General features: G+C 71.2%; 52 protein-coding genes and 2 pseudogenes. 16 read left to right on the forward strand and 38 right to left on the reverse strand.

All coding sequences use genetic code 11. The annotated features are described in order from the left end of the window. From mobC to ABZ318_RS16715, 3 genes are all read left to right on the forward strand, one after another. On the forward strand, nucleotides 1-395 hold a 395-nt coding region (mobC, locus tag ABZ318_RS16705; RefSeq protein WP_356903193.1), incomplete at its 5' end, for a plasmid mobilization relaxosome protein MobC. Next, the gene (locus ABZ318_RS16710; RefSeq protein WP_356903194.1) at nucleotides 395-2,152 is read left to right on the forward strand and encodes a relaxase/mobilization nuclease domain-containing protein; all 1,758 of its coding nucleotides are present in this window, start codon (nucleotides 395-397) and stop codon (nucleotides 2,150-2,152) included. The genes mobC and ABZ318_RS16710, both read left to right, overlap by 1 nt. 108 nt (nucleotides 2,153-2,260) lie before the next feature. After that, complete coding sequence (locus tag ABZ318_RS16715) at nucleotides 2,261-2,665, forward strand: hypothetical protein (RefSeq protein ID WP_356903195.1); 405 nt, start codon at nucleotides 2,261-2,263, stop codon at nucleotides 2,663-2,665. A gap of 321 nt (nucleotides 2,666-2,986) precedes the next feature. On the opposite strand, the gene ABZ318_RS16720 is transcribed toward ABZ318_RS16715, so the two are convergent. Together ABZ318_RS16720 and ABZ318_RS16725 are read right to left on the reverse strand one after the other, a co-directional pair. Beyond that, nucleotides 2,987-3,394, reverse strand: a complete 408-nt coding sequence (locus ABZ318_RS16720; protein ID WP_356903196.1) for a hypothetical protein — start codon at nucleotides 3,392-3,394, stop codon at nucleotides 2,987-2,989. A 32-nt stretch (nucleotides 3,395-3,426) separates the two neighbouring features. Next, nucleotides 3,427-3,741 (reverse strand): MarR family transcriptional regulator, encoded by a 315-nt coding sequence (locus ABZ318_RS16725; protein WP_356903197.1) that lies wholly within the window; start codon nucleotides 3,739-3,741, stop codon nucleotides 3,427-3,429. 85 nt (nucleotides 3,742-3,826) lie between these two features. Here ABZ318_RS16725 and ABZ318_RS16730 point away from each other — a divergent pair, with 85 nt between their 5' ends. Next, entirely contained in the window at nucleotides 3,827-4,432 is a 606-nt protein-coding gene (locus ABZ318_RS16730) for a hypothetical protein (RefSeq protein ID WP_356903198.1), read from the forward strand. Between the two features lie 150 nt (nucleotides 4,433-4,582). On the opposite strand, the gene ABZ318_RS16735 is transcribed toward ABZ318_RS16730, so the two are convergent. The 4 genes from ABZ318_RS16735 to ABZ318_RS16750 form a co-directional block, all read right to left on the reverse strand. Next, a complete protein-coding gene (locus ABZ318_RS16735; protein ID WP_356903199.1) occupies nucleotides 4,583-4,912 on the reverse strand; it encodes an esterase in 330 nt (109 codons plus the stop codon). A 75-nt stretch (nucleotides 4,913-4,987) separates the two neighbouring features. Then, entirely contained in the window at nucleotides 4,988-5,200 is a 213-nt protein-coding gene (locus ABZ318_RS16740) for a hypothetical protein (protein WP_356903200.1), read from the reverse strand. Between the two features lie 41 nt (nucleotides 5,201-5,241). Then, on the reverse strand, nucleotides 5,242-5,502 hold the full coding sequence (locus ABZ318_RS16745; RefSeq protein WP_356903201.1) for a hypothetical protein: 261 nt from the start codon (nucleotides 5,500-5,502) through the stop codon (nucleotides 5,242-5,244). A 280-nt stretch (nucleotides 5,503-5,782) separates the two neighbouring features. Further along, the gene (locus ABZ318_RS16750; protein ID WP_356903202.1) at nucleotides 5,783-6,610 is read right to left on the reverse strand and encodes a DUF317 domain-containing protein; all 828 of its coding nucleotides are present in this window, start codon (nucleotides 6,608-6,610) and stop codon (nucleotides 5,783-5,785) included. A gap of 224 nt (nucleotides 6,611-6,834) precedes the next feature. Between ABZ318_RS16750 and ABZ318_RS16755 the strand changes: the two genes are divergently transcribed. After that, nucleotides 6,835-7,101, forward strand: a complete 267-nt coding sequence (locus ABZ318_RS16755) for a hypothetical protein (RefSeq protein ID WP_356903203.1) — start codon at nucleotides 6,835-6,837, stop codon at nucleotides 7,099-7,101. A 4-nt stretch (nucleotides 7,102-7,105) separates the two neighbouring features. Here the strand turns inward: ABZ318_RS16755 and ABZ318_RS16760 are convergent, their stop codons facing one another. From ABZ318_RS16760 to ABZ318_RS16885, 26 genes and pseudogenes are all read right to left on the reverse strand, one after another. Further along, the gene (locus ABZ318_RS16760) at nucleotides 7,106-7,594 is read right to left on the reverse strand and encodes a hypothetical protein (protein WP_356903204.1); all 489 of its coding nucleotides are present in this window, start codon (nucleotides 7,592-7,594) and stop codon (nucleotides 7,106-7,108) included. 59 nt (nucleotides 7,595-7,653) lie between these two features. Further along, a complete protein-coding gene (locus tag ABZ318_RS16765; protein ID WP_356903205.1) occupies nucleotides 7,654-8,592 on the reverse strand; it encodes a DUF317 domain-containing protein in 939 nt (312 codons plus the stop codon). 96 nt (nucleotides 8,593-8,688) lie between these two features. Further along, a complete protein-coding gene (locus tag ABZ318_RS16770) occupies nucleotides 8,689-9,540 on the reverse strand; it encodes a winged helix-turn-helix transcriptional regulator (RefSeq protein ID WP_356903206.1) in 852 nt (283 codons plus the stop codon). Then, nucleotides 9,537-10,205, reverse strand: coding sequence for a hypothetical protein (locus ABZ318_RS16775; protein WP_356903207.1), 669 nt, complete (start codon nucleotides 10,203-10,205; stop codon nucleotides 9,537-9,539). The genes ABZ318_RS16770 and ABZ318_RS16775 overlap by 4 nt, the downstream gene beginning before the upstream one ends. Then, nucleotides 10,202-10,678 carry a hypothetical protein gene (locus ABZ318_RS16780; protein WP_356903208.1) on the reverse strand — a complete coding sequence of 159 codons (477 nt, stop codon included), beginning with the start codon at nucleotides 10,676-10,678 and terminating at the stop codon, nucleotides 10,202-10,204. The genes ABZ318_RS16775 and ABZ318_RS16780 overlap by 4 nt, the downstream gene beginning before the upstream one ends. Then, a complete protein-coding gene (locus ABZ318_RS16785; protein ID WP_356903209.1) occupies nucleotides 10,675-11,460 on the reverse strand; it encodes a glycosyl hydrolase in 786 nt (261 codons plus the stop codon). The genes ABZ318_RS16780 and ABZ318_RS16785 overlap by 4 nt, the downstream gene beginning before the upstream one ends. Beyond that, nucleotides 11,457-12,071, reverse strand: a complete 615-nt coding sequence (locus ABZ318_RS16790) for a DUF4913 domain-containing protein (protein ID WP_356903210.1) — start codon at nucleotides 12,069-12,071, stop codon at nucleotides 11,457-11,459. The genes ABZ318_RS16785 and ABZ318_RS16790 overlap by 4 nt, the downstream gene beginning before the upstream one ends. A gap of 93 nt (nucleotides 12,072-12,164) precedes the next feature. Then, nucleotides 12,165-13,058, reverse strand: coding sequence for a DNA cytosine methyltransferase (locus tag ABZ318_RS16795; protein WP_356903239.1), 894 nt, complete (start codon nucleotides 13,056-13,058; stop codon nucleotides 12,165-12,167). 121 nt (nucleotides 13,059-13,179) lie between these two features. Continuing rightward, nucleotides 13,180-13,362, reverse strand: a pseudogene (locus tag ABZ318_RS16800) (DNA methyltransferase); the annotation flags it as partial. A gap of 1 nt (nucleotide 13,363) precedes the next feature. Further along, nucleotides 13,364-13,945: a hypothetical protein gene (locus ABZ318_RS16805; RefSeq protein ID WP_356903211.1), complete on the reverse strand. Its 582-nt coding sequence runs from the start codon at nucleotides 13,943-13,945 to the stop codon at nucleotides 13,364-13,366. A gap of 43 nt (nucleotides 13,946-13,988) precedes the next feature. After that, a complete protein-coding gene (locus ABZ318_RS16810) occupies nucleotides 13,989-15,161 on the reverse strand; it encodes a DnaB-like helicase N-terminal domain-containing protein (RefSeq protein ID WP_356903212.1) in 1,173 nt (390 codons plus the stop codon). Beyond that, nucleotides 15,158-15,394, reverse strand: coding sequence for a hypothetical protein (locus tag ABZ318_RS16815; protein WP_356903213.1), 237 nt, complete (start codon nucleotides 15,392-15,394; stop codon nucleotides 15,158-15,160). The genes ABZ318_RS16810 and ABZ318_RS16815 overlap by 4 nt, the downstream gene beginning before the upstream one ends. After that, a pseudogene (locus ABZ318_RS16820) lies at nucleotides 15,391-17,179 on the reverse strand (TraM recognition domain-containing protein). Before ABZ318_RS16820 ends, ABZ318_RS16815 begins: the two are co-directional and overlap by 4 nt. A gap of 94 nt (nucleotides 17,180-17,273) precedes the next feature. Further along, nucleotides 17,274-18,344: a hypothetical protein gene (locus ABZ318_RS16825; RefSeq protein ID WP_356903214.1), complete on the reverse strand. Its 1,071-nt coding sequence runs from the start codon at nucleotides 18,342-18,344 to the stop codon at nucleotides 17,274-17,276. 243 nt (nucleotides 18,345-18,587) lie between these two features. Then, nucleotides 18,588-19,865, reverse strand: coding sequence for a hypothetical protein (locus ABZ318_RS16830; protein ID WP_356903215.1), 1,278 nt, complete (start codon nucleotides 19,863-19,865; stop codon nucleotides 18,588-18,590). Nucleotides 19,866-20,045: 180 nt separating this feature from the next. Further along, nucleotides 20,046-20,543 carry a hypothetical protein gene (locus tag ABZ318_RS16835; protein WP_356903216.1) on the reverse strand — a complete coding sequence of 166 codons (498 nt, stop codon included), beginning with the start codon at nucleotides 20,541-20,543 and terminating at the stop codon, nucleotides 20,046-20,048. Between the two features lie 25 nt (nucleotides 20,544-20,568). Continuing rightward, complete coding sequence (locus ABZ318_RS16840; RefSeq protein ID WP_356903217.1) at nucleotides 20,569-21,342, reverse strand: hypothetical protein; 774 nt, start codon at nucleotides 21,340-21,342, stop codon at nucleotides 20,569-20,571. Nucleotides 21,343-21,434: 92 nt separating this feature from the next. Continuing rightward, nucleotides 21,435-22,322, reverse strand: coding sequence for a hypothetical protein (locus ABZ318_RS16845; protein ID WP_356903218.1), 888 nt, complete (start codon nucleotides 22,320-22,322; stop codon nucleotides 21,435-21,437). 141 nt (nucleotides 22,323-22,463) lie between these two features. After that, nucleotides 22,464-23,099 carry a hypothetical protein gene (locus tag ABZ318_RS16850; RefSeq protein WP_356903240.1) on the reverse strand — a complete coding sequence of 212 codons (636 nt, stop codon included), beginning with the start codon at nucleotides 23,097-23,099 and terminating at the stop codon, nucleotides 22,464-22,466. 84 nt (nucleotides 23,100-23,183) lie between these two features. After that, on the reverse strand, nucleotides 23,184-24,689 hold the full coding sequence (locus tag ABZ318_RS16855; protein ID WP_356903219.1) for an ATP-binding protein: 1,506 nt from the start codon (nucleotides 24,687-24,689) through the stop codon (nucleotides 23,184-23,186). A gap of 26 nt (nucleotides 24,690-24,715) precedes the next feature. Beyond that, on the reverse strand, nucleotides 24,716-25,168 hold the full coding sequence (locus ABZ318_RS16860) for a DUF6238 family protein (RefSeq protein ID WP_356903220.1): 453 nt from the start codon (nucleotides 25,166-25,168) through the stop codon (nucleotides 24,716-24,718). 32 nt (nucleotides 25,169-25,200) lie between these two features. After that, complete coding sequence (locus tag ABZ318_RS16865) at nucleotides 25,201-26,673, reverse strand: SCO6880 family protein (RefSeq protein ID WP_356903221.1); 1,473 nt, start codon at nucleotides 26,671-26,673, stop codon at nucleotides 25,201-25,203. Nucleotides 26,674-26,809: 136 nt separating this feature from the next. Then, nucleotides 26,810-28,225: an ATP-binding protein gene (locus ABZ318_RS16870; RefSeq protein ID WP_356903222.1), complete on the reverse strand. Its 1,416-nt coding sequence runs from the start codon at nucleotides 28,223-28,225 to the stop codon at nucleotides 26,810-26,812. Nucleotides 28,226-28,252: 27 nt separating this feature from the next. Continuing rightward, nucleotides 28,253-28,942: a hypothetical protein gene (locus ABZ318_RS16875; protein ID WP_356903223.1), complete on the reverse strand. Its 690-nt coding sequence runs from the start codon at nucleotides 28,940-28,942 to the stop codon at nucleotides 28,253-28,255. Then, nucleotides 28,942-29,250 carry a DUF6112 family protein gene (locus ABZ318_RS16880; RefSeq protein WP_030195549.1) on the reverse strand — a complete coding sequence of 103 codons (309 nt, stop codon included), beginning with the start codon at nucleotides 29,248-29,250 and terminating at the stop codon, nucleotides 28,942-28,944. The genes ABZ318_RS16875 and ABZ318_RS16880 overlap by 1 nt, the downstream gene beginning before the upstream one ends. Before the next feature lie 88 nt (nucleotides 29,251-29,338). Then, entirely contained in the window at nucleotides 29,339-30,484 is a 1,146-nt protein-coding gene (locus ABZ318_RS16885; protein WP_356903224.1) for an NlpC/P60 family protein, read from the reverse strand. Between the two features lie 579 nt (nucleotides 30,485-31,063). Here ABZ318_RS16885 and ABZ318_RS16890 point away from each other — a divergent pair. Further along, the gene (locus ABZ318_RS16890) at nucleotides 31,064-31,810 is read left to right on the forward strand and encodes a site-specific DNA-methyltransferase (protein WP_356903225.1); all 747 of its coding nucleotides are present in this window, start codon (nucleotides 31,064-31,066) and stop codon (nucleotides 31,808-31,810) included. Nucleotides 31,811-31,907: 97 nt separating this feature from the next. Here ABZ318_RS16890 and ABZ318_RS16895 read toward each other — a convergent pair whose 3' ends face one another. After that, complete coding sequence (locus tag ABZ318_RS16895) at nucleotides 31,908-32,843, reverse strand: endonuclease NucS domain-containing protein (protein WP_356903226.1); 936 nt, start codon at nucleotides 32,841-32,843, stop codon at nucleotides 31,908-31,910. A gap of 225 nt (nucleotides 32,844-33,068) precedes the next feature. Here ABZ318_RS16895 and ABZ318_RS16900 point away from each other — a divergent pair, with 225 nt between their 5' ends. Continuing rightward, entirely contained in the window at nucleotides 33,069-34,952 is a 1,884-nt protein-coding gene (locus ABZ318_RS16900; RefSeq protein WP_356903241.1) for an AAA family ATPase, read from the forward strand. Then, complete coding sequence (locus tag ABZ318_RS16905; protein WP_356903227.1) at nucleotides 34,949-36,865, forward strand: UvrD-helicase domain-containing protein; 1,917 nt, start codon at nucleotides 34,949-34,951, stop codon at nucleotides 36,863-36,865. The genes ABZ318_RS16900 and ABZ318_RS16905 overlap by 4 nt, the downstream gene beginning before the upstream one ends. Here ABZ318_RS16905 and ABZ318_RS16910 read toward each other — a convergent pair. Next, nucleotides 36,862-37,101, reverse strand: coding sequence for a helix-turn-helix domain-containing protein (locus ABZ318_RS16910; RefSeq protein WP_356903228.1), 240 nt, complete (start codon nucleotides 37,099-37,101; stop codon nucleotides 36,862-36,864). The two genes, ABZ318_RS16905 and ABZ318_RS16910, sit on opposite strands and share 4 nt — an antisense overlap. A gap of 512 nt (nucleotides 37,102-37,613) precedes the next feature. Between ABZ318_RS16910 and panD the strand changes: the two genes are divergently transcribed. Further along, nucleotides 37,614-38,039: an aspartate 1-decarboxylase gene (panD, locus tag ABZ318_RS16915; protein WP_356903229.1), complete on the forward strand. Its 426-nt coding sequence runs from the start codon at nucleotides 37,614-37,616 to the stop codon at nucleotides 38,037-38,039. Nucleotides 38,040-38,506: 467 nt separating this feature from the next. Further along, nucleotides 38,507-39,871 carry a transglycosylase family protein gene (locus ABZ318_RS16920; RefSeq protein ID WP_356903230.1) on the forward strand — a complete coding sequence of 455 codons (1,365 nt, stop codon included), beginning with the start codon at nucleotides 38,507-38,509 and terminating at the stop codon, nucleotides 39,869-39,871. Here the strand turns inward: ABZ318_RS16920 and ABZ318_RS16925 are convergent. Then, entirely contained in the window at nucleotides 39,752-40,738 is a 987-nt protein-coding gene (locus ABZ318_RS16925) for a DMT family transporter (protein ID WP_356903231.1), read from the reverse strand. The genes ABZ318_RS16920 and ABZ318_RS16925 overlap by 120 nt on opposite strands. A gap of 227 nt (nucleotides 40,739-40,965) precedes the next feature. On the opposite strand from ABZ318_RS16925, the gene ABZ318_RS16930 reads away from it, so the two are divergent. From ABZ318_RS16930 to ABZ318_RS16940, 3 genes are all read left to right on the forward strand, one after another. Continuing rightward, a complete protein-coding gene (locus tag ABZ318_RS16930) occupies nucleotides 40,966-41,688 on the forward strand; it encodes a (2Fe-2S)-binding protein (protein ID WP_356903232.1) in 723 nt (240 codons plus the stop codon). A gap of 60 nt (nucleotides 41,689-41,748) precedes the next feature. Next, nucleotides 41,749-43,233, forward strand: a complete 1,485-nt coding sequence (locus tag ABZ318_RS16935) for an SDR family NAD(P)-dependent oxidoreductase (protein ID WP_356903233.1) — start codon at nucleotides 41,749-41,751, stop codon at nucleotides 43,231-43,233. Nucleotides 43,234-43,596: 363 nt separating this feature from the next. Beyond that, the gene (locus ABZ318_RS16940; protein ID WP_356903234.1) at nucleotides 43,597-43,767 is read left to right on the forward strand and encodes a hypothetical protein; all 171 of its coding nucleotides are present in this window, start codon (nucleotides 43,597-43,599) and stop codon (nucleotides 43,765-43,767) included. 58 nt (nucleotides 43,768-43,825) lie between these two features. On the opposite strand, the gene ABZ318_RS16945 is transcribed toward ABZ318_RS16940, so the two are convergent. From ABZ318_RS16945 to ABZ318_RS16955, 3 genes are read right to left on the reverse strand one after another with little or no spacing between them, the layout of a single operon-like run. Continuing rightward, entirely contained in the window at nucleotides 43,826-45,253 is a 1,428-nt protein-coding gene (locus ABZ318_RS16945) for a lipase maturation factor family protein (RefSeq protein ID WP_356903235.1), read from the reverse strand. 22 nt (nucleotides 45,254-45,275) lie between these two features. Continuing rightward, nucleotides 45,276-45,818 carry a DUF1990 domain-containing protein gene (locus tag ABZ318_RS16950; RefSeq protein ID WP_356903236.1) on the reverse strand — a complete coding sequence of 181 codons (543 nt, stop codon included), beginning with the start codon at nucleotides 45,816-45,818 and terminating at the stop codon, nucleotides 45,276-45,278. Beyond that, complete coding sequence (locus tag ABZ318_RS16955; protein ID WP_356903242.1) at nucleotides 45,815-46,678, reverse strand: YndJ family protein; 864 nt, start codon at nucleotides 46,676-46,678, stop codon at nucleotides 45,815-45,817. The genes ABZ318_RS16950 and ABZ318_RS16955 overlap by 4 nt, the downstream gene beginning before the upstream one ends. A 205-nt stretch (nucleotides 46,679-46,883) precedes the next feature. Here ABZ318_RS16955 and ABZ318_RS16960 point away from each other — a divergent pair, with 205 nt between their 5' ends. The 3 genes from ABZ318_RS16960 to ABZ318_RS16970 form a co-directional block, all read left to right on the forward strand. Beyond that, entirely contained in the window at nucleotides 46,884-48,038 is a 1,155-nt protein-coding gene (locus ABZ318_RS16960) for a DUF6777 domain-containing protein (RefSeq protein WP_356903237.1), read from the forward strand. Between the two features lie 157 nt (nucleotides 48,039-48,195). Continuing rightward, a complete protein-coding gene (locus ABZ318_RS16965; RefSeq protein ID WP_356903243.1) occupies nucleotides 48,196-50,175 on the forward strand; it encodes a SpoIIE family protein phosphatase in 1,980 nt (659 codons plus the stop codon). A 108-nt stretch (nucleotides 50,176-50,283) separates the two neighbouring features. Beyond that, nucleotides 50,284-50,989 (forward strand): wax ester/triacylglycerol synthase domain-containing protein (locus ABZ318_RS16970; protein ID WP_356903238.1); only part of this gene is annotated, 706 nt, incomplete at its 3' end.

A 50,989-nucleotide genomic window follows, 5' to 3' on the forward strand; every position in this document is an offset into this window, starting at 1 on the left:
CGGCGATGATCACGATCATCACCACGGTCACCTTGATCGCGACGACGACCGCGGTGATCCGGGCGGAGAGCTTCATGCCCAGGACGAGGACGACGACCGCCGCCGCGCAGCGCGGCGTCACCGTCGCCCGATTCATCGCCGCCGCTGGCCTCGCAGCCGCCCGCGGTTCGACCGCCCTGCACACCAACGAACGACTCGACACGGCCATCGACGAACTCGCCGCCCTGCGTACCGCCCTGGCCCGGATCGGCAACAACATCAACCAGATCGCCTACATCCACAACGCCGGCGGACAGCCCCGCCCCGGCGAACTCGAACACGCACTGAGCGTTCTGACCCGGTCCCTCGGCCGCCTGGACGACGCGGCGAACGACCTGGTGACCAGGCGGCTGTGATGGTTCCCGACATCGGACGCGGCTCCCGCACCCACGGACTCCTCGTCTACCTCTACGGCCCCGGTAGGCGCGAGGAACACACCGACGCGCACCTTGTCGGCTCCTGGGACGGCTTCGCCCCCGACCCCGGCCGCGACACCGACCCGCACGTCACCCTCGCCCGCCTCACCGCCGCCCTCGACCTCCGGGTCAAGCAGGCCGGCGACCGCGCGCCCGCCAAGCACGTGTGGCACTGCTCGGTCCGGACCGCCCCCGGCGACCGGCGGCTCTCCGACGAGGAGTGGAACGCCGTCGCCCAGCGCATCGTCCACGCCACCGGCATTGCCCCGGACGGTGATCCCGACGGCTGCCGGTGGATCGCCGTCCGCCACGCGGAAGACCACATCCACATCGTCGCCACCCTGGTCCGCGGTGACCTGCGCAATCCCCGCCTCAACTACGACTTCAACAAGGCCCAGGCCGTCTGCCGACGCATCGAGGAGGAGATGGGCCTGCGCCGCCTCAACGCCGGCGACGGCACCGCAGCGAAGAACCCCACCAGCGCCGAGAAGTTCAAGGCCGAACGCACCGGCCGCCCCGAGACCTCCCGCGAGACGCTCCGCGAAGCCGTCCGCCAGGCCGTCGCGGGAGCGGACGACGAGGAGGAGTTCTTCACCCGGCTCCGCGAGGCGGGCCTGCGCGTGAAAGTGCGCCACGCCCCCTCCGGTGACGCGCTCGGCTACAACGTGGCCCTGCCCGGCGACCGCAACCGCCACGGCGAACCGGTCTGGTACCCCGGCTCCAAGCTGGCCCCCGACCTGTCCCTTCCCAAGATCCGCCTCCGGCTGACCGACGGTACCGCCGAGCGGACAACGCCTTCAGCCGCCGACGGCCGGGCGGACTGGTCCCCGCCCGCCCGAGAGCGACGCAGTGCCACCGGCATCGCCGAGCGTGCCGCCGTCCTCCTCGACGGCGACGACGACGAAGCCGCCGCCCAGCTCGTCGGCATCGGAGAACTCCTGGACGCGGTCGCCCAGACCTCCTCGATCGCCACCCGCGCCGAACTGGCTGCTGCTGCCCGAGCCTTCGAGCGGGCGACCCGCAGCCACGTCCGAGCAGAACGCGCCGACACCCGGGCCCTCCGCTCGGCCGCCCGGGGCATCGTCCAGGCCGGCGGCGCGCTCGGCCGGGGCGAGGACGGAGGCACCACCGCCATGCTCCTCTCCACCCTGGTCCTGGTCACCCTCGCCGCCGCCCGCTGGCACTCCGCTCGCGGTCACGCCCAGCAGGCCCACGCCTCCCGACAGGCCGCCGAGCATCTGCGCGCCGCCTACCGCCAGGCCGCCGCCGTCCCGATGCGGGTGCTGCACGACCAAGGCCGTGCCCTCCCCGGAGCCCAACGCCGGACACACGAGGCCACCTTCCGCGCGGCCCTGCCGGAGCAGGGCGTACGAACAGATGGCCTTCCGTCGAAGACCGATGCCCTGGTCGCCACCCTCGCCCAGGCCGAGCAGGCAGGCCACGACCCAGAGGCCCTCCTGCAGCAGGCCATCGACATGCGCGAACTCAACACCGCCGCGGACGTGAACGACGTCCTGGTCTGGCGCCTGCGCCGCCTCGCCCAGCTCCCCGCCCACCCGGGCGAAGCTCCCCGTCGCCCGCAGGCCGGCACCCGCCCGACCAGGACCTCGGCCAACCGCACCATCGGACGGAGCGCGCCCACAGCGGCGCCGCGCCCTACCGTCTCTGACCCGCGCAGCCGCCCACCGCGCCGCTGATCAGCGCGTCCGGAAGGTCAGCCCCCGACCGACCGGACTCCACGAAATGCCTGGACAGCCAGTCCTACCGGCTGTTACGGGTGAAAACAGGAAGCCCTCGATCGGGAGATGACGCTCGTGCTCAGAACCACCGACCGCACCACGGAGCCGACGCCCGCGCTGCCCGTCCTTCCCACCAACACCGACCCCCTGCTGCAACTCCAGTACGAGACACAGTTGGCCGACGGCCCCGGCGTGACACGCTGCGTCAACCACCCACACGAACTCTCCCTCGGCGGCATCCCCGTGATGTGCTCGGCCTGCCGGGCCCGACGAGACTGGCTGCTCATCAACCACGGCCGCAACGTCTGGATCCGCTGCCGGTGCAGCAACCAGTGGATCGAGCCCGAGATCAGCCGCGCCGACTTCGATGCTCTGATCGCCAGCCCGTACGGCACGACCTACCCCACCGTCGAGCAGGGCCTCATCACGCTCGGCTTCGACGGTGCCTTCGCCGGCGCCTACCTGGAGTAGAGCCGTGGGGTTCTGTTCCAACAGCGGCGAACGCTGCGCAGCATCCTGTCGGCCCCCAGACATATCCGGCGAGGCCGACAGGATGTGGTGAAGAAGACAGCGCTGAGCGGATCGGCCTCTACTGATTGGTCGTACGTGCGCTTCCGTGAAGACCAGTGCACCAAGGCTGCCGCACTCTACTGACCGGGCCCCGCCCGAGTCGTCCCGCCCGAGCCGCCTGTCGCCGACCCGAGCTTGGCCAAGACCCGTGTGCGAGCTGGACTTCGTTACCGACGTGGACACCAGGGAAGCCGCTGTGGCCTTGCGGTGCTGCGCCCTCCATCAGCGTCCGCGATGGCCATTGAGCGTACGCCCTGCGCCGCTGGCCGACTTCAGGTACTCGTTCTCCGTCACCAACTCGGCCAGCTTAACCAGCAGTTCACCGGCCATAGCCTTCAGCTCGCCGTTCTCAGTCGCCAGCTCCTTGTTCCTCGATTTCAGTTCGTCGTTCTCAGCTGCCAGCTCTTTGATCCTCCAGGCGAGAACCCCAACAGCAGCGGTCGCTAGAGCGCCGAGACAGACCCCAGTTGCGACCCTGCGTTTGCCGAACTTCCCTTTGCTTGACTCAGTTCCTTCTGCCGCATCAGGGGCCTCGATGCCGTCCTTCTCAAAAGGGGCGTCCTTCTCGCGCATGCCGACGTGGTCGGGCGCGGTCAACGGCGGGGAAGACATCGGCGATTCGGTCGTCATGGCCGCAGCCTACGGGCGGGACCGACCGCCGGTCAGCCGAATGTGGTGCTGTCGTTCTGGCGGGTGCCGTACAGGTCGGCGCGGAACCCTCGGCCGACCGGCTTCCTGTCGGTGAGCGTGGCCGGCTTCCAGTGGGGCCGGTCCGGCACAGTGGTGCCGTCGGGAACGGGCAGGCTGCCCCGGCTCTTGCGGCTGCGGGCGGCTTGGACGCTGATGTCCAGGTGGGCGGCGACCTCTGGGTGCCCCCACAACGGCTGGTCGTCGGCGATGGTGTCCTCCTCGTTCGTCGGGGATGAGCGTACGCACGCGTGACCGGGCGTACGCCCGACGCTCACGTAATTCCCCATCAGCAGCACGACCTTCCCTGCCCAACCATTCGACAGTTTCGTACTTTCCGCTCAGGTCATCAGATCAGAGCATCATGATGGATCTATGTCCGTACCCAGCCTTGCCCAGCAGCTCGCCGACCATGTCCAGCACCTCCTGGGTGGCGGCCCGTTTCCCCAGCCCGGCGGATGGACCCACATGGGTGCTGTCATCTGCGACGTCAGCTTCCAGCCCCGCTGCAACTACGAGGCGACCCTCCGGCCGCGGCTTCTCAAGCTGCAAATGAACTGGCCGGACGCGAGAACGGTCCGCGGGTTCCAGAGCCGGCTCGCCAAGGAAGACCTTGCCCTCGCCATGAAGTTCAACCACGCCCAGAAGGTCGCGACAGCACACGCCATCACCGACCTCCTGGCCGCCAACAAGGTCGATACCCGCGACGATCTCCACACATGGCTCGATCAGCAGGCCAATCGCGTCGCTCTGCGCACGGTGAGGGGCGTAGGCCCGAAGAGTATCGACTACATCGGCAACCTTGTCGGCCGTTCCCAGATCGCCGTCGACGTACACCTGCGCGCCTTCGCTGCAGATGCCGGTCTTCCGGATCTTCCCTACGAGCAGCTGCGCGGAGTGTACGAGGAAGCCGCCGGGTTTCTCGGGCACGACAGAGGTGGACTGGAGCATGCAGTTTGGCGGTACAAGTCGGGCGCGTAGCCCACACTTCTACAGCTCCGAACCACGCGCTCCGTCGAACTGATGGGCGGGGAAGATGAGTCTACGGGTAGGGAATCATGTGAAGTTCCACAGCGTACGGCAAGGCCGCCTCTGCCTGATCGGCGAGAGGCGGCCTGATGCGCTTGTCGGTCAGACCTCGGCGAGGCGGTTCGAGAGGTCGAGGGCGTCGGTCGCGAACGCGAGGGCGGCGCAGAGGCCGGTCACCTCGTGGAGCGTCGGGCGGACCAGACGCGGCCAGTCGTCCGGCGCGGACGGCCAGGAGGCGAGGTGCACCTCGGTGGTGGCCAGGCTCAGGTGGGCGCTCACGTTCCAGCCGGCGCGAGGAGCGGGCTCCCAGCGGAGGCGGATGCGTCCGAGGGTGAGCTTCGGGGCTTCGCCGGTGAGCCAGGTGACGTCGAGCGGGCCGTCGTACCGGGGAGAGACGCGCTCGACCAGCGCGCCGCGGACACCGTCCGGCATGGGACGTACGGCGAGGCCGTGCAGCGGATGTACGTGCGGCGAGATGGAAGCCTCCAGAGAGTAGGAGGGAGGGGATCAGGACCAGTTGAGGGCGTCGCGCACCGACGAGGGGAGGAGGTCCTCTTGGCCGTCGTCGGCGATGAACGCCTTGCCATCCCGGACGACGACCTCGGCCGCCAGGTAGTGGGTGAAAGGCCAGTCGGGGTTGACGGCGAGACGGATCGGCAGGTTGGGGTCGAGGTCCTGGAGCCGGTGGAGCAGGTGGCCGACGGTCAGGTACTGGGGCACGGAAGCCTCCGGGAGAGGTGAGGGCGTACGGGGCGGGGGCGTCAGGAGGCGTCGAGACGGAGCAGGTCCCGGAGGACCTTCGGCCCCTGGGCGTGGCTGGCGAGGTGTCGTTTGCGGCACTCGGCGACGTAGCTCTTGCCGCGCTGCGCCATCTCCCAGCCGCCGCACGAGCAGACAGCCTGGGTGTACGAGCGTCCCGGGCAGTCGGCGTGGAGCGGCTTGCCGGAGCTGGTGTGCTTGTGGTCCGCCGGGCAGAGGGTGCCGTCGGCGTGGTGGTTGGTGAGCGGGGCGTGGAACGGCATGGTGGATTCCTCGTGTTGGGAAGGAGGTTTGGGCAGCGGGGCCAGGGCGCCCGTCGTTCGAAGAGGTCGCTCTCCCAGCGGTGTTGTTCGGCTCGGCGGGCGGCCCGGCGGCGAAGGTGCTTGGCGCGGCGGCCGTACTTGCCGGGGAGGTAGTAGCAGGTGCAGCGGCGGGCGAAGGTGCACTTACGGCGGTAGCCGGGGGCCAGGAGCATGCGTGCGATCGGGGCCTCCTGTTGGACCGGTGATACGGGAGGGGCCGGTCGGCTTGGAGAGGGCGAAGTCAGAGGGCCAGTCGGTAGGAACGGGCGGCAGAGGGTCGGCCCGCCTCGAAGGCGACCGCGCCGTCGGCGACCAGGCGCTGAAGGGAGCTGGCGACGCGCCCCTCGCTGAGGCCGGTGGCGGCGCTGATCTCGGGGAGAGGCGTACCGGGGTTGTTCGAGAGGTAGGCGACGACCCGGGTGTCGCGGCGGCGGAGGTGGTTCTGGAAGCTACCGGCGGTGTAGACCAGCGTCATCCCGCAGCAGGCCAGGGGAAGACCGAACGAAGCAGAGCCGGAACCGGCGACAGCGTCGTAAGCCGCGAGCACGCTGGCACCCAGGCCGACGATGTGGCCGCAGGTGCGGACGAGATCGTCTGAGTAGATGGTCACTTTCAGGGCCTTTCGTTCGTGAAGGAGGAAGGGCACGCGGATCGTTGGGCGCGAGCCCGAACGGGTATCGGTGGCCGTGGCGGGCCCCATCGGCCCGTCCCGGCCACCGGTTCGGCGGGAGGAGTGGGCGACGAGGGCGGCGATGAATCCGGCCACCGCCTCGGCGGGAGTGTGAGTACCGAACTCCTGGACCCACACGTCGGCTTCGGTGGGCTGTACCTGGACGCGCCAGACGATGTTGCGCGTCCAGGCGGCGGGGTCTTCGGGGAGCCAGCCGACGTAGACGCGGCCGTCCGGGCTCGTCGCGTGGACGTTGGCTTCCGGGGTGTCGACGACCGTCCAGCCGAGGGCGTGGAGGAGTTCGAGGACCGGGGTGGCGCAGTGGTCCGAGGAGAGCCAGTGGCGGTCTTCCACGGAGGGGCGGGCGACGGCGGGCAGGAGGGTGGCGGAGGCGTTCATGGTTGGATGATCCCTTCGTTGACCTGCGGTTTTTACCGACACCCGTACGTTGACATGGGGTGTGCCGGAGTCCGTAGTCGTTTCCGGGGGTGACCCGTCTGCCGTGGGCGAACTGGTCACGGGTAGGTGGCCAGGACGCGGGCGGCGCGGGAATGGAACGGCGGCCGGGGTTGTCGTAACCGAGTTACGGCGGCGAGCCGTACGGAGCCGAACGGGGAGCGGGGATGACGGAGCCGAGCAGACACTGGGACGGGGCCGGGCTGGAGCGCAAGATCCGTGCCGCTGGGCGGCCGTGGACCGTGGGTGACCTCGCGATGGTCGCCGATGGCCAGTGGGGCGTCGGAGTGCAGCCCGACAGCTGGCCGGACGAGGACGCGGTGGTGGCATACCGGGTTGCGGACGGCCGGCGCGTTGAGCTGACCGTGGAGGAGCTGGCCCGTGCGGTGGGCGCCGGCACCGAGGACGTCCACCGCGACGAGGGCCTCGCCTGATCAGTTAGCGGTGCGGCCCCGGGGCGGTCGGCGGCAGCCCGATGACAGCCGCAGGAACGGGCTGGTCGGGCACCTGGCCCGGGGCACGCGGAGCGAGCTCCGAGCGGGCGACAGCGGCCCGGGACAGGCTCGCTGCCGGGGTCCGGTCCGCCGCCGAAGCGGCTTCCCGTGCCTCGATCACGCGCCGGATCGCCTGCACGTGAGCACCGCTCTCCGCGAGTGCGACGCGAAGGTCGGCGGCCGAGCTGACGATCCGTTCCAGCTCGTAGTACGCCAGCACGTACCCGGGCCGGGTCAGGGCGTGCAGGCGGTCTTGGTGGACGGCCGCAGCGTTGTCGGTGATGGCCAGGGCCGTACGGATGTGCATGGCCGAGCGCAGGAGCGGGTCGGCGCAGGGGCGACGCACCGCGAGGATCTCCAGGACTTCGATGGGCTGGGTCCAGGCTTTCTCGATCATGGAGGTGGCCTGGTCGAGCGCGGTGGTGTCGGGCATGAGGGAACTCCTGGTGTTCGGAGGGGCGGAGAGGGCGTTCGGGTAGGTCCGGGCGGGAGTCAGCGGCTGTGTCGGCGCGCCGAAGAATCGACCGGCGTCCGGGCTGCGGCAGCGGGTGCGAGGGTGGACGACTGCATACGGGCCGAGGACGTGGTGCGGCTCTGGGCCGCCATCACGCGGAGGTCGGCAGCTGTCCGCGGAGCGCGCGCGGCACGGCGGACGGCCTCGGTGACGGCGGTACGCCGTACATCGAGCGGGGTCGGAGCGCGAGAGCCCTGAGAAGCGGTGGTCGGGCCTACCGGGGTCAGCGTGACCAGGTGCTCGACCTCGCGGTGGATCATGTGCCGCTCGCGGACCACCGGAGCCGAACTCGCCATCGCGGCGGCCGTCGCGGCGATCAGGTGGGCCGGAGTGCGGGATGTGAACACCGCCTCCGCCCGCGTCCCCCAGCCCCGAGGGCCGGCCCACAGCGTGACCGCCTCGTCGTCCCAGCGGGGATGGTTGTTTCGGATCAAGGCGCCCGCGTGCCCGTCGGGAGCCCTGACGTTGACGGTTCCGTGCATGGCTGGCTCACGGCGCCAGCCGGCGTCGAGGAGTGGCTGGAGGGAATCGGTCCAGTAGATCGACGGGTCCGTCAGGAAGCGCCCGTTGTTCTCGTACGGGTCGGATGCGGCGTAGTCCTGGGCCAGGGTGGTGGTGAGGCCGGCGACGATCTCGGCCGGGGTGACGTGGTTGAAGGTCGCCGTCCAGCGGGGCGGGGCGACGGCCTCCTCGGAGGCGGTGATCTTCCACAGCTCGAAGTCATCGCCGAACCACCCGATGCGGATCCGTTGGTCGGGCGAGGTGACAAGGAGCTGGCAGGGGCCGTCGTCGAGGTAGTGGTGCGGCCAGTGGGCCACGGGGGCGAAGCCGGCGTCACCGGCCCCGTTGGAGCCAGCGAGGTACCTGGGGCTGACCAGTACCTCTTCGTAGCGGGAGGGGTCGGGAAGGGCGGACATGGTCGAAGCTCCGGGCGTGGATGGGAGGAGAGCGGGTCCGCGTGCACGGAGGCCGCCGCGGTGACGGGGAGTGGCTGGCTCTCGGTGCCCTCTGAATCACCGGGACCGCCCCGGGGCCGACTGGACGGTCATGGAGGCCGACACCCGCGGCTGCGGCTGGGGAGCGTGGCTGAACAAGGAGGTCGGCACGGCGGCGCTCCGGCGCAGGGCTGCTGCGGTTCGGGCGCCGTCCGCCCTCAACGGGACGCCGGAGTGAGTTCGCTGGGCCGTCGCGGCAGGGGCAGCAGATGAAGGAGCCCACCGCGTGGCCAAGGGGGCGCTCCAGTGCTCGACAGTCGCGTAGACGGGGCCCAGCGCCTGGCCGGCTTCGGTCAGCACGTAGGGGTCGCCGTGGCGTGTTCCGGCGCGGGTGACCAGGCCGTCAGCCTGGAGCCGGAGAAGACGATGCTGGGTGAAGGCGTAGTCCAGACCGGCCTGTTCGGCGATATGGACGAACCGCATTGAGCCGCCCGCGTCGAGGACCTGGACCATGGCGGTGGTGTGCCGCAACCGTAGGCGCTGCACGGCGTCCTCGACGCGCTCGGCTTCGGCTGTCGCGCCGGACGACAGGTAGGTCCGAGACCAGTCGGCCATGGTGCGGTGCACGGGCGTCAGGGACTCACCGAGGGCACTGAGCTGGTACGGAGCCCCGCGGCGAGTGTCGGCTCGGATGACCAGTCCGGCTGTGTGCATGGTGGCCAGGCGCTTGCCGACCAGCTGCTCGCTGACGAAGGGAAGCCTGGCGGCAACATCCCGCACCCGCAGAGGACGGCCCTCCTGGACCATGGTCATCACCGTCCAGGAGGTCCACTTCGGTCCCATCAGGGAGAGTGCGTTCTCGATGCTCTGGGAGTCGAACGAACCGATGGGAAGGACGGCGGGCCGCTGGGACGTATCGCGCGAGTTCATTCCGCGTCCTCCATCCGGGCGAGCAGCGAGCGGACCAGGGTGGGAAGTCCCCCTGGTTCGCTGCCGATCCAGATACGGTCGGCCGTCTCGTCGAGGACGTACGCGGCGTCTTCGAGCAGGCCGCTGGAGATCTCCATGCAGGCGTCGGTGATCCGGGAGGCCGCGAGCAGCGACTGGGAGAGCACCCCGACGTAGTCGCCGGGTGGGAGGCCGGCGGCCTCGGCGGCAGTGCGGATCGCCGTCAGCTCCAGCGCGGTGAAGGCGAAGTCGAACCCGTCTTCCTCCTCGCCGTCCTCGGAAGCAGTGAAGGTCAGCTCTCCGGAGTCCGTGGGGATGCCCACGTGTGTGCAGATCTGGTCGACGGCGGTAGTTAGCTCGGCGAGGGACTCGGTGAGCCAACCCAGCGCGGAAGCGTAGGAGGCCAGGGCGAACAGGCCAGTCGGGGTGGCGGGACGCAGTTCGGCGGCCATGAACTCTTCGAGATGTTCGGTCAGTTCGCCCACCACCTGCGGGCCGGCGGACAGCGCGCCCAGGACGGGGTGCAGGTATGAGCGGCTGGCGGGCGTCGGGTACTCGGCGGTGAGGATCCCGGAGACGCTCTGCGCGGCTTCGGTGAGGAGGCTGGCCAGGTCGGTACGGGACATGGGGGCTCGATCGGCGGTCATCGCTGGGGGACCTTTCGAGAGGCGGCGGCCGTGAAGGGAGCCACTGCGGAAGGAACTGCTGGTGAGGTCGGCGGGCGGTCGGCGGTGAGGGATGAGCGTGACCGGGCGGCTTGGACGCGGGCCTCGGCGGCGGAGGCAACCGCGGTGTTCTGCGGCGGGGCGGTGCGCAGGTGGGCTGTGCGGTAGACCGCGTAGTTCTTCCGGCTTCCGGCGGCGACGAGGTAGATCTCGCGCTTGTGGTTCGAGGTAGGCGGGGCCGGGCGGAACTGGATGACCAGCCGGTAGGACACGGACGGGTCGACGTAGACCTTGTGGTAGCCGGCGAGACGGCCCTTCAACGGCAGGCAGTCGTCGCTTCCGTGGACCAGGTTCTGCAGCTCCAGCAGTGCCAAGTCGCGGATCTCATCGGGAAGTTCCCGAAGATCGGCGATGGCGTCCGGGTGTGCGGCGAAGGCGAAGCGGGCGCGACTCACAGCAGCCTCCCCTGTACCGGACGCTGGACCGGTCCCGCCGGAGGTGTACGGAGGGCGTCGAGGCCCGCCTTCGGTGCTGTGGAGGCACCGACCGATCGGGCGAGGGCAATGCGGGCCACGCGAGCCCGGACGACGGCGCCGTTGTCATCGCCGTACTCCGGCGGCTCGGGCAGCGGCCCGCTGCGGTCGTCCAGCCAGGCGCGGGCGGCGCCGACGTCGGCGAAGGCGCCCTCGCGCATCGTGTACGTGTCGGCACCCGCCTCCCACTCCTCGTGGAAGACCCGGATCGGCGCCTCGACGGACCGGGAGTCGCGCGTCAGCGTCCACGTCTCGCTCGGGTCGAAGTCCGAGGTGTAGCTGTCGAGGACCACGTACCGCGTGCCCGATTCCCGGATCTTCCGTTCGATCTGGACCGTGAGGTCGTCGGCGGGCTTTACGACGTCGCCGTAGAGCTTGGCGATCTTTTCGGGCGGGCAGCCGCGCTCGGCCAGCCACGCCTGGGCGAAGGGCACCGTGGCGTGGTAACTCGTCTCCAGGGTGAACGTGAACCGGCTGAGATCCCGCGCGACCGCGATCGCCATGATCTCCGGCTCGCCGCGTGCTCCCCACGTAACGGATTGGTCGTGGGCGACGACGAAGCCGTGGGAGCCGTCGGGCGTGATGTGGTGCCGGGACAGCGCCCTCAGGTCACCGGACCAGAACCGCTCCACCGCTTCCGCGGACGCTTCATCGGCGGGAGCGAGTTCGTCGAGATCGAAATCGAAGTCGAAAGCGTCGTTCACGCCGCCACCTCCGCCTGCTCGGGAGCGGGAGTGGCCAGGACCCGGTGGTTGGGGCGGGTCGGGCTCGTGGTGCACGCGGCGAACGGGCCGTCCGGGGCACGCAGGTGCACCAGGGTCTGGTCCAGGTGGTCGCGGTGCCAGGTCGACGGACCGGCCAGGCCGGCCTCGGTGTCGGTGAGCTGCTGCCACGCGAGCCAGAGGGCGTGCAGCCGGGCGACGGCCTCCGGATGCTCGTACCACTGCGTGCACCATGGACGCGTCGTGCTGATCTCCCGGCCGTACACCGGCAGCAGGAGATGGTTCACCCAGTCGCCGAGCGCGGCGAGTTCGACGCCGTACTCCTCACCGCCCAGGGCGACGATGAACACGGAGGCGGAACCCTCGGCCTTCTGGCCGACAGCCCCGGCTTCCGCAGCGCCGTCCGTCTGCCCGTCGGCAGCGGGTACGGGATCGGGCTCGGAGCCGAGGCGGTCGAGAATGACGGCGTGGCGCCTGACCTCCGCGATGGTTTTGGCGAGGGTGCTGGCGAGGTCGTCGAGGTTTTCGTCGGAGACCCGGAACGGCTCAGGAACAGAGTTGGGTGCGTGGGTGGTCGGGCTGGTGTCGGACATGGGGGCGTGCTCCATCTGTGAGACGGCGACATGCCTGAGAGGATGCGGAGAATCCGCGGTTTGGCCCCGCTGGGAAAACCCGGTAGGCAGCCGCTACTCGTCCGCGCAGCGTGGACAGCGCGGGAACGGTGGTGCCAGCAACTGCATAGCCCGAGTGGCCTGTTGGGGTACGACACCGTTGCCGAGCGCGGTGAGCTGCGCCGGGCGTCCGAGTCCCGGGGTGGCGGTGACCCAGCCGGCGTCGAGGCCCTGCATCCACTCGACGAAGTCGGCGCGCAGCCGACCGGCTGCGTCCGTGGGCGCCGGCGCGGGGCGGGTGAGCCTTTCCCATCGGGTAATGGCGGCGGCGTACGGTCCCCACCGTCGGCCGTCTCCCCTGCTTCCGGCGACGGCCCCGTCCACAGCGGCAGGACCACCGCTGACAGGGGAGGGCGCCACCCCTTGCCGGGGTAGCGGCCCGGGGTGCCCGTGTCGCTGACCCGGGGTGTGGGCAACAGCGAGGCCGCCGCACTGGGCAGGGTCATGTCCCCGTTGCCATGCCGCTGGTTGGGCGAGCCCTTGATGCCGTCGGACGCCTTCGGGGTCGGCAGGAGCCACTCGACCTCGTCGGCCAGGTTCGGACCGTGACCCCCGCTCTTCCTCTTCGTTGGGTGCTGCGAGCCGCCGTTCTTTCCGATGTTGCTGGTCGGTGTCTTGAGCAGGGTCTCCGGCGGGCCAGGCCGCCAAGAAGGTCCGCTCGCGCCGGTGCGGGGCTCCGACGTCGGAGGCACGAAGCACGAGCCACTTCGCGTCGTACCGGAGGTCGGCCAGGGATCCGAGTACGGCACCGAGTGCCCGCAGAGGAGGCTGACCTGCGGTGTCTCCCAGACACCACGGGCAGGGTTCCACGTCGCCAGGGGAACCGGCGGGGGAGGTGAGGAGGCCGCGGACATTCTCGATCACTACCAAGCAGGGGCGGAGGGCCTCGACTGCACGGGCGACGTGCAGCCATAGCCCGGAACGGGTCTGGGAGTTGAGTCCGGCCCGGCGGCCGGCGACCGAGACGTCTTTGACAGGGGAAGCCGGCCGTCAGGACGCACACCCGGGGGACGGTGGACCAGTCGACGGTCGTGATGTCGCCCAGGTTGGGGACGCTGGGCCAGTGGCGGGCCAGGATGCGCGAGGCGTTCGGATCGACCTCCGCGTGCCAGGCCAGGGCGCCGCCGAGTGCGGCCTGCACCCCCAGATCGAGGCCGCCGTATCCGGAGCAGAGCGATCCGATCAGCGGCTGGCGGGAGACGGGGGAGGGCATGTCACCGGCCCCGTACTGGCTGGGCCGCGGGAGCCGTCGGCGTCGGCGGTGCGGGGGCAGCCGGTGCGGCCCCGTATACCGGGGTCGTGGTCCGGGTGAGAGCGGCCCGGAGCCGGGAGGACGGTGGCGAGACCGTGGTCGAGGCGGCGTGCAGGGAGTCGGCTGCCTCCCGCAGGGCCGTGTCCGCCGTTTCGAGCCGGTCGTCGATTACCAACCCCGCAGCTTCCCGGGCGTCCCGGGCGTCGGGTTGCTCGTGCAGGTGCTCGGTCTGCTCCAGGAAGGTGAGCTGCTGGGCCACTTCTCCGAGAGCGGTTGCAGCCTCACCGGCGTACCGAACGGCAGCGGAGAAGCCGGAGACGGCCGGGGTGGTGCGGGAACCGGCCTCCTTTTTGATGGTGCGGAAGAGGACCTCGTCGCCCAGCTCGGTGATCAGCTTGCCGAGTTCGGAGATCTGCTGGGCGACCACGATGTTTCCGGGGAGGCGGTGGGGGTCGCCGGGGACCGGGAGCTTGCCGCGCTGGGCGTCGAAGGCAGAGGCCATAGCGCGTATGGCCAGGGCGTCGGAAAGGGAGTTCGTGCTCACGGTGGATCCCGTCTATGAGGAGCGGAGCGGTGGAAAGGGGGTGTCAGCTGTGGGCGCGTGAGGGCGGGCGCGCGGCGGTTGGGGCGGGCCCGAGGGAGAGCCGGTCTGGTGGGGAGGGAGCGGCACGTGGGGCGCTGCGGGTGAGGGCCGCGTGCACCCGCGCCGACGGCGGCTCGCTCGGGGAAGACGTGGAGGACGGTGCCCGGGAGGCCGGCCGGCCGTGTGCGGTCTCCCAGCGGGTGCGGACCTCGGCGAGTGGGCCGAGCGCGTGCAGGGCGTGGTTGATCAGCCGGCCCGGGGCCAGGGCCTCGTCCTCGGCCAGGGCACGGACGGCGCGCGCGGAGGTGGTGGCGGTCCGCGTGATCGAGGAGCGCATCACCTGTTTGCCGAGCCATTCGGCGTCTCCGGCGCCCACGCCGTCGCAGATGACGGCGAACCGGTCCTTCGACAGCGTGCCGTCGGCGAGCAGGCCGCGCCGCTGGGCTTCCCAGAGCAGGGTGATCCGGTCGATGGGCTCGCCCCGGTGGTGCAGCGCACCGAGGCACCGATAGAGCTGTCCGTGGACCGGGTCGGCGAAGTCCTCGGGCCGCAGCCAGGCGACCACCTCGCCCATGGCCCCCGGCCGCTCGACGAGGACGGCCAGAAGGAACGCCTCGTCCTCGGCCGCCTGATCGGCCTGTGTCGGCGGAAGAGCGGTCGGGAGGGTGGCCAGCGGCGTTGTGGGTGCGACCGGTCGCGGTTCGGTGCCCCAGCTCCGGGCGAGATCGGCGAGCACCCCCGTCAGGACGTCCGCGTAGTGCAGCGTCCCCTCGACCTCGCCTCGCAGAGTGCCCGTGCGAGCCTCCTGGTGAAGCCGGATCGCGTGCTGGGCGACGGTGCGGTGGATCGTCCCCTCCAGCACCATCCGGCCGTACACCGGGGCGTGTGCCGGTCGCGGACAGGCCGAGATCAGGGTGTGGGCGTACGAGGCGGTCAGCCCCCGCACGTGGAGACTGGCCTCGTTGACCGCGTCGGTCACCCACGACAGCGGCACTGGCCCATCGCCTTCCACCGCGGGATGACCGTCGTTCCGGAGCTTGCGCAGCGCGCCGAACAGGGCCTGGTGAACCGGCCGGTAGAAGTGATCCGGCGCGAGCCACTCCAGCTGCGTGAGCTGGCCCGGGTCGAGCAGCACTGCGCCGAGGACTGCCTGCTCGGCGTCCAGCAGCGGGTTCATCGCCGGCCTCCCGTACTGGGAACGGACGCGGACGGCTCATCCGGCCGGGCACGCAGATCGGCGACCGCCCGGTCGGCGGCGGATAGCGCCTCGGCGAAGCCGTCCAGCACGGTGGTCAACGCGGGATCGGCGACGGGAACCGCCCCGGCGTCGCCGACCAGCCACCACCGGCCGTCGCGCAGGACGGCCGGCGACTGACCGAGCCGCGCGGAGGGCGGCGTGGGCGCGCTCATGCCGACAGCCCGAAGTCGTCGTGGTCGACGGTCTTCGCCAGGGCCCGCTCGGTGATCGCCTTCGTGGCGCGGGCGGAGGCCGGTCCGATCGCCTTGGCGGAGGGCTCCTTGTACCAGGGCCGGATGGAGAGCATGGCGATCCGTAGGCCGGTGGTCAGCAGCAGCACCTTGCCCTTGGGCAGGGCGCGGATCGCGTCCGGGGGCAGGATCCTCTCGGTGCGCATGCTCACCGAGGTGGACTTGCCGCCCTCGCTCGTGGAGACCGAGACGGTCTGGACGTCGTGGTCACCAACCTGTCGGCTGAGGCGGTCGGCGAAGTCGGCGTCGTCGATGCCCGAGCCGACGATCTTGACAGTGGCGGCGGACCAGAGGGCGTCCATCCCGGCCTCGCCCCAGCAGCGCTGGCCCTGCCGGTAGCTCTGCAGGATCGTCATCGGGATGACGCCCCGGCTGCCCAGGTGTGAGTACAGGTCCGGCAGGTCCGAGATCCGACAGACGTTCGCCGCCTCGTCGAGGACGCACAGGGCGGGCGGGTCGAGTCGTCCGCCGGAGCGCTCCGCGACGATCACAGCCGCGCGCATCACGGCGTCGGCCGCCGCCGCGATGATCGCCGACGCGCTGCCACCACCGTCCTTGCTCAGCAGATACAGCGTGTCGCGGGAGGTGGCGAAGGCGAGGGGCTTGAACTCGGGGAGATCCTCGCTCGGGGTGACCCAGGCAGCGACCTCCGGGTCGAGCAGGCAACTCGCGTACTGCCTCGCCGTCTCATAGATGCCGTCGCGCGTTTCGGTCGCACCGGAGACCGTCCCCTGGAGCTGGGCGGCGACCGCATCGTGGCCGGCGTCGGTGAGCAGGTCGACCGGGGTCCGGTCGGCGGGGGAGGCGAGCCAGGCCAGCACGTCGGTGATCGGCCGCCGGTGACTGGCGGCGGCCAGGAACAGGGCGCCGAGCGTGTTGGACGCGGCGGTGGACCAGAAGTCGGAGCCGCTCGACTCGTCCACGCTCGCCGCGACGAAGTGCCCGGCCAGCCGCTTCGCCCCGGCCAGGTCGCGGGCGTCGGCCAGGATGTCCCACCACATCTCGCGCGGATGGTGCGCGATCTGCTGGGGGTCGAGGGTCCAGACCGTGCCGACCTCGGCACGGGCGTCCACCGTCGCGGTGAACGCGTCATTCGCCGCCTTGTTGCTGGTGAGCAGCACCGGGCCGGGAGCCGCGAGGATCGCGGGGATCGCCAGCCCGGACGTCTTACCGGAACGCGGGGCCATGATCGCGACGATCACGTCCTCCCATGACGCGCGAACCTCGGCCCGACCCGGGTCGAGGGTGCCGAGCAGGATGCCACGGTCAGCGGGAGCGACCTCTTTTACACTCCCGGTCGCCGAGGGACGGGCGCAGGCTCTTCGCCTTCGCGGTGATCTCCTTGTCCAGCAGCGGCGCCAGATCGGCCTTGCGGGCGAGACCAGTCTTGGCACCGGAGCGCCAGCGCATCCAGAGCACCAGGCCGGTCGTGAGCAGGGCCAGAGTGAGCAGGCCGGGAACGATGCGGGCGCCGACCAGCAGCGCGGTGGTGCTCAGGGCTGGCCACAGCACCTCGGGGTGCAGCAGGGCGTCGGTGGCGCGGAACGAGACCCACGGGCCGCTGCCAACAAGGGAGTTGGTGAGGTTACCGGTCAACCAGGCGAGGGAGCCGAAGGCCATGGCGGCGCCGAGGGCGCCGAACAGGAGGTAGAGGAGCGCGTCGGAGCCGGTGGTGGTCGACGGCGCGCTGGTGCGCGGGGAGGGCACGGGCGGTCCTTGGGGTGCGAGCGGGCGGGGGCGGGGCGCGCTCGGCTCTTGTGCAGCTCATGGGCCTACTCTTTCGGGGGCGAACGGAATCGTTTCAGCGGGAACGCGGGGCGGGACGTCCTGCGGATGGAACCGGTGAGGGGGCAGGAGGGGCGTTGGTGCCGGTGCTGGCCTTGGCCGCGATGGGTGAGGCCTGACGGGCAGCGGCCTGACGCCGGGCATTGGTGTCGGACGTCTCGCCGACGTAGCCCACGGCCAGGGATGGGTCGATCGCGACCCGGTACCCCAGGTCGGCCAGCTGGCTGGCAGTAGCGGAGGCAGCCAGTTGCCGGTCCAGGCCGGTGACATGCGTCTCGAGGCTGAAAGAGGCAGGATCGCCCGGGTCGGCCGGGGCGATGAACCCACAGGAGCGCAGGATCCGCTGGGCTGACCCGGGCAGGCCGGTCCGGCAGTCGGCCCAGACCAGCCCGTCGGCCCAAGGGTAGATCTCGACGTCGGTGCCGTAGGTGTCAGCCAAGTTGCCCATTGGGGATCCTTCCGTAGAACGGGGCGAGGCAGGAAAAGCCGTTGAAGAGGGCGTCGGTGACGCGTAGTTGCTCGCGGAGACCGGACGGTCCGCTTCCTTCAGGCTCTGGATGCCGGGGAGCGAGGGGGCCGCGCCGGCGCCGAGGACTTCGTCGAGCAACTCCCGCGTCCGAAGGACATTGATCATGTTGTGGTGCCGGGGGTCGGTGCGCTCGGCCGGGCAGGCGGCGATCCCGCGCTCGGCGGCCTCCAACTGCTCCCGGACGTCTTCGAGTAGGCCGTGGGCGGTGGCCAGCCTTGTCCAGGTCTCCATGGCGGGGTTGTGGTGCGGGTTGTCGAACGTGAGGCGGACGCGGACCCAGTCGGCTGCAGTGGCCACGAGTTCGGTCAGCTGAGGCAGAGCACCGACGAGCGCGCCGTTGACCTCTTCGATGATCCCGGTCACCTCGTCGGGAGCGGCGTCCTCGGTGAGCCGGGCGATCATCCCCGGGACGGAGTACGGATCGTCGGCAGCCAACGGGAGGCGACGGACCTGGAGGGGCGGATCGTCGATGGGCCTCCTGCCGCGGTGGGCGAGCCGGATGTTGTGCTGCATCGTGGCGCTGGTGGCCTCGCCGATGCTGGAGTAATACTCGGGCACAGGTCCTTCTGGTTCGTGGTGCTGACGGGTCAGGACGGGTGGGAGCACGTGCTCCCACCCGAGGAAGCGAGACCGGTCTGGTGGCCGAGGGCAGCGGCGGCGGGACTGCCGGCGGTGATGACGAGGAACCCGACCCGCCTGGTGGCGAGGTCTCCCGCCGGTGGCAGCACACTGGATGGGCCGCCCGCATGAGATACGTACGGGGCAGACCGGCGGAGTACACGGTGCAAGGAGGCACCCCGATCACCGCCGAGGGCCGGAGGCGCGCGGTGGACGGGCAGACGGGCGGGATTCCACGACATCGGTATCGAAGGCAGAGATGACGACCTCGGCCTTGGCCGCCGCGGGTGAGACAGCCAGCGCCGCGCTCCGGGAGGCGGACGGGTTCGAGGAGCGCGTCGGCGCTTCGGCTCCGGACCGCGAAGGGCTGCCGACACGACGCAGGTCGTCCTCCGAGTCGACGAGTTCCGACTGTGCCGAGCAGACGAAGTCCGCCGCGAAACCGAACCGGTCGGCCAGCCGGTACGCCTCGTCGTCGAGGTCGTTGATGTGCTCGCCGGCGACCTCCAGCGCTTCCCGGACGCGTTCCAGGGCCCCGTGCTCGGGGTGGAGGAGCTGGTCGACCGCTCGTCGAAGGTCCTCCCCGTTCTCGGCCGACCTGATCTCGTCGGTGATCTGGAGAAGCGCGGCGCTGGCGGCATAGGACTCAAAGGGGTTCGCCGGGGTGCTCATTCGGGCCTTGTCCAGGGAGGGCGAGAGGTCGACGTCGTAGCGAGCGGCGCGGAGCATCTCGGCGGCGTGGTTGGCGATGGCGACCTGGTCGGCGGCCAGCGTGGTGGTGGGAAGTCGGTGGCGCCGGCCGTGCCAGTCCTGGATCTGCTGGAAGCCGGCGTGCTTGAGGATCATCGCGGCGAGATTGTCGTTGGCGCCCTTGGCCACGACGCTGCCGCTGAACTCGGAGGAGATGGTGATCGGAGGAGCAGGCACAGAGGTCTCCTGGGCACAGGAAGTCGAATGGGAGGCGGTGGCCAGGTGCCCCAGCTCGGCTGCGATCCGGCGGCATTCGGTCTGGAGGCGGAAGGCGTCGCGGTAGCTGTGGTGCAGGCCACCGTCCTCGCGGGCGAGGCTGGCCACGACGTGCACTTGCCGGGGCTGGTTGCGCAGGGCTATCCACCGGCAGGCGCCCGGATCACCGTCCGGGGCGATGCCGGTGGCGGACACCAGCCGTCGGGCGACGTCGGCCCACTGCGCGTCGGTGAGGTCCGGCAGACGGGGGTCGGAACGCACCGAGCAGACCCACGTCGGCCGAGCGGGAGCGCGGGCCCCCAGGCGATCGACGGGAGCGTCGATCGCCTGGGCCAAGTACGACAGCGAGCCCGGCTCGGCGAGCAGTTCGATCGGTGCCCCATGGCCGTCACCCGCGACCAGCCGGGGGTTGACGTGGTTACCACGTTCACCCGGCCCGTACAGGTAGGTGAGCAGGCCGGCGGTGTCGCTGGCGCGCTGCAGGTGGGCGATCACGGCGGCTACCTCGGAAGGGAATGACGGAACAACGGGCCGGGAGGTCGGACCGACGGAGAGAGAATCCGAAGGATTCGGGATTTGGCCCCGCCGGAGATCACTGGTAAAAGCCGCGCTCACCGACCCTGACCTGCGGGGAGAGTAAAAGCCGGTGCCCCGCTGCCGCGGGGCGCCGGACGGCTAGAAGTAGGGGTTCTCGTTGGGCCGGTCGGCGTCGGTGGCGGCCTGGAGTAGCTCGGTGAGGTCGTCGGGTTCGGAGGAGCGCTGGTCGATCCACCAGCCGGCGCGGGTGATTGTGCGAGCGGTCTCCTCGATCTCCTCCCACTCCGCCTCGCTGGTATCCCCTTCGACGACCAAGGCGGTGTAGGCGGCGGCCAGGATCTGGTGGCGGCAGCGCGAACCCCAGGGGACGGCGCGCCCGGTCCCCTCCAGTGGAGGCATCCGGTACTGCTGGGACCAGGCTTCGGACTCGACCTGTTCCTCAGCCCGCTTGGCCTTCAACCAGGCTGCCTTGTCCTGCTTGTTGACCTCTTTGGAGGCGCGCCAGCAGGCGGTGCATTCCTGAGTGGCGAGCCACTCGGCGAAGCCCGCGCGACGGTCGGCCGGCCGATCGGACAGGTCGCGGTCGGTGTGGTGGCCGCAGGAGTGGTTGATCGGCCAGATGGTCTTCACTGCCATGGGGAGCTTCCTTACGGGGGTTGGGTCAGCGGTCGCGGGAAAAGGCGATGCGCGGGTCGATCGGCCGGGCCGCCGCGACAGAGGTGGCGGGAGCGGCCACCGGCCGTTTGTCCGGGAGGCCGGCGAGTGCCGGACTGGTGGCGAGCGCGGCGGTGCTGAGCGGCGAGCGACGGACGCCGGCGTTCTGGGCGCGGTTGCGGGACGGGGCCTGCCCGGTCGCGGGATGGCGGCGGGTCGCTACGTCCTGCGCGAGGTGAGGGTGTACGGCGACCTGGACACCGGAACGGTGAAGGGCCAGCGTGGCGTCGGCGACCTTCCCCAGGGCCTCGTCGCGGCCGGTGGTGGCGGGCAGTGTGTAGATGTCCAGGCGGGGGTCGTGTCGCCAGCCGTGGTCCATCAGGGCGAGTCCGGTGATTCCGGAGGCCCGGTCGTCGATGGCCGCGATGATGCCGAGCCGTGGATGCTCGGCGAACGCGACATCGGGCTCGCCGAGCGGGCTTCGGTCCGGGACGGGGCGAGGCCCGGGTGCGAGGGAGGGGTTGAACACGGCGTCGGTGTCGACTCGGAAGTCGGCGTTGCGCAGCAGCTCGACGGCCCGGGTGGCGCGGCCCTGCCCGTCACGCTGCTGGTCGGTCAGGGCATACAGGGTCGGCTCGCCGGGGACGGGGCGGAAGTCGAGGCGCTCCAGCATCCATGTGCCGGCGGCGAGGTTCTTGGGGTTCGCGGCGACGATGCCGTAGTCGGGGTGGCGGCCGACGGCGACGTCGGGAAGCAGTTCTTCGGGAGAGTTGGGCAACACGGCTGATCCATCCGGTGCGGTGACGGGGAGGTCGAGGGCCGGAACGGGTCTGCTGGTGTGAGGCATACGGCGAACTCCGAGGCGGGAAGAGGTCAGCGACCAGGCGCGGTGGAGGGACGCGCGGGCGGCAGCGCGGCACGCTGGGGGGCTTCCGTCGCCAGGCGTGCGCGGACCGTGCACGATCCGGCTGACGGCGAGGGCGCGAGAGCAGCGCTCACCCGGGGAGGAACGGAGGCCGGCGGAGCGGCCGGGGCTACCGGACTCTGGACCGGGCCGGGCTGGGTGGTGAGGTCGTCGCCGAGCCGTGCTTCATGCGGCCGGTCAGGAAGAGTGCCGGGCCTGAGCAGGGCCGAATCGCACAGGACGTTGAAGCCAACGGCCTGTAGCGCAGTGAAGGCCCCGGTCACCGCCCGCCGCTGTTCGGCCAGGTCGGTCATGGTCGTGGGCAGCCGGTGATAGCGCTCCCCGTCGAACGACATCGCGGCGATGAAGCCCGCCCGGCGGAGTTCCTCGTCGGCGGCGCGCTCCCGGGAGGAGCGGTGCTGCCCGGGACGGGGCGGTACGCCGAGCTGGTCCAGGCGCGCGTCGACGGCGGCGAGCAGGCTTGAGACGTTGCCGCCGTGCCGGGCATCAGGACCGTCGGGCTCGGAGTCGTAGATCACCTCGTACACCGCAGGCTCGGCGGCCCGGTGACGGGTCGCTATCCAGCTCTCGGGAGACTCGGGATACTCGGCCGGCGGTTCCTGCGGTGGCGAGATGATCACCGAACTGCCGTCGGGGAGAGCGGCGTGGACGATGTAGGTGCTGAGGCCGTACTCGACGGTGACCTCCAGACCGCGCCTGCGGAGGGGACCGGTGAGGTAGCCGTACCCGTGATCTCGTTTCGGGCCCTCGGAGACAGCAGGCGAGGAGGAACTGGTCCACACGGTGATCTGCGGCCCCTCCTGCTGGATGGTGATCAGGGGATTGTCCTGGTGCATGGGTCTTCTCCGCGGTGAGGCGCCCCAGCGGCCGACGGCGCACCGCTGTGGGTACGGACCGAATCGCGTCGGGCGGGCGATGGTCCACAAGAATCTGGTGATCGGGCGGTTTGGTCCGGCCGGGGCCGGGTGCTACGGGCGTCAGCGGGAGCGGCCCGGAACCGGTGCGTTGGGTACCGGCGGCGACGGGGGAGAAACGGGTGGGGTCCCGCGTCGGCCGGAGGCAGATCGGGCGAGAGCCACGCGCGCCCGCTCGGTGTGCGCGGACTGCTCGGCGTCCGCGCGCCCGGCCAGGTAGTCGGCGGCCCGGACGAGGGCCGGGCCGCGGATGGCCAGCTCGTCGGCGTAGCTCCAGCCGTCGGCGTTCCGCTCTTCCTGCGCCTGGCTTTCGTAGAGCTTCCGGGAGCCGGGGAGCGAGGCGTCCATGAGCGCCATGATCTGGTCCCACTCGCGCTGGAGCTGCCCGGCTCGTTCCAGGGTGGTGTCGATCCCGCGCAGCTCGCGGAGGTCTTCGCTGACCGGCCCCTCGACGTAGTCGGCATCACGTGCGGCGGCGCGGACGCCGGCCAGGACCTCGGGACCGTGGGCGAGGAAGACCTCGACGTGCCGCCACGCCTCGGCGTCGCGCTTCACCTTGCCGTCCTCGTACCTCTGCTCGTCGACGGGCCAGCCGTCGCCGTCGCAGAGGGAGTCCGAGACCGCGTCCCAGGCGTCGGAGGCCTGCCTGATCCCGGCGACGGCGGAGGCCAGCGCTGGGATGTGCCGCTGCCACGCCAGGCGATCAGCGGTTGTCGGTGACTCCTTCTCGGCCCACGCGGGGGAGCTGGGGGAAACAGGCATGATCGATCCTCCGGGTAGGTTCTAGGCCGCCATGCGGGCGTCGGTGTCGAACAGTTCGCGTTCGGCCGGGTGGAGGATGTGCTGCGTGATGAAGGACCGGCCCGCGACCTTCCACAGGCCCCGACCCTTGGTCAGGGCGGACACCGCCTGGGTCTCGACCCCGGTCAGGCCGAGCAGCGACGCGGCGGCGGCGAGCTGGTCGGGCTCCTGCCGATAGATGATGCGGGTCGAGCAGTCGGCCAGGAGGCCCTCGGCCAGGACCCGACCGCGCGAGCCGGCGTCGCCCGCCGAGAGCAGGTCGCTGAGACGGTGGATGACCATCAGGTTCGCGATGCCGAGGCCGCGGGAGAGCTTCCACTGGGACTGCATCCGCTCCAGCAGGCCGACGTGGCGCATCACCCGCCACGCCTCGTCGTAGATCACCCAGCGCCGACCGCCGTCGGGGTCGGCGAGAGCGGACTCCATCCACGCGCTCGCGCAGGTCATGGCCAGCACCAGCGCGGTGTCGTCACCGGTGCCTCCGAGGCGGGAGAGATCGATCGACAGCATCGGCACGGTCGGATCGAAGGCCACCGTTGAAGGGGCGTCGAACATGCCGCTCAGGTCACCGTGCACGAGGCGGCGCAGGGCGTGCGCGAGGTCCTGGGCGGCCGTCCCCAGGTACCCGGTCTGGTGTCCGAGGGCTTGGTCGAGGCGTTCGGGGGAGCCGAGGGCGTACGCGATCTCGCCGAGCAGCGGCACCGTGCCGCAGGCGGCGGCCTCGGCGACGACCAGGTCGAGGGCGAGATCCAGGGCGGTGTGCTCCATCGGCAGCAGATCACGCTTCAGCACGGTGCGCGCCAGGCCGGCCAGGAGCAGCAGGCGTCGCTTTCGGACCTCGCTCGCCCAGTCGTCCTCGTTGACGGAGGCGGGCCGGGCCGGTGCGTCCAGCGGATTCAGTCGTCCCGGGAGGCCGGGGCCGAGCGCGATGCTGTAGCCGCCGAGGGCCTGCGCGACGCCGGTCCACTCGCCCTTCGGGTCGCAGGGGATGTAGATCCGGTAGCCGTGGGCGATCGACCGGGTGGCGATGGACTTCGCGAGCGCGGACTTGCCCATGCCGATGATCCCGGCGAGGACGGCGTTGGGGTTGGTGAAGCCCTCGATCCGGCCGCTGCTGTACAGGGAGAACGGGTCGTAGCAGAAGGCGGCTTCGGCGTGGACGTCGCGGCCGATGAAGATGCCCTCCGCCCCCAGGCCGCCCTCGGCGACGAAGGGGTACGCGCCGGAGGCGGTGGCGGTGGTCATCCGGTGGGCGGGCAGGTGGAGCTTGCCGCCTCGGGCCGAGGACGGACCGGGTCGTCCGGACAGCGGGTAGATCGGCCGCAGCTCTAGGTCGAGGGTCTCCTGAGCGCGGTGCCTCGGGGGCACTTCGGCGCGGCGGGCCTGGCGGTGGGCGTCGGCGAAACCGGCTCGGGCGGCCTTCCGTTGGGTGCGAGATGCCTTGTGGGGCACGAACAGGTGGGAGGCGCTGGCGCGGGTACGGGGCATGAACGTTTCTCCAGCCAGGTGGCGGGTCAGCGGCGGACGAGGCCGGTGAACGGGGCGTGCAGGTCGGCCGGGGTCGTACGGCGGCGGACCAGGTGCGCGGTGCGCTGGTGGCGCTGGCAGATGGTCAGCTCCGGCGCGCCTTCGGGAAGGCCGGCCGGGCACGCCTTGTGGTCGAGCACCTCGCCGGAGTCCGGACGGGGAGCTGCGTGGTAGGCGGCGTGGAGATGGTCGGCGGCCTGCCAGATTCGGGTACGGGCAGCACGGAGGTGGTCGCCCTCTGCCGGCAGGAGCTGTCCGACGCGTCCGGCGTGGGCGTCGAGCAGCTCGTACAGCGAGACGAGATGGGAGTGCAGGGCGTCCAGCTCGGTGCGAGTGGTGACGAGCGGGGCGCCGGGGACGTTGAGCGCGCGGTGGAAGTCGAGCGCGGCGGTGGCGAAGGGCACGAAGTCCTGCGCGGTGGGACTGGGAGTGCGGGACACGGAAGTGCTCTTTCAGCTGGGGAGCGCCGGGATCACACGGCGAGGGCGAGCGGCAGGGCGGCGGCGGTGAATGCTTCGGCCTGCTGCCAGGTCAGCGGCCGAAGGTCGAGCTGGGCGCCGACGGCAGCGGTCTCCACGACCGCGCACGCGGTGCGCAGCTCCTCCTCGGAGTCGGCCGACACAGTCAGCAGCCCGGTCAGCGCGACGTCCGCGTGTCCGGCGATGAGCTGACGCTCGCGGGACTTGATGTCCTGGTACTCGATCGAGTCCGCCTCGGAGTCGACCTGCCCGCGCCGGGCCCGCTCGGCGGCATCGGCGATGATCGACGCCTTCTTGCGCTGGACGTCGCGCAGGGCGGCGTCCAGTCCCTTCGGCTCGTACGACAGCGACAGCGTGCGCCGGACCCCGCCGGTGAACAGGAGCTGGTGCAGGAAGCCCGCGCTGGTTTCGGTCCGGGGCCAGTCCTCCACCCAGTAGGTGGCGTGGACGGCCGAGTCGGTCGCGATGTGGTCCGCCTTCTCCACCACCACCACGGGGCCGGCAGCAGCGGCCTCGGCCTCGGGACGACCGGTAGCGGACCAACGGTCCAGCATCGCGAGGGCCTTGGGGTCGTACGCCGTACGTACGACGGCCGCGATCTCGCGGGCGGTGAGCCAGCCGGTGGGGCTGAGCCCGGCGGTCCGCGCGGCCTGCTCGAAGGTCGAGGTCAGCTGTGCCAGGACGCTGAAGGCCCCGGTCAGTCCGCCGCCGGCCTGGTTGATCAGCCGACGTGCCGCCTTGGTGTCCAGTGACAGCGCGACGTACGCCTCGTGCGGGGCCGCGGCCGGACCCGCATTCTGGATCAGCTCGTTGTAGATCGCGCCGGCCACCGGGGTGTCGGGACGGCCGTGCTCTTCCCAGTAGCGGCGCAGGCTGTCGCCGGAGTCCGGGACGGTGCGCTCGATCACCTGGACGCGGGCGATCTGCCCGGTCCGGGCGAGCGCGGCCAGAGCTCGTCCCCAGCCGCTGACGTTGGCGTGCTGGGTGCCCGGGTCGAGCAGGGCGTAGGCGCGGGAGGAGACCTTGACCACGGCGGTCAGCGTGCCGTTGTGCGGATTGTGGACCGCGCCGTACCGGCCATCGGGAGCGGTGGCCACGCGCAGGCTGGCGGCGGTGCCCGGCAGGTGGAGCAGACCCTCACGGGTCGGCCGGCGCGAGGGACGGGTGAGCCAGACGAGCTGGCCGCGCATCCGGCGCAGGGCGTACCGGACGACGATCGGAGCCCAGTCAGCCAAAGCGCGGCCCCGGTGGCGGACGAAGACGAACAGGGCGATGACAGCCCACAGAGGGATGAGCGCGAGCGCGCCGACCACGCCGCGGGCGAGGATCACGGCGAGCAGGAGAAGGCCGGTGAGGCCGGCGACGAGCAGCTGCGGGGCGGTCAGGCCGAGCAGGACGCCGCGCCTGCTGCGGTGGGGGAACTTCACGGTGGCCGAGGGGACTTCGGCCTGGTGCTTGCCGGACATGAGGATTCCAGACGATGGGAGCGAATGAAGGACGGGGCGCGCGGCGCTCTTCTGGAGGGCATGACAAAACTTCCTTGGTGGTCGGGCCAGGAGGGGGCGGGCTGTGGAGGGGCAGCCCGCCCCCGGCGGTGTCGGGTCAGGAACCCGCGGGCGGCTGGGTGGGGTACACCCAGTTCGTCGGCGTCGGGGAACCGGCGGCCGACGGCCCCGCAGACGGCGGCGCGACGGGGGCAGCCGTCCCCGGGAACGCGGGGCCGACGGACGGCAGGGAGGTCATGCTGCCGCCCGGAGCCGATGGGCCGGCCAGAACACCGGAGGGGACGGCCGGGCCTTGGACCTCGTCGGCGAAACTGGCTGCTTCGTTCCCGCCGGGCCGGGTGATGAGCGGAGGGATGCCGGGGCGCTGGATCAGGGCCCGGCCCTTGTCGCCGGTGGCGTTCGGGTCCTCGCCGTACCGGAAGCGGGTCTGCGGCTTGGGCGGGCCGGCGTCGATGCCTTCCTTGCTGAGGTTGCCGCCTGCGGGGTTGATACCGGAGGCGACACCGTCGGCACCCGCGCCGGGAACCTGGCTCGGCCCCTGGGGAGCAGGGGTTCCAGTCCCGACCCGCATCGCCAGGCTGGCGGCGGTCTTCGCCGCTCCGGCGGCGATGGCCATGCCGGCGACGCCGGTGCGGTGCAGGTCGTCGTGGCCGCCGCCGTCGCTCGCCCAGTGGACGAACTTGTACGTGGCGTAGGGACAGAGCAGCACCAGGACCATCACGACGATGCCGGCCATCGCGTCGGACAGGGCCGACAGCCCGTCGCCGGCGTCGCTCTTGCCCATGGCGGAGACGCCGATCAGGAAGACGATGGTCATCAGGAGTTTCGAGACGACCAGGGTGGCGGTGGCCTCGATCCAGCCGCGCCGCCAGCGCTTGGCGACCTCCCAGCCACCGCCGGCGCCGGCGAAGACGGCGAGGGAGACCATGATCAGGACGCCGACCTTCCGGGCGACCATGACGCCCCAGTAGAGGAAGGAGCCGATCGCGCAGCCCAGGGCCACCAAGGCGGGAACGCCCCAGCCCAGGCCGTACATCGCCCCCAGTAGGTTGATCTTCACCACGCGGCGGATCGCGTCGTCGATCGAAATGTTGGCCGCTTGGAACAGGCCGGCGGACAGGGCGTCGACCACGGTGATGGCGACGGTGGTGAAGGCGATCGCGCAGAAGCTGAACAGAATGCCGGTCATGGTCCCGATCGCGGCCTGGGCCAGCGCGCGCTCGTCCCGTCGCCAGGCGGCGAACATGAGCTGGATGCAGAACGTGCCGACGGTCAGCGCGAGCCCGATGGGCAAAAGCAGCTCGTAGTTGTCCCGGAACCATCCGGCGTTGAGGTCGATGGCAGTCGTCTGGTTGACAGCCTTGGCGGCGAGATCGGCCGCGCTGGCCGCCAGTTCACCTGCCGACTTCGCGATCCATGCCCCGATGCCGTCGGTGACGGCTCCGGCCGGGTTCGTGGCGAAGTCGACCGCGCCGCATACCTTGTCCATCAGCGGGAAGTCGCAGACTCCCATGGTGGTACCTCCTTTCTCGGATGGGGGTCAGGGCGCGACGGACGGCATGACGCCGACCAGGGCGCAGGGGCGGTCGGGACGGCACTGGACCGCGAGGGTGGTGGAACGGCTCTCCGCACCGCCGGCGGGCGAGCCCTTCCAGGCGATCGACTGTTTGCCGGAGACCGTGACGGCGTAGATGTACGCCTGGGTGATCGCGCCGGGGTCTTCCTGCAGGGCCCGGGTGAACGCGTTCGGGAAGTGCCCCTCGTGCACCTTGGCGGTGGTGAACTGGCCGTTGGCGGCCATCTCCCTCCACACGACGGCGGAGGGGATGGCCTTGTCGACCGAGGCCGGGTCGGCGTACTTGGCTTCCGTCGTCAGCCACCCGCGCAGAGCCTTTCGCAGCTCGGGCTGCGAGTACGCGCGGGTGTCGTAGGACCACAGCGCTGCCGCGGCTGCCTTCCCGAACGTGATCGGGTCGCGGGTCTTCGGCGGGACCGGAAGGGCACGCGGACGGGTGTGCGGCGTGAGCGGCCCGGACGGTGACGTGGGTGAGGAGGAGGCCGTGGGTGAAGTAGGTGGTGGAGCAGGAGTTTCGGCGGGGCTCCTGCCGTCGCGGGTGAGGTATGCGGCCAGGCCGGCGAGGGCGACGAGCACCACCAGGACGACGGTGCCGAGCAGTGCCCGGCGGCGCACGCGAGATGCGCCGCCGGGGTGAGCGGGGTGCTGGGCCATCAGTGGACCTGCGTCCCCAGCGTGCTGAAGAAGGCCACCACGCCGTTCGCCGCGCCGAGCAGAAGGGCCGCGCCGGCGCTCACCAGCACGCCCTTCTTGCCGTTGGCTTCGGCCTGGTGGCCGCCGGAGTGGTGGCCCCAGGCCCACACGCCCGCGCTGACGGCGAGGGCGCCGACCACGGCGATGAGGCCGAAGAGGTTGATGGAGCCCATCACCTGCTTGAGGACGGACAGGCCTGGCAGCCCGCCCTCGTTCGGCTTGATCCCGGGGTCGTAGGCGAGCTGTATGACCTGGTCGGCGAGATACATGGGGAACTCCAGTTCGATTACGTGCACGCCAAAGCCCGCGAGGGTGAAGTGGCAGTGCGAGAAAAGGGGAGAGGGGCAGAAGAGCCGGTCAGATCACTCGGCGGGCTGCGAGAATCCGCAGCTTCCAGCGCGCGAGGGTCGTGATGCGGACCACGTCACCGGTGCGCGGGGCGTGCACGATCAGGCCCTGCCCGATGAACATGCCGACGTGCTCGGGTACGGCGGGCGTGCCCTCGGTGAAGAGCAGGTCACCCGGCCGGAGGGCGCCGACCGACACCGCCTTGCCCTCCTTGACCTGCGTGTACGTCGTCCGCGTCAGGGCGACCCCGGCGGCCTTGTACGCCTGCTGCATCAGGGAGGAGCAGTCGCACCGGCCCATGGCGTCCTTGCCGTGGGAGTTCGTGCAGGTCCCGCCCCACTGGTACGGCGTGCCGAGCTGCCCGAGCGCCCACCGGATCGCCGTCTGAACTTCTCGCGGAGCGTTGGCGGGGATCTTGTAGTCGGCAGGCAGCGCGCCGGGCGGGATGGTGCCGAAGTCGGTCCCGTCCCCTTCGGCACTGCAACCGCCTGCGGTACCGGGCGCAGGACTGCCGGTGCCGGCCGGGTCGGACGGCGAGGGACGCGGCGACCCGTCGCCGGCCTTCGGCGGCAGGGGCTCGATGGCCTTCTGCAGGGCGGTGGCCAGCGGTTCCCACTTGGCGTACGCCTCCGGGAAGCCCGATCGCTGCACCGCCTGGGCGGCCTGGGTGATGGACAGGGACTGCCAGCCCGAGACCTTCTGCAGCCCCTCGTAGAACTTGGTCGAGGCGTGCACCGGGTCGAGGATCTGGTTCGCCGTGCCCCAGCCCTGCGACGGCCGCTGCTGGAAGAGACCCAAGCTGTCGCGGTCGCCCCAGGTCAGGTTCCGCAGGCCGCTCTCCTGCAGGGCCGTCGCCAGGGCCACGACCTGCCCTCGGGCCGGGATGTTCATTGCGACGCCGGTGGCCTGGATCGTCTTGGCGTTGGGCACCTGCTCGGCCGGGTCGTCGAGACCCGGCACGGAGATCGAGCCCTTGCCGCCGCCGTTCAGGATGGCCCTCACCTGACTGGCGACGGCAGCGGTATCCACACCCTGCGCACCTTCGGTCGAGCAGGAGGCCGAGGCGGTCCCGGCTCCGATGGCAAGGACCGGAACGGCCAGCAGCAGCGGGCCGGTTGCGCAGAGACCGAGGACGGCTCCGGTGGTCTTCTTCATCGCTGCCGTCGATCACCTAGGCGGCGGTACCGGCCGGGTGACGGCGGCGGGTCGGGGCGCGGAGGTATCAGGACATGCTGCATCGCAGCGGCTCCTCGGTGTTCGTAGGAGGCGCGGCGCCGACTTCTCGTGCAAAGCCGTCGGCACCGCGCCGATGTGCATCCGCCTCTCGGGCGGGCCCGGGTCAGGGGAGTCGGTAGCTCCCGGACACCGGTCTCAGGTCACGCGCGGCAGCCAGCCGCGCTCGTAATCTCAGGAAGAACACCCAGGGCTCCTGACGGCAGGGGAAACGAGGGAACGGTGCTTCCCGTGCGCTGCTCGATTGGACCGGGCAACACGGATACGCACAGGTCAACGGGGTGGAGCAGGGCTCAGGTCCGGCGACACGGCGAGACAGTAGACCGCGGATCCGGCCGCACCAAACGGTCCCCGAGACCGACCTCGAGCCACCGCCGCCTCGTTAGGTCCGGCCGGAAACCACGGCTAACCTCCGGCTCAACCCCGCCAGAGACGAGCGCCGTTGCGCGTTGTCCGGCACGGGCCCAAGACCCTCCGCGCCCCCGAAGAGAGGCCCTCCCCATGAGCTACACGCTGCACCGAGGCGACGCCCTGACCGTGCTGAAGTCGCTTCCGGACGAGAGCGTCAACGCCGTGATCACCGACCCCCCGTACAACTCCGGCGGACGCACGAGCTCGGAGCGCACCGGACGGACCGCGCGGGCCAAGTACGTCACCAGCAACTCGGCGCACGACCTCGCCGACTTCCCCGGCGAGAACCGCGATCAGCGCTCCTATCGTTCCTGGCTGACCGAGCTGCTCACCGAGGCGTACCGGGCCTCCACCGAGCACGCGGTGGCCATGGTCTTCACCGACTGGCGCCAGGAACCGACGACGTCAGACGCCCTGCAGATGGCAGGCTGGACCTGGAGCGGCACCATCCCGTGGATTAAGCCCGCCAGCCGGCCTCGCAAGGGCGGGCCGAAGCAGGACTCCGAGTTCATCGTCTGGGGCGTCAAGGGATCCCTCGACAACACCCGCGACCTCTACCTGCCCGGCCACTACATCGCTTCCCAGCCCCGCAAGGATCGGGTCCACATCACCCAGAAGCCCGTCGAGATCATGCAGCAGCTCGTACAGGTTTGCCCCAAGGGTGGCACCATCCTCGACCCGTTCACCGGCAGCGGCTCCACGGGCGTCGCGGCCCTTCGCGAGGGACGTCGCTTCGTGGGCATTGAGCTGTCCCCGCACTACGCCGACGTGGCCGAGCAGCGGCTCCGCGCCGAGCTGACCAAGGGCGACTTCGACCTGGCCGGACCGGAGGCGTGATCATGAGAGCGGAGAGAGCCCGGACTGGCGGGCCGCAGACGCCGAAGGGCGGCTGGAACATCGAATGACCGATGCGCCAGCCGCCCTTCTCGTTGCGTCACGCCGCCTCGAACGCCCGCCGGATCAACGGCGCCGCCTTCTCTAGATCAACCGCCGAGACGAGACGTACCTCCAGGTCTCCGGTCCCCAGATGCCCGATACCGCGCATGTCCCGGGTGAAGCCCTCCTCCAGCGCTACCGCGTCCGGGTCGAGTCTGAGATAGACCAGGATCGCCCCGTGCTTCGGACGGAAGATCACCGACGCGACGTTCACCAGCCGCCGGTAGGCGATGTAGTGCCGCAGCGGCGCCACCTCGACTTCGCCCCACGCCGTGAGCGCCTCGTCCAGCTCCGCGTACAGGTCCCGCAAGGACTCCGGCACGAGGCTGGCCCCTGTCGGCGCAGGAGTCGCGGGTGCCGCCGGCGCGCTGCCGACCACCGCGTTCCGCTCCCGGCTCCGCCGAGACGAAGCGGCGCTCGCTGAGCCGGGCGAGGAGTCGACGAGCAGCAGGCTCAGCAGACCGTCCTCGAAGACCCGGTAGCGCACCAGGTCGATCCGCTCGGGCAGCCACTGCACGGCCACCCGGTCGTGGTGGGAGAAGCCGGCCGCGATGCAGACCATCCGCGGACGACGCCAGTCGATCGATTCGACCGCCTCCGCGCCCAGCACCTTCCGGACGAGCGCCTCGAACTCGTGCCGCGCCGAACGCAGCCACGTCAGGTACGAGACGGCCTGCGACAGCACCCCGCTGTCGGAGCCCCGCTTGAACTCGATCACCACCGGGCTGCCATTCTCATCCAGCCCCAGCGTGTCGATCCGCCCCCGATGCCACGGACCAGTCGCGTACTCCGACGCCACGAACCGGATACCGAGCATCTGCTCCAGCCCGGCCTCGACCCGCCGCTGCAGCTCCACCTCCAGCGCCACCGTCGAACCGGACAGCTCGACATCCCGCCCGTCCGCGTCCTGCCGGAACAGCATCAGCTCGGCCACACCAGCACCCTCCCCATGATCTCTACAGGAAGACCAATCGACGCTGGGCTTGGGGTATTCCAGATTCGGGTCATCTCCTCAGCTGCCTACCAGGCACAGCGATCCGCCTCGCGGGCAACCGGGGCGGGCATATGATCCGTGGGTAATCCGCTTACGGGTGGGGCACTTGAGGCGGTTGTCTTCGCCTGCGCCCGCTCGGGCGCAGGCCCCTTCGGCAGGGGGGCCATGTACCTAGCGCGACTGCGTGCCGAGAACTTCAGGATCTTTGGCGCTACGGCACAAGAGGGTGACGGTCCGGGCGAGTCGCTAGACGTCTCGTTCAGTCCAGGGACGAATGTCCTGGTGGGCGAGAACGACAGCGGGAAGACTGCGATCGTCGACGCTATTCGCCTGTGCTTGCAGACTGCGGCGGCGGACTTCTACCGAATATCTAGAGACGACTTCCACGTCAGTGACAGTGGTAGGGCGGAGACCTTCTCGATCTCCTGTCGGTTCGAGGACCTGTCTACGGAGGAGCAGGCCGCCTTCCTGGAGATGCTCACGAACGACGGTCGTGGCAACGCTGTCCTGGACATCACCTTCAAGGCACAGCTCATGGACCCGCTCCGGAATCGCGTGTCCTGGAGCACGCGCACCGGCGAGAGCGGGAAGGGGCCCGCTCTCGACGGGGCGGCGCGCGAGTTCCTCAAAGCCACCTACCTCCGCCCGCTACGAGACGCCGAAGCCGAACTCCGCTCAGGGCGAGGGTCCCGACTGTCGCAGATCCTTGCCAGCTATCCAGCGATGATGGACCAGGGCAAGGATGACTTCGACGCGAACGACGACTCGGCTTCCACGCTCGTAGGAATCCTCAGCCGTGCCGAACACCACATCGGGAAGAACGCAGCCGTTACCGCAGCCCGAGATGACATCAACACGGCGTACCTGCAGAAGTTCGCTATCGGCGGGGACGTCCTTCGCGGGAAGATCGGAGTCGCGGGCGACGCGTCGCTGGCCCGAGCCCTGGAGAGACTGGAGCTGACCTTGTTCTCGGCGTCCGACGAATGGACCCGTCGAGGACTGGGCTACAACAACGCGCTGTTCATGGCCGCAGAGCTCTTGCTGCTCGGGAAGGGTGACATCGCGCCGCTGCTGCTCATCGAGGAGCCGGAGGCGCACCTTCATCCACAGCTTCAGGCCCGGATCATGGACCTGCTGCGTGAGCGGTCGGAAGAGGCCGCAGAAGCCGAGACGGCCCCCGTCCAGGTCATCCTGACCACGCATAGTCCCAACCTGGCTTCGTCCATGCCGGTCGGGTCCCTCACGATGGTGGCCCGCGGGCGTACGTTCAGCCTGGCACCTGAGCACACCAAGCTCGACGACGGCGACTACGCTTTTCTCTCCCGCTTCCTGGACGTGACCAAGGCCAACTTGTTCTTCGCCCGCGGCGTTGCGGTCGTGGAGGGCGATGCCGAGGCGATCTTTCTTCCCGCTCTTGCCAAGGCCATGGGCCGATCGTTCAACGAACGCGGCATCAGCGTTGTGAACGTCGGGCACGTCGGACTGTTCCGGTACAGCAGAATCTTCCAGCGCGACGGCGAGCAAATTCCCATCCCTGTGGCCTGCATCAGGGACCGGGACCTCGTACCGAAGGACACCCCGGCCAAGATGAGGGGCGAGCTGCGCTGCTCGGCGGAGATGACGCCGGCTGAGATCGCCGAGCACGTCGCCGGCCTCAAGAGCGAGGACAGCGGACCGGTAGAGACCTTCGTCTCAGACTCCTGGACCCTCGAGTACGACCTTGCGGCGGCCTCCTGGCCCATGGCCACCCTGATGCACCAGGCGGTCCGTGCCGCTCGTTCCTCTGAGAGCTCGTGGCCGGGCGCAGAGAAGCTCAAGAAACTGGCTGACGCTGCGCGGGAGGAGGTGGAGACGTGGAAGGCGGACGACATCCCACTGGCGATTGTCGCTCTGCGCATCTATGAGCCCTTGAAGTTGAACAAGGCCAGCAAGTCAATTGCAGCCCAGCACGCGGCTGACCTCCTTGAGGTCACGAACCTTACGGAAGACGACCTGCCTCCCTACCTGATTGCTGCATTCGGCCACCTATGCGGCGAGGAGGAGCGGTGAAGCCTCCGTACCTGCCCGATGCCCTTGCGAAGGACAAGGTCGAGAGCCTTGCCCAGATCCTCGGCCTCGACTTGCCCCATGCCGAGCAGTGGGACTTCGTACAGAGCGAGCTCTCCCAGGACCTCCAAGCGGCCCCCGGTTCCGGCAAGACCACGCTGATCGGACTCAAGCTGGCCCTGCTCGCCGGCGCATGGACCTCGCGGACCCAAGGAATCTGCGTCCTCTCGCACACGAACACCGCGAAGAACGAGATCATCAACCGCCTCACAGCGGTTCCCGACGGACGACGGTTCCTCCAGTACCCGCACTTCATTGGGACGATTCAGTCCTTCGCCAACACCTTCCTCGCCCTGCCGGCCATCCGCGCCTTGGGCTACGAAGTGCAGGCTGTGGACGATGACGTCTACGAAGCAGCGGCCCTGCGTCTGCTGGAGCGTCGCGAGTTCAGCACTCTCCGGAGCTTCCTGAGTCGTCGCCGCGACGGGCTCGACTCCGCTGCCCAGTCCGTCTTCGTCTGTGAGGCCGGAAAGCTGAAGGTGGTCGGCCCCCGCGGCAGCACCCCGGCCGATCCTGACACGACAGCCAGTGGCCGGCAGTACGACCGTCTGAAGAGACAGCTGGCCAAGGAAGGAGTGTTCCGCTATGACGACATGTACGCGATCGCGGAGTGGTACCTGATACGGAACCCCGCCATCGCGATGGCGGTATCGCAGCGCTTCCCATTCGTGCTGCTCGATGAGATGCAGGACACCAGCGATGTGCAGCAGCACCTGCTGGACCTCGTCTTCTCCTCCGGTGCAGTCGTCCAGCGCGTGGGGGACGTGAATCAGGGGATCTACACGGACGGGACGCCGGCTTCGCCGAGGGCGTCAGCATTTCCGGCCCCGTTGGCCGCCGAACTACCCGTCAGCCAGAGATTCGGACCCAAGATCGCGGACATGGCGAGCGCTCTCACCATCCGACGCCGGCAACGGATCAGCGGTGCCGGCCCGGACACACAGATCGGCCTGCTCCTCTTTGACGACCATTCCGTCCGTGAGGTCGTGCCGGCGTTCGAACGTATGGCACATGCTCTCGTTCCGCCTGAAGTGCTGGTCCGAAACCCGCCCCGAGTACTCGGAGCACGACTGGCCAAGGGAACATCACCCGCGTATCCGCAGTCGCTCATCTGTTATCTCCCTGACCATGCTCCAGCAGGACGTGTCTCTGCGCAGAGGGACCTGATCAGTACCGTTCGCGTTGCAAGGGCACGATGGGCAGCCGGCGGTGGTGACCACGAAGCCGTAGCCGAGCTGTGGGAAGGCGTTCGCACGACCATGAGGCCAGCCCTCACCGTGCCCCTCCCATCTCTGAGCCGCCTGGAACGCTCCATGACCACGGCAGGCGGCCAGCTGCGGATGGTCCTGCGCGAGCTGCTCATGGGCTCCGGCGACGCTGACGAAACGGCCTGGAAGTCTGCGACGGCACGACTCCTCGAACTCGTTCCCGACCTCGCACAAGTGCCGCTGCGAGACGCTGCCGCACTTGCGGAGAGCCTGAGGTTTGTCTCACGGCCGGAGAGCACTGTCATTGACGTCGTAACCGACCGCAACGATCAGGACCCGCCACTACAAGTACCCTCCGTTGCCGGGTCCATCCAGGGAGCCAAGGGGGAGACCCACGCAGCAACACTGCTCCTTGAATGCCTGGACAGGAGAGGCAGCAAGCACGACATCCAGGAGACGCTCAAGCTCCTGGCCGGAGGCGACATCGAGCGCGCCCAGGTGACCGTGCAGCGCGCTGCACAGCTCATCTTCGTCGGGGCCACCCGCCCCACGCACCTGCTGATGCTGGCCACCCATCGGCAGCACGCTGCGCCCTACACGGAGGAACTTGTTGCCCGAGGCTGGAGCATCCACGAGACCAGCGACTAGTGGATCTTCTGCTGCTCCAGCCATTTGAATACCTCGGTCCTCTTGTAAAGGACCTTGGCGTTCTTGCCTCGGCCGAGTTTGTACCCCTTCAAGCCCAGTTTCGATGCTTCCCTGTAGACCCAGCTCGCGGACATGCTGAGCATCGCGGCGACCTCGGAGGTCTCCAAGAGGATGGGCTCGACGGGCTGGCGCCTGCGCGGTCGGTCGTTTTCGGAGGGGTGGGGCTGCGGTTCCATGGGGGAGACGGCTCCTCGAGGCTGCTCTGGGGCTGATCGCAGTGCCGGGTCGCGCTCTGCTCTGGCCGGATTCCGGAGATTCTTGGCGGCCGCCCTGTGCCACTGCCAAGGGGCACCGGGCGGACCATGGCCAGGGTCGTGAGGATCGTCGGCTTCGTCGACCCGGGATTCGCTGCTAGGTTGCCGCGCCGCTTCGAGGGTTCCTGCGGTGGCGGGGCCCTCGCGGATGTAGGGATCGGGAGGCGTGTCGCCGATCCGTCGGGGTGACGGTGATCACGGGGGCTCGTGGGCGAGAGCTGCGTAGGCTTGTGGAGTCGTCGTGGTCGGTCCTGAGGGGCGGGTGAAGCCCCCCGGCATTCCCTGATGGCGCGTCAGGAAAGTCAGCAAGTGGTCAGCATCAGTCCTGAAAAACCTGGGGACAGCTGCCTGAACTTGCGACTCGTTGTAGGGTGTGGAAACAGCCCTTGACCTGCAAAAACGCAGGCAGGGAGCCTATGTCCAGGAGTACCTCGATGATACGAACGATATTCAAGTCCAAGATCCACCGCGCCACCGTGACCCAGGCCGACCTGCACTACGTCGGTTCGGTCACCGTCGACGCGGAGCTCATGGAGGCGGCCGATCTGCTGCCCGGTGAGCTGGTCCACATCGTCGACATCGACAACGGGGCCCGTCTCGAGACCTATGTCATCGAGGGCGAGCGCGGTTCCGGAGTCATCGGGATCAACGGCGCCGCCGCCCACCTCGTGCACCCCGGCGACCTGGTGATCCTCATCAGCTACGCGCAGATGGAGGACGCGGAGGCGCGGGCCTTCGTGCCGCGTGTCGTGCACGTCGACGGCGACAACCGCATCGTGGAGCTGGGAGGCGACGCGTCCGCTCCCGTTCCCGGCAGTGACACGGTGCGCCCCCCGCACGCCGTGCCCGCCTCCGTCTGAGCGGCGGAAGCCTTCGGGACCCTGGTGACCGCCGGTCGCCGGGGTCCTCTTCGTAAGGGGCCCGGCTGACCCGGAGGGCGGGGTCCGGCGGGCGCGGCCGGGGCGGCGGGGCGACCCTGGAGAGGGGGAGACCCCGTGAAGGAGACCCGTCGACCGAGAGGTCCGTGATGACCCACCCCTTCCCCGATCCGCTGCCCCCGTCGCCGATCCCGCCCCCGGTTCCCTCGCCGCCGCCGGTGCCCCCGCCGAACCCGGTGCCGGCCCCGCCGGATCCCGCCCCTCCGCCGGCTCCCCAGCCGGGTGGGCCCGTACCGGACCCCGAACCCCGGCCCGAACCGGGGCCCGCCGGCGGGCGACCGGAGTCGACGCAGAGGTGACAGAAGGGACTTGAGCTTCCGCGCGACCCTTGTCACGGAGCGTGCGCCACCCCTAACTTGGACGGCTGCTGCTGTGTTCAAGGGGGGCCCATGGCCGTACGCGGACGTCACCGCCGCCACCAGCCGAGCCGGATCAACCGTGCCTCGCTCACCGTCACGGCGGGAGGCGCCGGCATGGCGCTGCCGCTGATCGGGGCGGGCGCCGCGCACGCCGCCTCGCTCGACGTCTGGGAGAAGGTCGCGTCCTGCGAGTCCTCCTCCAGCTGGCACATCAACACGGGCAACGGCTACTTCGGCGGCCTCCAGTTCAGCCAGTCCACCTGGGAGCGGTACGGCGGCACGCACTACGCGCCGCGCGCCGACCTCGCCTCCAAGGACCAGCAGATCGCGATCGCCGAACGCGTCCTGAAGGGCCAGGGGCCCGGGGCATGGCCGTCCTGCGGCCCCCGGGCGGGGCTCGCCCGGGGAGGGGAGGCGCCGGACGCCACCACCCGGGGTGCCGGGCCGGCCGGCGGCGGGAACGCGGTCCGCGCCGCGTCCCTGCCGGGGCAGCGCCTCTTACCCGAGCAGGCGGCGCACCGCGCGAGCCCGACCACCGTGCCCACCGTGCGCGAGATGTACACCGTGACGCCCGGCGACTCCCTGTCGGAGATCGCCCGCGACGAGCACGTCAAGGGCGGCTGGCAGCGCCTGTACGAGACCAACCGGTCCGTCGTCGGCGACGACCCCGACCTCATCCGGCCGGGCCAGCGCCTGACCCTGCGCATCACCGCCCCCAGGAAGGCGGAGAAGGCCGCCCCGCCCCCCAGGGCCGCCCGACCGGTCAAAGCCACGCCCCCCAAGACCGCGCCCCCCAAGGCGGCCGCGCCCAAGGCGGCGCTCCCCGAGAAGCCCCTGGCAGGGCCCGACGCCCGCCCCTCCGCGAGGCCGTCCGCCAAGCCGGCCCCGAAGCCCGCGGCCAAGCCGCAGACCAGGCCGAGCCCCAAGCCGCACACCCAGCACACCCCGAAGCCGAGCCATAAACCCAAGCCCGCTTCCCAGCCGGCCGGACACGCCTACTCCGCGCCCGTCTCCGCGGACATCGGCACCCGGTACGGCACCCGCGGTTCCTCCTGGTCCAGCGGCTACCACACCGGGGTCGACTTCCCCGTGCCCACCGGCACCTCGGTCAAGGCCGTGGCCGGCGGCCGGGTCGTCTCCGCCGGGTGGGGCGGCGCGTACGGCTACCAGATCGTCCTGCGGCACGACGACGGCCGCTACAGCCAGTACGCGCACCTCTCCGCCCTCACCGTCCGCGAGGGCCAGCGGGTGCACGCAGGGCAGCGCATCGCGCGCTCAGGATCGACCGGCAACAGCTCGGGACCGCACCTCCACTTCGAGATCCGGACGGGTCCCGGGTACGGCTCCGACATCGACCCCCTGGCGTATCTCAGGGCGCGGGGAGTCTCCGTCTGACGCGGACGGCACCTCCGGCGCCGATGACGGTGACTCCCGTCCGACCGTCATGCGGTCCAGCGTGAGCTGGACGAGGCCGGCCGCCGCGACCGTGCCGCAGACCAGCGCGGCGACGGTGCCCGCCGTGCCGTGGCGGAAGCCCTCGCCGAACAGCGTCAGGCCCACCGCCGCCGCGACCACCGGGTTCACCACCGTGACGGTGGCCAGCGGGGCGGCGAGCCCCGCGCCCCGGTAGGAGGCCTGGGAGAGCAGGAGGCCGGTCACCGCGAACACGGAGAGGACGAGCAGCCCCGTCCACTCGGCGAGCGGGGCCCGGGGCGTCCACTCCTCGGCCACGGCCTTGGTGAGGACCGAGGCGATGCCGAAGGAGACGCCCGCCGCCGCGGCGAGCACGACGCTGCGCAGCACGGACCGGCCCACCAGGTGCGCGGCCGTGAACAGGACGACCACCGCGCCGAAGGTGGCCCCCGCAAGCAGCCACCGCTCCCCGTCGGCCAGGGCCCCGGCCTCCGCGCCGCTGGTGAGGCTCAGCAGCCCGGCGAGGCCCGCCGTGGCCATCAGCGCGCCGCGCCAGGCCCGCCGCCCGGCCCGGCGGCCGACGAACAGGGCCGCCATGGGCAGCGCGAAGACGATCGTCAGGGCCCCCAGCGGCTGGACCAGGCTGAGCGGCCCGTACGCCAGGGCGGCGACGTGCAGGGTCGCGCCGACGCCGTTCAGGAGGACGGACACCCACCAGGCGGGGCTGCGCAGCGGCGCGTAGCGCGGGCCCGCGGCGGAGGACGCGACGCCCTCCTGCACGATCGCCGCGGCCGCGTAGGCGACCGCGGAGGCCAGGGCCAGGACGACGGACAGCATGAGTGGACTCATACCTTCCACGATCTCTCTTCCCGGCCGTCCGCGTCGTCGTACCAGGGGACGTCTTCGCGGGTACCGCCGACGCAGTACACGGCCCCCGCGTACGCCCCGGGGCGTACGCCCGCGCAGGTCGGAAGGGGTGCAAAGCGGCCTTTACGGTCCCCTCGCGAGAGCCTGGGAGGGCTTCGGAGAAGTTACGGTGGGGGCCGACGACAGGACTCCGGGGCGGGGGCGTGCGCATGGGACTCGGCGCGAGCGGTGACAGCGGGTCGCCGGGCGGCTTCTTCGCCCTGCGGACCACCGTCCCCGCGACCGGCGGCGCGCACCGCCCGCTCGCCCGGCTGTACGCGGGGGAGGACGGCCCCCTCACCGCGCGCGTGGACCACGTCACCGCCCGGCTCGGCGTCCCCGAGCGGCGCGTCGGCGCCTCCGTCGCCCACCTCGGGCTCGTCGCCCGGCTCTGGTCCGTCGCCCTCGGCCCCGCCGCGCTCCACGGCCGCTTCCCGGCCCTCGACCCCGCCGAACTGTTCTGGGACGGGGCGCTGACCTCGCCCGACGACCTGTGGTGGGCCGGCTCCACGACCCGCCCCGCGACCGTGGCCGAGCTGCGCGCGGCCGTCCAGGAGGCCCATCTCGTCCCGCTCCACGAGGCACTGCGCCGCGACGGGAACGTCTCGGCGCGCCTGCTGTGGGGCAACGCCGGCTCCGCCCTCGCCGGCGCCCTGCGCGAGCTGACCCGCTGGGCACGCGCCCACGGGCGGCCGGAGGCCGCCGAGCGGGCCGCCGCCCTGGTCTCCGGCCTCCTGGACCACCCGGACCTCGCCGGGACGGTCCGCGGCCCCCGGCTGCGGCGCACCAGCTGCTGCCTCTACTACCGCGCCCCGGGCGGCGGGCTGTGCGGCGACTGTGTCTTCGACCACGCCCCCCGAACGGGTTTGGAGGCGCGGCCCCCCGCTCCGTAAAGTTGGGTCTTTGAAAGCCCGCGAGCGGCGACGTACGAGCGAACGAGGAACCCGAAGGCCATGACGGTGACCGAAGAATTCCAGGACTACGGGCCGGGCATCGACCCCGAGCGCCTGGCCGTCTGCCTGAGCGTCCTCGACGAGCTCGACAAGATCGACGTCGACCACCCGGACGCGATCACCGTCCGGCGCGCCACCGCCGGGATCTACCGGACCGTGAAGCAGCGCCGCCGCCAGGAGCGCCGGGCCGCGAAGACCGCGAACGACAAGGCGGTCACCGAGGCCACGGCCACCGGCTCCGCCCAGCGCATCGACGACGAGACCGAGGGCCTCCTGCCCACCTCGGTCACCGAGGAGGGGCGGATCGCGGGGATACTCCAGCGTCCGCGCTCCTGCTACGTCTGCAAGACGCGGTACGTCGAGGTCGACTACTTCTACCACCAGCTCTGCCAGCCCTGCGCGGCGCTGAACCGGGCCAAGCGCGACGCGAGCGCCGACCTCACCGGCAAGCGCGCGCTGCTCACCGGCGGCCGGGCCAAGATCGGCATGTACATCGCGCTGCGGCTGCTGCGCGACGGCGCCCACACCACCATCACCACCCGCTTCCCCAAGGACGCCATCCGCCGCTTCAAGGCGATGGAGGACTCCGCGGACTGGATGCACCGCCTGGAGGTCGTCGGCATCGACCTGCGCGACCCCGCCCAGGCCGTCGCGCTCGCCGACCGGATGACCGAGGCCGGCACGCTCGACATCCTCATCAACAACGCGACGCAGACCGTGCGCCGGCTGCCCTCCGCCTACGCCGCCCTCGTCGACGGCGAGGCGGCTCCGCTGCCCGCCGGCGAGCTGCCCGCCCACCACGTCATCGGCGCGTTCAACTCGGGCGCGGTCGGCGAGCTCGTCGGCTCGTCCGAGCTCCCCGCCGGCGTGCGGGACCTGGAGGCGCAGCAGGTCGCCGACCTCGCGCTGGTCGCGGGCAACGCCAGCATCGCCCGGCACCTCGACGGCACCGCCATCGACGCGGGCGGCCTCGTGCCGGACGTCGTCGAGTCCAACACCTGGGTGCAGAGCATCGAGCAGATCTCCCCGGTGGAGCTCCTCGAGACCCAGCTGTGCAACTACACGGCGCCGTTCATCCTGATCAGCAAGCTGCGTCCGGTGATGGCCGAGGCGGCGAAGAAGGCGGCCAGCGGCCGCGCCTACGTCGTGAACGTGTCGGCGATGGAGGGCGTCTTCAGCCGCGGCTACAAGGGCGCCGGCCACCCGAACACCAACGCCGCGAAGGCCGCGATGAACATGGTGACGCGGACCAGCGGCCAGGAGATGTTCGAGACCGACGGCATCCTCATGACCTCGGTCGACACCGGCTGGATCACCGACGAGCGCCCCCACTTCGACAAGCTGCGCCTCGCCGAGGCCGGTTTCCACGCCCCGCTCGACCTCGTCGACGGCGCGGCCCGGGTGTACGACCCCGTCGTGCGCGGCGAGGCGGGCGAGGACCTCTACGGCTGCTTCCTGAAGGACTACGCCCCCGCCAACTGGTAGACCGCCTGGACGCAGCCCCTGGCAGGCCCTACGGACGGCGGCCCCAACGCCGCCCCCTACGGACGGCGGCCCGAAGGCCGCCCTCGTACAAGCGGCTCCACGTTCCGGCAAGAGCGCCCCATCGGCCTGATGGGGCGCTTTTCCGTCTTGCTTCACCCGATTGCGTCACACTTTGGAGCCCGGTAGAGCGCGGGGGCGCTCATTTGGTTAGTCTGATGCCCACGGTCGGCCACCGAGGACACACACCGTCTTCACGGCCTTCCTGGGACAGGCCTTCCACCAAGGCCGCGGTCCCGCCACGAACGGCGCCACCGCGACCGACCGGCATTTGTCCCACAGGTACGCGACACAAAGGAGTGCGCGGTGACACCCGAACTGACGAAGCAGGAACCGCGACCGGCCGAATGCAACGACCGGCCGCGCCGGAACGGCGAGCTGGGCAGCCTCGACGTGTGGGCCCACGCGGCCCCGATCCGACTCGCGGGCTACGAGGAGGACCTCGCCGAGCCCCACATCCTGCCCGGCATCGACTGATCCCTCCGCTTCACCCCGGGTGCCCCCCGGCCGTTCCCGGCCGGGGGCACCGGTGCGTTCAGCGGGACGTGCCCGTGGGTTCCCGCAGCCGGGTCGGCGGCAGGTACTCCCGCACCAGCGTCCGGTGCCACCAGGCCCCGGTGGTCCGGAGCTCGCGCCAGGTCGTGTAGCGGTAGCGGTACAGCCGGGCGCGGACGAAGGCCGGCGGGGCGTCCGGGAAGGGGTTGTGGGCGAGCAGCCGCAGGGTGTCCCGGTCGCCGTCGAGCAGCCGCTCGACGAAGGGCCCGAACCACGCGCGCGCGTACCCGGGGGAGAGCGCGGCGAACCACATCAGCCAGTCGAGCCGCAGGTGGTACGGGGCGAACTGCCGGGGCAGCCGGCGGGGATCGCCCGGCTTGCCCTTGAAGCCGTACTCGCGCCACACCGTGCCCGGGCGCGGCTCCGGGGCGTCGGTGCCCTCGACGACGATCTCGTCCCGGACCCGGCCGACGGTGCCGAACGCGCCGTAGCTGTTGACCAGGTGGTACGGGTCGTACGAGCGGTTCATCGCCTGGCGCCGGGAGAGCAGGTTGCGCACCGGGCCGTAGCTCCGGACCAGGACGAAGACGGTCGCCGCGACCACCACGACCACGTACCAGAGCGGCGGATCCGGCTGGGGGTGCTCGCCGGTGAGCGGGGAGGCGTCCACGACCGACAGGGCGAGCACGATCGTGATCCAGTTCAGCCAGGCGAAGTTGCCGGAGAGCACCAGCCACAGCTGGGTGGCCACCATCAGACCGGCCGCCACCGTGGCCACCGGCTGCGGGGTGAAGAGCAGGAACGGCACGAGCAGCTGGACGACGTGGTTGGCCGCGACCTCCACCCGGTGCAGCGGGCGGGGCAGATGGTGGAAGAACCAGCTCAGCGGGCCGGGCATCGGCTGGGTCTCGTGGTGGTGGTAGAGGCAGGTCAGGTTCCGCCAGCAGGGGTCGCCGCGGATCTTGATGAGTCCGGCGCCGAACTCGACGCGGAAGAGCAGCCAGCGCAGCAGGAACAGAACGAGGACCGGCGGGCCCGTGTCGTCGTTGCCGAGGAGGACCGCGAGGAACCCGGTCTCCAGGAGCAGGGACTCCCAGCCGAAGGAGTACCAGGTCTGACCCACGTTCACGATCGACAGGTAGAGCCCCCAGAGCACCAGCCACAGGAGCATCGAGACCGGCAGCGGCACGGCGTCCCCGGCGCCCGCGACGAGCGCGAGGGCGAGGGCGGCGCCGGACCAGGAGACGGCCGCGAAGAGCCGGTCGGAGTAGCGCCAGTGGAAGAGGGAGGGCGTGTGGCGCGGGCGGGTCCGGCGCACGTACTCCGGCACGGGGAGCATGCCGCGCTCCCCGATCAGCGCCCGGAACTGGAGGGCTGCCGACAGGAACGCCACGCAGTACAGCCCGGCGAGGCCCCGCTGGAAGACGATCCGGCTCAGCCAGTGGTCGGGCGCGGTGAACCACTCCATCCCTTCCAGTATCGGCCCGGGCTCATGCCTTGACGAGGCGCCGGAGGGTCCGGCCGAGGAGGCGGGCGTACGCGTGCTGGAGCCGCGGGATCACGGGTCCGGCGAGCCGGGTGTACCAGGTGGCGGGCCTGCTGAAGGCGGTGACCGTGAAGCGGACCGCGCCGTCCGGCTCCAGCTCGACGACGAATGACTCCTCGCCGCACTCCGCGTGCCCGCTCAGGGTGCCGTAGGCGAAGCCGATGCGGTTCTCCTCGTACGCCGTCCAGATCACCGAGCAGGGGACGCCGATGCGGAACGGGCCGGCGCCCAGCGACACCTCCAGGTGGACGCCGGGCTCGGCGCGGTCGGCGTCGGCGCGGACGCGCGCCCCGGAGGCGCGGTGCATCCGCCAGGTGGTGACGGCCGCCCCGGCGGTCTCGAAGGCGGCCCTGCCGTGGCCGACGACCGCGCTGTGCCGCAGGTGGTGGTAGCCGGCGGGGAGCGCCTCGGGGGTGCGGGTGGCGCCGACCTCGCGGTAGGTGAGGCGCGGGGCGGGGCGGGAGAGGTCGTGCGTGAGGCGGGTCATGCCGGAAGCTCCGTTCGGGGGAGAGGGGCCGAAGAGGTGTGGTCCGTTGCCAGGCGGCGCCGGGCGAGGAGGGCGCAGACGGCGAAGCCGAGGGCGTTGCCCAGGCCGTGCGTGGCGGCCGTCCAGGTCAGGGAGAGGTGCGGAAGCCCGGTCGCCTCGCCCAGCGCCCAGCTGAGGGCGAGCAGCATGGTGGCGACGAGGACGAGGGCGGAGACGGCGAGGAGACCGCGGGTGAGCCGGTCGGCGGCGAGTTCGCGGCGCTCCCGCAGGGTCAGCACGGAGACCGCGGCCATGCCGGCCGTCAGGACGACGGCCCCCGCGAGCTCGGCCCAGTCGTCGACGAAGTAGCCGAGCAGGACGAGCAGGGTGCCTGCGGGGACGCTGAGCGCGGCGAAGCGGGCGGCGGGACCGTCGGACGTGCGGCTGACGAGCCCGGCGACCAGGGCGGCGGCGAAGCCGGCGAAGTGGAAGTGCGGGACGGTCAGCGCCAGGATGTCCAGGTCGAAGCCGAACAGCGGGTACGAGGCCCGCTCGGCGACGAGCGCCAGACCGGCGACGGACGGGGCCGTCAGGGCGGAGAGGACGGCGAGCTCGCTCGGCCGGAGCGAGCGGGTCAGCATCAGCCTGGCCGGGGCCTGGAGCGCGAGCGCCAGGGTGGCGAGGGCGTACACCGCGGCGAGCGCGGTGGCGGCCGCGGAGCGGGGCAGCCAGAGGGCCAGGGCGCCGGGGACGGCGAGCAGGGGCCAGGCGCGCCGGAGCGGGGCCAAGGCGGGCGGCCGGGGGCCGTCGAGGAGCGCGAGCCCCGTCGGGACGACCCAGAACATGCCGATCATCACGACCGAACTCACCAGGACCGACAGCACGGTCATACGACGCCACCCCCACTTGAACGTGTTCAACTGGCGAGTCGAGCGTAGGGCTTTTCTTGAACGCGTTCAAGTCGCTGGTCGGCGCGACCCGGTCGGCCGCTCTCCGCTTGCGGGGCCCCGCGCGCTGCGACAGACATGAGGCACTGGCCGGAACCGGGCACCGGGCCCGGGGGAGAGAGAAAGTCGGGAGAACAAGGTGCGCTCATCCCTCCGCCGGACGCGGCGGACCCGCCCCGCGGCCGCGGGCCTCGTCTCGGCGCTGCTGCTCGCGGGCTGCTCCTCCACCTGGGAAGGCGCCGGCGGCGAACCGGCCCCGGCCCCCGCCCAGGACGTCCTCCTCCAGCCGCTCGGCGCCCGTGGGCCCGACCCCTTCACCGCCTCCACCGTCCGGAACACCGCACCGCCCGCCGCCCCCGACCGGCAGCCCGACGACGGCGGCCCGCAGGTCCGCGAGGTCACCGGCTCCACCCCCGGCCTCTACGGCGGCACGCGCGCGATCGGCAGCTGCGACGTCGAACGGCAGGCCGCCCTCCTCACCGCGGACCGCACCAAGGCGCGTGCCTTCGCCGAGGCCGCCGGCATCCCCGAGACCGGCGTCGCCGACTGGCTCCGCGGACTCACCCCGGTCGCCCTGCGCGCCGACACCCGCGTCACCGACCACGGCTACCGCGAGGGCCGCGCCAACGCCTTCCAGGCCGTGCTGCAGACCGGTACGGCGGTCCTCGTCGACCAGTACGGCGCCCCGCGCGTCCGCTGCGCCTGCGGCAACCCGCTCCGCAGCCCCGCCGCCGACACGAGCGGCATCCACCGGGGCGACCCGTGGGACGCCTTCGACCCCGACCGCGTGATCACCGTCCGGCCCACCACCTCCGTCGTCACCAGCCTGGTCATCGTGAACACCACCGACCGCACCTGGATCGAGCGGCGGACCGGCAGCGACGGGGACCAGGACAAGAAGCCCGCCGTGGAACCGGCCTGCGACCCCGACACCTGCGCCCTCGCCGACCCCGGCACGCCCGACCCGAGTGCGCCCGACCCGAGCACCCCCGACGGCCCCACCTCTCCGGACCCGGCCTCCCCGGACCCCGTCCGGCCCGACCCCACCACCCCGCTGCCCGACGCCCCCGACCCGTCCGGCACCGGGGGCACGGGCACCGATCCGACGGCCCCGACGCCGCCGGCCCCCGACCCGTACACGGAGCCCTACCCCGACCCGTACACCGAGCCCTTCCCCGACCCCTTCGGGCCACCCCCCTCCGAGCCGCCCACCGTCCCGGACGGGACGGTGCCGCCCGAGGAGCTCTTCCCGGCCGGTCCGGTGCCCGACCAGCCGGAGACCTTCCAGGGGTGAAGGGGATCTTCCTGGTGCGCACCGGCGGGGCTGCGCCTAGCGTGGCCCCATGAGCGCGGGCAGCGGGGGCGGCGAGGCGATCGCACGGCCGGGCCGTGCGCCGGACGAGTCGGGCCCCGGGGCTCGGATCCTCGCCGACTACGGCTCCGCCTTCCGCATGGGCGGCTTCGACTGGGACCTGCTCAGCGGGACCATGGCCATGGACGACGCCGCCCTCGACGTCTTCGACATGGGCCGCGACGAGTACGACGGCAGACCCGAGACCCTGGGCTCGCGCGTGCTGCCGGACGAGGGCCGCCAGCTCGACACCCTCGTGGCCCAGGCGCTCAAGGACGGCAGCGAGGAGTACGGCGCGTACTTCCGCATCCGCCGCCGGGACGGCAGCCACCAGTGGACCCACACCCAGGGCCTCGTCCACCGCGACGACACCGGTCGCCCCGTCCGCATCGTCGGCATCCTGCGCGACGCCACCCACGAACTCACCGAGTCCGCCGCCCGGCTCGGCCTCGACGAGGGACGCCGGAGGCGCGCCGGCGTCGTCGAGGGCACCACGGCGGCCCTCGCCTACGCCCGGACCGTGCAGGACGTCATCGACCTGCTCAACGACTCCCACGCGCTCGAACACTTCGGCGCGGCCAGTCTCGTCATGGGCCTCCTCGAAGGCGGGCGCATCCACCTCGTCGCCGAAGGGCCCGACGGGGCCTTCGTGCCGGGCACCCGGTTCACCCGGGTGGACGAGCCGTACCCGATGAGCGAGGTCATCAGGACCCTGCGCCCCCGGTTCATCGACTCGGCCCGGGACTTCGCCGACTCCTACCCGGTGCTCTGGCCGCACATCAGCGGGCTCGGCATCACCGCCGCCGCCTATCTGCCGCTCATCGCCCAGGCCCGGCCCATCGGCGCGCTCGGGCTGCTCTACAGCGACAGGACCGGCTTCAGCGAGGACGAGCGGACCCTGCTCGTCGCCCTCGGCAGCAGCATCGCCCAGAGCCTCCAGCGGGCCATGCTCTACGAGCAGGAGCACGACCTCGCCGAAGGGCTCCAGCAGGCGATGCTGCCGCGCCGGATCCCCGAGGTGCCCGGCGCCCAGACGGTGGTCCGCTACCGCTCGGCCCGCCTCGGGCGGGACGTCGGCGGCGACTGGTACGACGTCATCGCGCTGCCCGGCGGCCGGGTCGGCTGCGTCATCGGCGACGTGCAGGGCCACGACACCCACGCGGCGGCCGTCATGGGCCAGCTGCGGATCGTGCTGCGCGCCTACGCCGCCGAGGGCCACCCCCCGGCCACGGTGATGGCCCGCGCCTCGGTCTTCCTCCACGAGCTCGACACCGAACGCTTCGCCACCTGCACCTACGCGGAGGTCGACCTCGCCACCGGGGTCGTCCAGGTGGTGCGCGCCGGCCATGTCGACCCGCTGATCAGGGAGATCGACGGCGGCTGCCGCAGGCTCCCGGTCGACGGCGGGCTGCCGCTCGGGCTCTCCGCGGAGTTCGGCCGCCTCGACTATCCGGTGACCACCCTGGAGCTGGACCCCGGCCGGACGCTGATGCTCTACACCGACGGCCTCGTGGAGAAGCCCGGATCCGACCTCGACGAGGGCCTGCAGTGGCTCTCCTCGCTCGTCCGCCGCGGCCCCGCCGACCTCCAGCAGCTCGCCGACCACCTCTGCGACGTCGTCGCCGAGCGGGGCGGCGAGGACGACGTCGCGATCCTGCTGCTGCGCCGCCACGGCACGTACCACCCGCAGGGCACCGGCCGCTTCCAGCAGCACGTCGCCCAGAACGATCCGGAGGCGCTGAGCTCCGCCCGGCACATGATCCGGGCGGCCGTCCGGGCCTGGGGCGCGGGGGAGCGCGCGGACGAGATCGAACTGGTCGCCGACGAGCTGATGACCAACGCCCTGATGCACACCGACGGCGGAGCGATCGTGACGCTGCGGATCCTGACCGGGCCCCCGCGGCGGCTGCGGGTGGAGGTGGAGGACCGGTCCAGCGCACTGCCCCGGCGCCGCGAGGCGGGGGAGGCGGGGGTGTCCGGACGGGGACTGCTCCTGGTCGACCGGCTCTCGGACGCGTGGGGCGTGGAGTCGCGGGGCGGCGGCAAGTGCGTGTGGTGCGAATTCACCGTGGAGCATTGAACGTGTTAACCGAGCGTGAACTGATCGTACTTGACCGTAACTGACGGTATGCGATTGACTTCGCTCACCGGTCTCACCGCGCAGGAAATCGCAGGACAAGAGGACAACTTGAGCAGCGAGCTACTGGCACCCCTGGACCTGGCCTTCTGGCACCTGGAATCCACCGAGCACCCCCTGCACCTCGGGGCCCTCGCCCACTTCGGCCCCCCGCCCGCCACCGCCGGGCAGGAGCCCCCCGACGTCCTGGAACTGCTCGCCCGGCGGGCCGCCGCCGTCCCCCGGCTCCGGATGCGCGTCCGCGACGTCCTGTTCCCCGTCGGCGGCGCCGCCTGGAGCGCCGACCCCGACTTCGACGTGCGCCGGCACGTCCGCGAGATCGCCCTCCCCGGCGCCGACTTCACCGCCGAGGCCACCCGGCTCGCCGCCGAACTCATGGAACGACCCGTCGCCCGCGGCCTGCCGCCCTGGGAGATGTACCTGCTCAGCGGCGCCCCCGACGGCTCCTTCGCCGTCCTCGTCAAACTCCACCACGCCCTCGCCGACGGCATGCGGGCCGTCGCCATCGGCGCCGGGATCTTCGACGAGATCGCCGCGGGCCGACGCCCGGCCCGCCGCACCCGCCCCGTCCCCCCGCGCTCCTGGCTCCCCGGCCCGGGCCGCCTCCTCGGCATCGCCCGCGACCGCCTCGGCGACCTCGGCCGGGCCGTCGAGGTCGGCGCCTCCGTCGTCGGCTTGTATTCCTCCACAACCGTGGCTCCCAGCTCGCGCACGATCAGGTCGTGCCCGGAGAGCGCGGAGTCGACGAGGTCCGGGT

The organism is Streptomyces sp. NPDC006197, from assembly GCF_040613865.1.
In the GTDB taxonomy this organism is placed as follows: Bacteria; Actinomycetota; Actinomycetes; order Streptomycetales; family Streptomycetaceae; genus Streptomyces.

What these genes read in the sequence shown, in the direction of transcription:
- ABZ318_RS16710 (WP_356903194.1), top strand. Translation starts at nt 395, where the DNA reads ATGGTTCCCGACATCGGACGCGGCTCCCGCACCCACGGACTCCTCGTC.
- ABZ318_RS16810 (WP_356903212.1), bottom strand. Translation starts at nt 15,161, where the DNA reads ATGAACCCGCTGCTGGACGCCGAGCAGGCAGTCCTCGGCGCAGTGCTG.
- ABZ318_RS16775 (WP_356903207.1), bottom strand. Translation starts at nt 10,205, where the DNA reads ATGACCGCCGATCGAGCCCCCATGTCCCGTACCGACCTGGCCAGCCTC.
- ABZ318_RS16890 (WP_356903225.1), top strand. Translation starts at nt 31,064, where the DNA reads ATGAGCTACACGCTGCACCGAGGCGACGCCCTGACCGTGCTGAAGTCG.
- ABZ318_RS16935 (WP_356903233.1), top strand. Translation starts at nt 41,749, where the DNA reads ATGACGGTGACCGAAGAATTCCAGGACTACGGGCCGGGCATCGACCCC.
- ABZ318_RS16765 (WP_356903205.1), bottom strand. Translation starts at nt 8,592, where the DNA reads ATGTCCGCCCTTCCCGACCCCTCCCGCTACGAAGAGGTACTGGTCAGC.
- ABZ318_RS16750 (WP_356903202.1), bottom strand. Translation starts at nt 6,610, where the DNA reads ATGAACGCCTCCGCCACCCTCCTGCCCGCCGTCGCCCGCCCCTCCGTG.
- ABZ318_RS16755 (WP_356903203.1), top strand. Translation starts at nt 6,835, where the DNA reads ATGACGGAGCCGAGCAGACACTGGGACGGGGCCGGGCTGGAGCGCAAG.
- ABZ318_RS16760 (WP_356903204.1), bottom strand. Translation starts at nt 7,594, where the DNA reads ATGCCCGACACCACCGCGCTCGACCAGGCCACCTCCATGATCGAGAAA.
- ABZ318_RS16845 (WP_356903218.1), bottom strand. Translation starts at nt 22,322, where the DNA reads ATGCACCAGGACAATCCCCTGATCACCATCCAGCAGGAGGGGCCGCAG.
- ABZ318_RS16965 (WP_356903243.1), top strand. Translation starts at nt 48,196, where the DNA reads ATGGGCGGCTTCGACTGGGACCTGCTCAGCGGGACCATGGCCATGGAC.
- panD (WP_356903229.1), top strand. Translation starts at nt 37,614, where the DNA reads ATGATACGAACGATATTCAAGTCCAAGATCCACCGCGCCACCGTGACC.
- ABZ318_RS16930 (WP_356903232.1), top strand. Translation starts at nt 40,966, where the DNA reads ATGGGACTCGGCGCGAGCGGTGACAGCGGGTCGCCGGGCGGCTTCTTC.
- ABZ318_RS16745 (WP_356903201.1), bottom strand. Translation starts at nt 5,502, where the DNA reads ATGCCGTTCCACGCCCCGCTCACCAACCACCACGCCGACGGCACCCTC.
- ABZ318_RS16945 (WP_356903235.1), bottom strand. Translation starts at nt 45,253, where the DNA reads ATGGAGTGGTTCACCGCGCCCGACCACTGGCTGAGCCGGATCGTCTTC.
- ABZ318_RS16855 (WP_356903219.1), bottom strand. Translation starts at nt 24,689, where the DNA reads ATGCCCCGTACCCGCGCCAGCGCCTCCCACCTGTTCGTGCCCCACAAG.
- ABZ318_RS16880 (WP_030195549.1), bottom strand. Translation starts at nt 29,250, where the DNA reads ATGTATCTCGCCGACCAGGTCATACAGCTCGCCTACGACCCCGGGATC.
- ABZ318_RS16730 (WP_356903198.1), top strand. Translation starts at nt 3,827, where the DNA reads ATGTCCGTACCCAGCCTTGCCCAGCAGCTCGCCGACCATGTCCAGCAC.
- ABZ318_RS16720 (WP_356903196.1), bottom strand. Translation starts at nt 3,394, where the DNA reads ATGACGACCGAATCGCCGATGTCTTCCCCGCCGTTGACCGCGCCCGAC.
- ABZ318_RS16715 (WP_356903195.1), top strand. Translation starts at nt 2,261, where the DNA reads ATGACGCTCGTGCTCAGAACCACCGACCGCACCACGGAGCCGACGCCC.
- ABZ318_RS16865 (WP_356903221.1), bottom strand. Translation starts at nt 26,673, where the DNA reads ATGTCCGGCAAGCACCAGGCCGAAGTCCCCTCGGCCACCGTGAAGTTC.
- ABZ318_RS16885 (WP_356903224.1), bottom strand. Translation starts at nt 30,484, where the DNA reads ATGAAGAAGACCACCGGAGCCGTCCTCGGTCTCTGCGCAACCGGCCCG.
- ABZ318_RS16925 (WP_356903231.1), bottom strand. Translation starts at nt 40,738, where the DNA reads ATGAGTCCACTCATGCTGTCCGTCGTCCTGGCCCTGGCCTCCGCGGTC.
- ABZ318_RS16900 (WP_356903241.1), top strand. Translation starts at nt 33,069, where the DNA reads ATGTACCTAGCGCGACTGCGTGCCGAGAACTTCAGGATCTTTGGCGCT.
- ABZ318_RS16875 (WP_356903223.1), bottom strand. Translation starts at nt 28,942, where the DNA reads ATGGCCCAGCACCCCGCTCACCCCGGCGGCGCATCTCGCGTGCGCCGC.
- ABZ318_RS16950 (WP_356903236.1), bottom strand. Translation starts at nt 45,818, where the DNA reads ATGACCCGCCTCACGCACGACCTCTCCCGCCCCGCCCCGCGCCTCACC.
- ABZ318_RS16725 (WP_356903197.1), bottom strand. Translation starts at nt 3,741, where the DNA reads ATGGGGAATTACGTGAGCGTCGGGCGTACGCCCGGTCACGCGTGCGTA.
- ABZ318_RS16920 (WP_356903230.1), top strand. Translation starts at nt 38,507, where the DNA reads ATGGCCGTACGCGGACGTCACCGCCGCCACCAGCCGAGCCGGATCAAC.
- ABZ318_RS16815 (WP_356903213.1), bottom strand. Translation starts at nt 15,394, where the DNA reads ATGAGCGCGCCCACGCCGCCCTCCGCGCGGCTCGGTCAGTCGCCGGCC.
- ABZ318_RS16835 (WP_356903216.1), bottom strand. Translation starts at nt 20,543, where the DNA reads ATGGCAGTGAAGACCATCTGGCCGATCAACCACTCCTGCGGCCACCAC.
- ABZ318_RS16790 (WP_356903210.1), bottom strand. Translation starts at nt 12,071, where the DNA reads ATGTCCGACACCAGCCCGACCACCCACGCACCCAACTCTGTTCCTGAG.
- ABZ318_RS16910 (WP_356903228.1), bottom strand. Translation starts at nt 37,101, where the DNA reads ATGGAACCGCAGCCCCACCCCTCCGAAAACGACCGACCGCGCAGGCGC.
- ABZ318_RS16770 (WP_356903206.1), bottom strand. Translation starts at nt 9,540, where the DNA reads ATGAACTCGCGCGATACGTCCCAGCGGCCCGCCGTCCTTCCCATCGGT.
- ABZ318_RS16735 (WP_356903199.1), bottom strand. Translation starts at nt 4,912, where the DNA reads ATGCCGGACGGTGTCCGCGGCGCGCTGGTCGAGCGCGTCTCTCCCCGG.
- ABZ318_RS16870 (WP_356903222.1), bottom strand. Translation starts at nt 28,225, where the DNA reads ATGGGAGTCTGCGACTTCCCGCTGATGGACAAGGTATGCGGCGCGGTC.